The 57,671-nt window shown below is 41.7% G+C and carries 45 protein-coding genes (1 of these 45 running past the window's edge); 19 read left to right on the top strand and 26 right to left on the bottom strand.

The window, feature by feature from the left end:
• From atpB to glmS, 10 genes are all read left to right on the top strand, one after another.
• Nucleotides 1–251, top strand: the 3' end of a protein-coding gene (gene atpB, locus M1E93_RS00225; RefSeq protein WP_004923976.1) for a F0F1 ATP synthase subunit A. It extends 568 nt beyond the left edge of the window; the window shows 251 of its 819 coding nt (coding positions 569–819); the start codon falls outside the window, past its left edge; its stop codon occupies nt 249–251.
• 46 nt (nt 252–297) lie between these two features.
• Nucleotides 298–519, top strand: a complete 222-nt coding sequence (atpE, locus tag M1E93_RS00220; RefSeq protein WP_004923979.1) for a F0F1 ATP synthase subunit C — start codon at nt 298–300, stop codon at nt 517–519.
• A 57-nt stretch (nt 520–576) separates the two neighbouring features.
• The gene (atpF, locus tag M1E93_RS00215) at nt 577–1,047 is read left to right on the top strand and encodes a F0F1 ATP synthase subunit B (RefSeq protein WP_004923980.1); all 471 of its coding nucleotides are present in this window, start codon (nt 577–579) and stop codon (nt 1,045–1,047) included.
• A gap of 12 nt (nt 1,048–1,059) precedes the next feature.
• Entirely contained in the window at nt 1,060–1,593 is a 534-nt protein-coding gene (atpH, locus tag M1E93_RS00210; RefSeq protein ID WP_004923982.1) for a F0F1 ATP synthase subunit delta, read from the top strand.
• A gap of 14 nt (nt 1,594–1,607) precedes the next feature.
• Nucleotides 1,608–3,149, top strand: a complete 1,542-nt coding sequence (gene atpA, locus M1E93_RS00205; protein WP_004923988.1) for a F0F1 ATP synthase subunit alpha — start codon at nt 1,608–1,610, stop codon at nt 3,147–3,149.
• Between the two features lie 54 nt (nt 3,150–3,203).
• Nucleotides 3,204–4,067, top strand: a complete 864-nt coding sequence (atpG, locus tag M1E93_RS00200; protein ID WP_004923989.1) for a F0F1 ATP synthase subunit gamma — start codon at nt 3,204–3,206, stop codon at nt 4,065–4,067.
• A gap of 34 nt (nt 4,068–4,101) precedes the next feature.
• Entirely contained in the window at nt 4,102–5,484 is a 1,383-nt protein-coding gene (atpD, locus tag M1E93_RS00195) for a F0F1 ATP synthase subunit beta (protein ID WP_004923990.1), read from the top strand.
• Nucleotides 5,485–5,505: 21 nt separating this feature from the next.
• Nucleotides 5,506–5,931, top strand: coding sequence for a F0F1 ATP synthase subunit epsilon (locus tag M1E93_RS00190; RefSeq protein WP_004923991.1), 426 nt, complete (start codon nt 5,506–5,508; stop codon nt 5,929–5,931).
• Nucleotides 5,932–6,057: 126 nt separating this feature from the next.
• Entirely contained in the window at nt 6,058–7,428 is a 1,371-nt protein-coding gene (gene glmU, locus M1E93_RS00185) for a bifunctional UDP-N-acetylglucosamine diphosphorylase/glucosamine-1-phosphate N-acetyltransferase GlmU (protein ID WP_088498815.1), read from the top strand.
• 168 nt (nt 7,429–7,596) lie between these two features.
• Entirely contained in the window at nt 7,597–9,429 is a 1,833-nt protein-coding gene (gene glmS / locus M1E93_RS00180; protein ID WP_004923999.1) for a glutamine--fructose-6-phosphate transaminase (isomerizing), read from the top strand.
• Nucleotides 9,430–9,501: 72 nt separating this feature from the next.
• On the opposite strand, the gene M1E93_RS00175 is transcribed toward glmS, so the two are convergent.
• The 7 genes from M1E93_RS00175 to M1E93_RS00145 are packed head-to-tail and all read right to left on the bottom strand — an operon-like array spanning nt 9,502 to nt 17,820.
• Nucleotides 9,502–9,906, bottom strand: a complete 405-nt coding sequence (locus M1E93_RS00175; RefSeq protein ID WP_004924000.1) for a ParB N-terminal domain-containing protein — start codon at nt 9,904–9,906, stop codon at nt 9,502–9,504.
• A gap of 24 nt (nt 9,907–9,930) precedes the next feature.
• Nucleotides 9,931–11,076, bottom strand: a complete 1,146-nt coding sequence (locus M1E93_RS00170; protein WP_104873099.1) for an ABC transporter substrate-binding protein — start codon at nt 11,074–11,076, stop codon at nt 9,931–9,933.
• Entirely contained in the window at nt 11,060–12,268 is a 1,209-nt protein-coding gene (locus tag M1E93_RS00165) for an MFS transporter (protein ID WP_426207055.1), read from the bottom strand. The genes M1E93_RS00170 and M1E93_RS00165 overlap by 17 nt, the downstream gene beginning before the upstream one ends.
• Nucleotides 12,265–13,434, bottom strand: coding sequence for an NAD/NADP octopine/nopaline dehydrogenase family protein (locus M1E93_RS00160; RefSeq protein ID WP_014657146.1), 1,170 nt, complete (start codon nt 13,432–13,434; stop codon nt 12,265–12,267). The genes M1E93_RS00165 and M1E93_RS00160 overlap by 4 nt, the downstream gene beginning before the upstream one ends.
• An 11-nt stretch (nt 13,435–13,445) precedes the next feature.
• Nucleotides 13,446–14,462 carry a PLP-dependent cysteine synthase family protein gene (locus M1E93_RS00155; RefSeq protein ID WP_104873101.1) on the bottom strand — a complete coding sequence of 339 codons (1,017 nt, stop codon included), beginning with the start codon at nt 14,460–14,462 and terminating at the stop codon, nt 13,446–13,448.
• 8 nt (nt 14,463–14,470) lie between these two features.
• Nucleotides 14,471–15,874 carry a Y4yA family PLP-dependent enzyme gene (locus tag M1E93_RS00150; protein ID WP_104873102.1) on the bottom strand — a complete coding sequence of 468 codons (1,404 nt, stop codon included), beginning with the start codon at nt 15,872–15,874 and terminating at the stop codon, nt 14,471–14,473.
• Between the two features lie 11 nt (nt 15,875–15,885).
• Complete coding sequence (locus M1E93_RS00145; RefSeq protein ID WP_237683248.1) at nt 15,886–17,820, bottom strand: TonB-dependent receptor; 1,935 nt, start codon at nt 17,818–17,820, stop codon at nt 15,886–15,888.
• Nucleotides 17,821–18,034: 214 nt separating this feature from the next.
• Between M1E93_RS00145 and M1E93_RS00140 the strand changes: the two genes are divergently transcribed.
• Nucleotides 18,035–18,982, top strand: a complete 948-nt coding sequence (locus tag M1E93_RS00140) for an IS30 family transposase (RefSeq protein WP_140035165.1) — start codon at nt 18,035–18,037, stop codon at nt 18,980–18,982.
• A gap of 235 nt (nt 18,983–19,217) precedes the next feature.
• Here M1E93_RS00140 and M1E93_RS00135 read toward each other — a convergent pair whose 3' ends face one another.
• Nucleotides 19,218–21,074: an IucA/IucC family protein gene (locus M1E93_RS00135; RefSeq protein ID WP_104873103.1), complete on the bottom strand. Its 1,857-nt coding sequence runs from the start codon at nt 21,072–21,074 to the stop codon at nt 19,218–19,220.
• Nucleotides 21,075–21,281: 207 nt separating this feature from the next.
• Between M1E93_RS00135 and M1E93_RS00130 the strand changes: the two genes are divergently transcribed.
• On the top strand, nt 21,282–22,112 hold the full coding sequence (locus M1E93_RS00130) for an HpcH/HpaI aldolase/citrate lyase family protein (RefSeq protein WP_104873104.1): 831 nt from the start codon (nt 21,282–21,284) through the stop codon (nt 22,110–22,112).
• 143 nt (nt 22,113–22,255) lie between these two features.
• On the opposite strand, the gene M1E93_RS00125 is transcribed toward M1E93_RS00130, so the two are convergent.
• Nucleotides 22,256–22,792 carry a TetR/AcrR family transcriptional regulator gene (locus M1E93_RS00125; protein ID WP_004924031.1) on the bottom strand — a complete coding sequence of 179 codons (537 nt, stop codon included), beginning with the start codon at nt 22,790–22,792 and terminating at the stop codon, nt 22,256–22,258.
• A 95-nt stretch (nt 22,793–22,887) separates the two neighbouring features.
• Here M1E93_RS00125 and M1E93_RS00120 point away from each other — a divergent pair, with 95 nt between their 5' ends.
• Nucleotides 22,888–24,369, top strand: coding sequence for an MFS transporter (locus M1E93_RS00120; RefSeq protein WP_004924034.1), 1,482 nt, complete (start codon nt 22,888–22,890; stop codon nt 24,367–24,369).
• 72 nt (nt 24,370–24,441) lie between these two features.
• On the opposite strand, the gene M1E93_RS00115 is transcribed toward M1E93_RS00120, so the two are convergent.
• Nucleotides 24,442–25,851 carry an MFS transporter gene (locus M1E93_RS00115; RefSeq protein ID WP_036942423.1) on the bottom strand — a complete coding sequence of 470 codons (1,410 nt, stop codon included), beginning with the start codon at nt 25,849–25,851 and terminating at the stop codon, nt 24,442–24,444.
• 74 nt (nt 25,852–25,925) lie between these two features.
• On the opposite strand from M1E93_RS00115, the gene M1E93_RS00110 reads away from it, so the two are divergent.
• Complete coding sequence (locus tag M1E93_RS00110; protein WP_104873105.1) at nt 25,926–26,588, top strand: helix-turn-helix transcriptional regulator; 663 nt, start codon at nt 25,926–25,928, stop codon at nt 26,586–26,588.
• Between the two features lie 33 nt (nt 26,589–26,621).
• On the opposite strand, the gene M1E93_RS00105 is transcribed toward M1E93_RS00110, so the two are convergent.
• The 7 genes from M1E93_RS00105 to M1E93_RS00075 all read right to left on the bottom strand — a co-directional run bounded on the left by M1E93_RS00105 (nt 26,622) and on the right by M1E93_RS00075 (nt 39,702).
• Complete coding sequence (locus M1E93_RS00105) at nt 26,622–29,153, bottom strand: penicillin acylase family protein (protein ID WP_395756065.1); 2,532 nt, start codon at nt 29,151–29,153, stop codon at nt 26,622–26,624.
• A gap of 151 nt (nt 29,154–29,304) precedes the next feature.
• Nucleotides 29,305–29,880 (bottom strand): rhomboid family intramembrane serine protease, encoded by a 576-nt coding sequence (locus M1E93_RS00100; RefSeq protein ID WP_036942428.1) that lies wholly within the window; start codon nt 29,878–29,880, stop codon nt 29,305–29,307.
• Entirely contained in the window at nt 29,877–34,817 is a 4,941-nt protein-coding gene (locus M1E93_RS00095; protein WP_104873107.1) for a DNA repair ATPase, read from the bottom strand. Before M1E93_RS00095 ends, M1E93_RS00100 begins: the two co-directional genes overlap by 4 nt.
• 165 nt (nt 34,818–34,982) lie before the next feature.
• The gene (locus tag M1E93_RS00090) at nt 34,983–37,181 is read right to left on the bottom strand and encodes a flotillin family protein (RefSeq protein WP_004924051.1); all 2,199 of its coding nucleotides are present in this window, start codon (nt 37,179–37,181) and stop codon (nt 34,983–34,985) included.
• 56 nt (nt 37,182–37,237) lie between these two features.
• Entirely contained in the window at nt 37,238–37,876 is a 639-nt protein-coding gene (locus M1E93_RS00085; protein WP_004924054.1) for an OB-fold-containig protein, read from the bottom strand.
• Nucleotides 37,877–38,707: 831 nt separating this feature from the next.
• A complete protein-coding gene (locus M1E93_RS00080; protein ID WP_004924062.1) occupies nt 38,708–39,310 on the bottom strand; it encodes a hypothetical protein in 603 nt (200 codons plus the stop codon).
• Between the two features lie 71 nt (nt 39,311–39,381).
• On the bottom strand, nt 39,382–39,702 hold the full coding sequence (locus tag M1E93_RS00075; RefSeq protein ID WP_426207054.1) for a hypothetical protein: 321 nt from the start codon (nt 39,700–39,702) through the stop codon (nt 39,382–39,384).
• Between the two features lie 113 nt (nt 39,703–39,815).
• On the opposite strand from M1E93_RS00075, the gene M1E93_RS00070 reads away from it, so the two are divergent.
• The gene (locus M1E93_RS00070; RefSeq protein ID WP_140035165.1) at nt 39,816–40,763 is read left to right on the top strand and encodes an IS30 family transposase; all 948 of its coding nucleotides are present in this window, start codon (nt 39,816–39,818) and stop codon (nt 40,761–40,763) included.
• Here the strand turns inward: M1E93_RS00070 and M1E93_RS00065 are convergent.
• The 3 genes from M1E93_RS00065 to M1E93_RS00055 form a co-directional block, all read right to left on the bottom strand.
• Nucleotides 40,760–41,536 (bottom strand): HBL/NHE enterotoxin family protein, encoded by a 777-nt coding sequence (locus M1E93_RS00065; protein WP_426207053.1) that lies wholly within the window; start codon nt 41,534–41,536, stop codon nt 40,760–40,762. The two genes, M1E93_RS00070 and M1E93_RS00065, sit on opposite strands and share 4 nt — an antisense overlap.
• A gap of 1,033 nt (nt 41,537–42,569) precedes the next feature.
• Complete coding sequence (gene nagK, locus M1E93_RS00060; RefSeq protein WP_004924069.1) at nt 42,570–43,481, bottom strand: N-acetylglucosamine kinase; 912 nt, start codon at nt 43,479–43,481, stop codon at nt 42,570–42,572.
• Nucleotides 43,482–43,719: 238 nt separating this feature from the next.
• The gene (locus M1E93_RS00055) at nt 43,720–44,901 is read right to left on the bottom strand and encodes an SGNH/GDSL hydrolase family protein (RefSeq protein ID WP_104873108.1); all 1,182 of its coding nucleotides are present in this window, start codon (nt 44,899–44,901) and stop codon (nt 43,720–43,722) included.
• Between the two features lie 239 nt (nt 44,902–45,140).
• On the opposite strand from M1E93_RS00055, the gene M1E93_RS00050 reads away from it, so the two are divergent.
• The 3 genes from M1E93_RS00050 to asd all read left to right on the top strand — a co-directional run bounded on the left by M1E93_RS00050 (nt 45,141) and on the right by asd (nt 46,980).
• Nucleotides 45,141–45,401 carry a type B 50S ribosomal protein L31 gene (locus M1E93_RS00050; RefSeq protein ID WP_014657159.1) on the top strand — a complete coding sequence of 87 codons (261 nt, stop codon included), beginning with the start codon at nt 45,141–45,143 and terminating at the stop codon, nt 45,399–45,401.
• Between the two features lie 2 nt (nt 45,402–45,403).
• Nucleotides 45,404–45,544: a type B 50S ribosomal protein L36 gene (gene ykgO / locus M1E93_RS00045; protein WP_014657160.1), complete on the top strand. Its 141-nt coding sequence runs from the start codon at nt 45,404–45,406 to the stop codon at nt 45,542–45,544.
• A gap of 329 nt (nt 45,545–45,873) precedes the next feature.
• A complete protein-coding gene (gene asd, locus M1E93_RS00040; RefSeq protein ID WP_004924086.1) occupies nt 45,874–46,980 on the top strand; it encodes an aspartate-semialdehyde dehydrogenase in 1,107 nt (368 codons plus the stop codon).
• A 53-nt stretch (nt 46,981–47,033) separates the two neighbouring features.
• Here the strand turns inward: asd and M1E93_RS00035 are convergent, their stop codons facing one another.
• Nucleotides 47,034–48,854: an FUSC family protein gene (locus M1E93_RS00035; protein ID WP_014657161.1), complete on the bottom strand. Its 1,821-nt coding sequence runs from the start codon at nt 48,852–48,854 to the stop codon at nt 47,034–47,036.
• A 117-nt stretch (nt 48,855–48,971) separates the two neighbouring features.
• On the opposite strand from M1E93_RS00035, the gene M1E93_RS00030 reads away from it, so the two are divergent.
• Complete coding sequence (locus M1E93_RS00030) at nt 48,972–49,433, top strand: MarR family winged helix-turn-helix transcriptional regulator (protein ID WP_072502657.1); 462 nt, start codon at nt 48,972–48,974, stop codon at nt 49,431–49,433.
• A 40-nt stretch (nt 49,434–49,473) separates the two neighbouring features.
• Here M1E93_RS00030 and M1E93_RS00025 read toward each other — a convergent pair whose 3' ends face one another.
• The 5 genes from M1E93_RS00025 to dnaA form a co-directional block, all read right to left on the bottom strand.
• Nucleotides 49,474–51,063, bottom strand: a complete 1,590-nt coding sequence (locus M1E93_RS00025; protein WP_004924094.1) for a phosphoethanolamine transferase — start codon at nt 51,061–51,063, stop codon at nt 49,474–49,476.
• 226 nt (nt 51,064–51,289) lie between these two features.
• The gene (gyrB, locus tag M1E93_RS00020; RefSeq protein ID WP_004924097.1) at nt 51,290–53,704 is read right to left on the bottom strand and encodes a DNA topoisomerase (ATP-hydrolyzing) subunit B; all 2,415 of its coding nucleotides are present in this window, start codon (nt 53,702–53,704) and stop codon (nt 51,290–51,292) included.
• An 18-nt stretch (nt 53,705–53,722) separates the two neighbouring features.
• Complete coding sequence (gene recF / locus M1E93_RS00015) at nt 53,723–54,817, bottom strand: DNA replication/repair protein RecF (protein WP_004924099.1); 1,095 nt, start codon at nt 54,815–54,817, stop codon at nt 53,723–53,725.
• 7 nt (nt 54,818–54,824) lie between these two features.
• The gene (dnaN, locus tag M1E93_RS00010; RefSeq protein WP_004924103.1) at nt 54,825–55,925 is read right to left on the bottom strand and encodes a DNA polymerase III subunit beta; all 1,101 of its coding nucleotides are present in this window, start codon (nt 55,923–55,925) and stop codon (nt 54,825–54,827) included.
• Between the two features lie 5 nt (nt 55,926–55,930).
• Nucleotides 55,931–57,322, bottom strand: coding sequence for a chromosomal replication initiator protein DnaA (gene dnaA / locus M1E93_RS00005; protein WP_004924106.1), 1,392 nt, complete (start codon nt 57,320–57,322; stop codon nt 55,931–55,933).
• Between the last annotated feature and the right edge of the window lie 349 nt (nt 57,323–57,671).

Raw genomic sequence — 57,671 nt, 5'->3', positions numbered from 1 at the left:
TTCCTATCAACTTAATTCTTGAAGGGGTAAGCCTGCTATCAAAACCTATATCACTCGGTCTGCGACTGTTTGGTAATATGTATGCGGGTGAATTGATCTTTATTCTTATCGCGGCTCTGCTTCCGTGGTGGTCACAGTGGTTGTTAAGCCTACCTTGGGCTATCTTCCACATACTGATTATTACGTTACAAGCCTTTATTTTTATGGTTCTAACGATTGTCTATCTGTCGATGGCATCTGAAGAGCATTAATTTAACTATCAATTATTGATTAAACTGAAACAAACTGGAGACTATCATGGAACTTGGTATCTTGGCTGCCGCTGTAATGATGGGATTAGCGGCAATCGGTGCTGCTATCGGTATCGGCATCCTAGGTGGTAAATTTTTAGAAGGAGCTGCTCGTCAGCCAGATTTAATCCCTCTGCTGCGTACTCAGTTCTTTATCGTAATGGGTCTAGTCGACGCTATTCCGATGATTGCAGTTGGTCTGGGCCTATATGTGATGTTTGCTAGTTAGCCCTAAACCGCTAACTATTTTGAATATCAAGTGATAATTGAATAAGAGGTATTGTCTGTGAATCTAAATGCAACAATCCTCGGCCAGGCTATCGCGTTTGTCCTGTTTGTTTGGTTCTGTATGAAGTATGTATGGCCACCGATTATGGCGGCCATTGAAAAACGTCAAAAAGAAATTGCTGACGGTTTATCTTCCGCAGAACGTGCTAAAAAGAACCTGGAACTGGCGCAAACCGACGCAACCGACCGACTGAAAAAAGCGAAAGCTGAAGCTCAGGTCATCATCGAACAAGCGAATAAACAACGCAATCAGATGATTGAAGAAGCAAAAGCAGAAGCTGAAGCAGAACGTACAAAAATCGTCGCACAAGCCCAAGCAGAAATTGATGCTGAGCGTAAACGTGCACGTGAAGAGCTACGTAAACAGGTTGCGATGCTTGCTGTCGCAGGTGCCGAGAAGATCATCGAACGTTCCGTGGATGAAGCTGCTAACAGCGACATCGTTGATAAACTAGTCGCTGAACTGTAAGGAGGGAGGGGCATGTCTGAAATCGCTACTGTAGCTCGCCCCTACGCCAAAGCAGCTTTTGACTTTGCTGTGGAAAATCAATCTGTTGAAAAATGGCAAAATATGCTGGCCTTCACCTCTGAGGTGACGCGCAATGAACAGGTTGGTGAGCTACTTTCTGGGTCTATTGCCCCTGATAGGTTAGCAAAAACGTTTATCTCTGTTTGTGGAGATGAAATTGACGAGCATGTTCAAAATCTGATTCGTATTATGGCTGAAAACGGGCGTTTGAGTACGCTACCAGAAGTGTTAGCTCAATTTATCCAATTGCGCGATACCCTGGAATCAACGATTGAAGTTGATGTTATCTCTGCTAACGAATTGAATGAACAGCAGTTAGCCAAAATTTCTGCAGCGATGGAAAAACGTCTGTCACGCAAAGTTAAGCTGAATTGCAAAATTGATAAGTCTGTTATTGCCGGAGTGATTATTCGTGCTGGAGACCTCGTTATTGACGGGAGTGTCCGCGGTCGCTTAGAGCGTTTAACTGACGTCTTGCAGTCTTAAGGGGACTGGAGCATATGCAACTGAATTCCACCGAAATCAGCGAACTGATCAAACAGCGTATTGCTCAGTTCGATGTTGTGAGTGAAGCTCACAATGAAGGTACGATTGTATCCGTTAGTGACGGTATCATTCGTATTCACGGTTTAGCCGAAGTCATGCAGGGTGAAATGATCGCTCTGCCTGGTAACCGTTACGCAATCGCATTGAACTTGGAGCGCGACTCCGTTGGTGCGGTTGTTATGGGTCCTTATGCTGACTTAGCTGAGGGCATGAAAGTTAAATGTACTGGTCGTATTCTTGAAGTTCCAGTGGGTCGTGGCCTGCTAGGACGTGTTGTGAATACACTGGGTGAACCTATTGATGGTAAAGGTCCTGTTGAGCACGATGGCTTCTCACCAGTAGAAGTGATTGCTCCAGGTGTTATCGACCGTCAATCTGTTGATCAACCTGTACAAACTGGTTATAAATCAGTCGATGCGATGATTCCAATCGGTCGTGGTCAGCGTGAGCTTATCATCGGTGACCGTCAAACAGGTAAAACTGCTTTGGCAATCGATGCAATCATCAACCAACGTGATTCTGGCATCAAATGTGTTTACGTTGCTATCGGTCAGAAAGCATCAACGATTTCTAACGTTGTTCGTAAACTGGAAGAACACGGCGCATTAGCTAACACCATCGTTGTTGTTGCAACTGCATCTGAATCAGCTGCACTGCAATACTTAGCACCATACTCTGGTTGTGCGATGGGTGAGTATTTCCGTGACCGTGGTGAAGATGCACTGATCGTTTACGATGACCTGTCTAAGCAGGCTGTCGCGTATCGTCAGATTTCACTATTGCTACGTCGTCCACCTGGACGTGAAGCTTACCCTGGTGACGTTTTCTATCTGCATTCACGTTTGCTGGAGCGTGCTGCTCGCGTTAACGCTGAATACGTTGAAAACTTCACAAAAGGTGAAGTTAAAGGTAAAACAGGTTCATTGACAGCATTGCCTATCATTGAAACTCAGGCTGGTGACGTTTCTGCATTCGTTCCGACTAACGTAATTTCGATTACAGATGGTCAGATCTTCCTAGAATCTAACCTGTTTAACTCTGGTATTCGTCCAGCGGTTAACCCGGGTATTTCTGTATCGCGTGTTGGTGGTGCTGCTCAGACGAAAATCATCAAGAAACTCTCTGGTGGTATCCGTACAGCACTTGCTCAGTATCGTGAACTGGCAGCATTCTCTCAGTTTGCTTCAGACCTTGATGATGCAACGCGTAAGCAGTTGAATCATGGTCAGAAAGTAACTGAACTGCTGAAACAGAAACAATATGCACCGATGTCAGTTGCAGAGCAGGCACTGTCTCTGTTTGCTGCAGAACGTGGATATCTGGAAGATGTTGAGTTAGCGAAAATTGGTGCGTTTGAAGCTGCATTAGTTTCTTATGCATTGCGCGAGCATGCTGACCTTATGAATGAAATCGGCCAGGCGGGTAACTATAACGATGATATCGAAGGCAAGTTGAAAAAACTGCTCGAATCATTTAAAGCAACTCAGTCCTGGTAATACTATTCGGCCCGTAAATTTAAATGGGCCGTCTGGTTAAAAGGAGAAGCAGAAATGGCCGGCGCAAAAGAGATACGTTCCAAGATCGCCAGCGTGCAAAACACGCAGAAGATCACTAAAGCGATGGAAATGGTCGCTGCGTCCAAAATGCGTAAATCGCAGGAACGCATGGCGGCCAGCCGTCCTTATGCAGAGACTATGCGCAGTGTGATTGGTCACCTTGCGTTAGGGAATCTGGAATATAAACATCCATACCTTGAAGAGCGTGAAGTTAAGCGTGTTGGGTATCTGGTTGTTTCTACAGACCGTGGTTTGTGCGGTGGCTTGAACATTAACCTGTTCAAAAAGCTGTTGTCAGACATGAAGACGTGGTCTGAAAAAGGCGTTCAAGTTGACTTGGCTTTGATCGGTTCTAAAGCAGTATCATTCTTTGGTTCTGTTGGTGGCAATGTTGTCACACAGGTGACAGGAATGGGGGATAACCCAACGCTTTCAGACTTGATTGGCCCAGTTAACACTATGCTACAAGCCTATGATGAAGGGCGTTTGGATAAACTGTATGTGGTGACCAATAAGTTCATCAATACAATGTCTCAGGAGCCAACTATTCTTCAACTTCTGCCATTACCTGAAAGTAATGACGAGTCATTGAAGAAAAAATCTTGGGATTATTTATATGAACCCGATCCTAAGGCGTTGCTGGATACCCTGCTGCGTCGTTATATCGAGTCGCAGGTTTATCAGGGCGTCGTTGAAAACCTGGCTAGTGAGCAGGCCGCACGAATGGTAGCAATGAAAGCTGCTACCGATAATGGTGGAAACCTGATCAAAGAGTTGCAGTTGGTTTACAACAAAGCTCGTCAGGCCAGCATTACTCAGGAGCTTACCGAAATTGTTTCGGGTGCTGCCGCGGTTTAACAGCTAGGTTTACGAATTACGTAGAGGATTCAAGATGGCTACTGGAAAGATTATCCAGGTAATCGGCGCCGTTGTGGACGTCGAGTTCCCTCAAGATGCAGTACCAAAAGTGTACGATGCGCTTGAGGTTGTTAACGGTAAAGAAAAACTGGTGCTGGAAGTTCAGCAACAGTTAGGCGGTGGTGTTGTTCGTTGTATCGCAATGGGTACATCAGATGGCCTAAGCCGTGGTTTAGAAGTTAAAAATTTAGAACACCCAATTGAAGTACCAGTAGGTAAAGCAACACTAGGACGTATCATGAACGTTCTGGGTGACCCTATTGATATGAAAGGTGATATCGGCGAAGAAGAGCGTTGGTCTATTCACCGCGCTGCACCAAGCTACGAAGAGCTATCGAGCTCAACTGAACTGCTAGAGACAGGTATCAAAGTCATGGACTTGATCTGTCCATTCGCGAAAGGTGGTAAAGTTGGTCTGTTCGGTGGTGCGGGTGTTGGTAAAACGGTAAACATGATGGAACTTATCCGTAACATCGCGATTGAGCACTCAGGTTACTCAGTATTCGCAGGTGTTGGTGAGCGTACCCGTGAAGGTAACGACTTCTATCATGAAATGACAGATTCAAACGTTCTTGACAAAGTATCACTGGTTTATGGTCAGATGAATGAGCCACCAGGAAACCGTCTACGCGTAGCATTGACTGGTTTGACTATGGCTGAGAAATTCCGTGACGAAGGCCGTGATGTTCTGTTGTTCGTGGATAACATCTATCGTTATACACTGGCAGGTACAGAAGTATCGGCTCTGTTAGGTCGTATGCCATCAGCAGTAGGTTATCAGCCAACATTGGCAGAAGAGATGGGTGTTCTTCAAGAACGTATCACTTCTACTAAGACAGGTTCTATCACCTCTGTACAGGCTGTTTACGTACCTGCGGATGACTTGACTGACCCATCACCAGCAACAACCTTTGCTCACTTGGACGCAACAGTGGTTCTGAGCCGTCAAATCGCTTCTCTGGGTATTTACCCTGCGGTTGACCCTCTGGATTCAACTAGCCGTCAGCTTGACCCACTCATCGTTGGTCAAGAGCACTATGATGTTGCACGTGGCGTTCAGTCTATCCTTCAGCGTTACCAAGAACTGAAAGATATCATTGCAATTCTGGGTATGGATGAATTGTCTGAAGAAGACAAACTGGTTGTTGCTCGTGCTCGTAAGATCCAGCGCTTCCTGTCTCAACCATTCTTCGTTGCAGAAGTCTTTACTGGTTCACCAGGTAAGTTCGTTTCCCTGAAAGACACTATCCGTGGCTTCAAAGGCATTCTGAACGGCGATTACGACCACCTGCCAGAACAAGCGTTCTACATGGTTGGTACCATTGAAGAAGCTGTGGAAAAAGCTAAGAAGCTTTAATCTGGCTGACGGGAGGTTGATATGGTAGCTGCAATGACATACCACCTGACAGTTGTCAGCGCTGAAAAACAGATGTTTGAAGGGCTGGTACAAAAAATTCAGGTGACAGGTAGTGAAGGTGAACTGGGAATTTATCCACAGCACACCCCACTGCTGACTGCCATAAAACCGGGCATGGTACGTATTACTAAGCAATTTGGTGAAGAAGAGCTAATTTACCTCTCTGGCGGTATTTTAGAAGTGCAACCAAATGGCGTTATCGTACTGGCTGATACAGCTATCCGTGGTAAAGATTTAGATGAAGCGCGTGCGCTGGAATCTAAACGCAGAGCGGAAGAACATGTCCGTAAAGCTCACGGTGATGTTGATTATGCTCAGGCATCGGCAGAACTTGCGAAAGCAATAGCGAAACTTCGAGTTATCGAGTTAACTAAAAAGCTGATGTAATGAAGGCAGTATAAAGAAAAGCCAGTCGGTTAATACCTGACTGGCTTTTTTATTTGTGCGAAATATGTAGTAATTTATGTAGGAAATAGGTTTACTTTTATCCCAAAGTTGGAGTTTCAGGAAATTATGACTGTGCAAAGAAAAAGTGTCGTCATTCTTGCTGCTGGAAAGGGCACTCGAATGTATTCAGAACTGCCTAAAGTCCTGCATTTATTAGCAGGTAAACCAATGGTTCAGCATGTTATTGATACAGCTAAATCTGTTGGGGCATCAGACATTCACCTTGTTTATGGACATGGTGGCGATTTACTGAAAGAAAAATTGGGTGAACAAAACCTCAATTGGGTATTACAAGCAGAGCAACTCGGTACAGGGCACGCAATGCAACAAGCTGCCCCACACTTTCAAGATGATGAAGATATCATCATGCTTTATGGTGATGTGCCATTAATTGCGAAAGATACGCTGCAACGCTTAATTGAAGCTAAGCCTGAAGGTGGTATTGGTTTATTAACGGTAATTTTAGATAACCCAACTGGTTATGGCCGTATCATCCGTGAAAACGGTGAAGTTATCGGTATCATTGAACAAAAAGACGCAACTGAAGAGCAACGTAAGATCCAAGAAATCAATACTGGGATCATGGTTGCAAGTGGTAAAGACTTTAAACGTTGGTTATCCCAACTGGATAATAATAATGCTCAGGGTGAATACTATATCACTGACGTTATTGCATTAGCTCATAAAGAGGGGAACAAGATTGAAACTGTTCACCCTAGCCGTTTGAGTGAAATGGAAGGGGTGAATAACCGCTTACAACTTGCCGCTCTTGAACGTATTTATCAAAGAGAACAAGCAGAAAAGCTCCTGCTTGCAGGGGTAATGCTAATTGACCCTGAACGTTTTGATATTCGCGGTACATTGACACATGGGCGCGATATTATCATTGATACGAATGTGATTATTGAAGGTAATGTGACGTTAGGTAATAACGTACATATTCAATCAGGCTGTATTCTTAAAAATTGTGTTATTGGTGATAACTCGGTTATCAGCCCCTATTCTGTGATAGAAAACTCTGAATTATCTGCGGAATGTACAGTCGGTCCTTTTGCTCGTTTACGTCCTGGTGCTAAATTGGCAGCCAAAGCCCATGTAGGTAACTTTGTTGAAATGAAGAATGCCTCATTAGGTGTTGGTTCTAAGGCTGGCCATCTAACCTATTTGGGCGATGCTCAGATTGGTGAAAACGTCAATATTGGTGCTGGAACGATCACCTGTAATTATGACGGTGCGAATAAGTATAAAACCATCATTGGTGATGATGTGTTTGTTGGCTCCGACACCCAGCTAATTGCTCCTGTTTCTGTTGCAAATGGTGCAACCATTGGTGCTGGTACAACGGTAACTCGTGATGTTAATGAAGGTGAGTTAGTCGTGAGTCGTGTGAAACAAGTCCATATTAAAAACTGGCAGCGTCCAGTGAAGAAAAAATAAAATACATTTTTAGGAGAGGTGAATGTGCCTCTCCAATAGTAGCGTTAATAAGATAAAAATATAATAAACCCCATTTTCTACAAGGCTTGGGGAGCAGCAAAAGCTGTAACAACAATCAGGTAGCGACATCATAAGGGCTGGAGCCCTTTGTTTAGGAATAAATTTAATATGTGTGGAATTGTAGGTGCTGTCGCACAACGTGATATTGCAGAAATTTTGATAGAGGGGCTTCGCCGCCTTGAGTATCGTGGTTACGACTCTGCTGGTATGGCTGTCGTTGATCATGAAGGCCATCTTCAGCGTTTACGAGAAGTTGGTAAAGTACAAATGCTGGCGGAAGAAGCGGAGAAAAACCCTGTATCAGGTGGAACGGGGATCGCACATACCCGTTGGGCAACCCATGGTGTTCCGAGTGAACGTAATGCTCACCCACATACTTCTGGTTTTATTGCCGTTGTTCATAATGGGATCATTGAAAACTATTTAGAACTTAAAGAAGAGTTAAAGCAACTTGGCTATATCTTTAGTTCTGATACTGATACCGAAGTGATCGCACACCTTGTTCATCATGAACAACAAAAAGGTGGTGCTTTAGTTGAAGTGGTTCAGCGCGTTATCCCACAATTACGCGGTGCTTATGGCACGGTGATCATGGATAGTCGTACTCCTGAATTATTGGTGGCAGCCCGTTCGGGAAGCCCATTAGTGATTGGTTTAGGTGTGGGTGAAAACTTCCTCGCATCGGATCAACTTGCATTATTGCCTGTTACACGTCGTTTTATTTATCTTGAAGAAGGCGATATTGCGGAAGTCACTCGTCGCACTGTACGTATCTTTGATAAGCAAGGTCAGGCTGTTGAACGAGAGCAAATTGAATCTAATGTTCAATATGATGCAGGTGATAAAGGTGTTTATCGCCACTATATGCAAAAAGAGATCTATGAGCAGCCAATGGCGATTAAAAACACCCTTGAAGGGCGTTTTAGCAAAGACAATGGCATCGATCTGAGTGAGTTAGGCCCTAAAGCAAGTGAAATATTATCTCAAGTTGAGCATATTCAGATTGTAGCTTGTGGTACATCTTACAATGCGGGGATGGTTGCACGTTACTGGTTTGAATCTTTGGCTGGCATTCCTTGTGATGTTGAGATTGCCTCTGAATACCGCTATCGCAAGCCCGCTCATCGTAAAGGCAGCCTGATGATCACGCTATCACAGTCAGGTGAAACGGCTGATACGCTAGCAGCATTACGTTTATCGAAAGAGCTAGGCTATTTGACGTCTCTTGCGGTATGTAACGTGGCTGGCTCTTCATTGGTACGTGAATCAGACTTTGCACTAATGACTAAAGCAGGTGCAGAGATTGGCGTTGCTTCAACCAAAGCGTTCACCACGCAATTAACCGTACTGTTGATGCTGGTCGCCTATATGGGACGTATTAAAGGCGCAAGTCCTGAATTAGAAGAGAGTATTGCTAATGCTCTGCATGCACTGCCTGCACGCATTGAAAGCATGTTATCTCAAGATAAAGTGATTGAGGCGCTGGCGGAAGATTTCTCTGATAAAAATCATGCTCTATTCCTTGGTCGTGGCGAGCAGTACCCTATTGCGGTTGAAGGTGCATTAAAGCTCAAAGAGATCTCTTATATTCACGCAGAAGCGTATGCGGCGGGTGAATTGAAACATGGTCCATTGGCTTTGATTGATGCCGATATGCCTGTCATTATCATTGCACCTAACAACGAACTGTTAGAAAAATTGAAATCTAATATCGAAGAAGTACGCGCTCGTGGTGGCTTGCTTTATGTGTTTGCAGATCAAGATGCAGGCTTTGAAGCGAGTGAGAATATGAAAATTATTCCGTTGCCACATGTTGAAGAGTTGATTGCGCCGATTTTCTATACGGTTCCTCTACAACTGCTCTCTTACCATGTTGCGTTGATCAAAGGTACTGACGTTGACCAACCACGTAACTTGGCTAAATCAGTGACGGTTGAATAAATTAGAATTATTTAAAATTTAAATACATTAAATCCGATTATGCTTTTAACTGCATAATCGGATTTTTTATTTTTATCTTAACATGCTGAGATCAATACCAATTATTGGCAATGATGGTGAAAAGTAATGACACGTTGCTTTATAAGGAAGGAGTTTGTTTTGGTGTAAAATAACATCAAAAATTGTTTGTATATTATAAGGTTGATCTGAGTTTTGATGGTGTACTTTGACTCGTTCATCTTGGTAATTTAGTAAAATACAGGGGAGAAAAGTCAGATTTAACCGCTTAGCCACTTGATAGCGGTGGTTGCCATCCATAATAATGCCGGAGTTTATTTCGCAAGGAATAGGGGTTGTCCAAATACCCTCACCAATTATTTTTTTACTTAAATAGTCGACGTGGCGTTGATCCGTTTCTTCAGATGAGCAAAGAAATTGTATTGGCTTCAGTTCAATATGATAGGTATTGATAGTCATACCCCCTCCTTCTTATCAAGATGGTTATTTATCACCTAAACTTACAAAGTAACCAGGTTCATAGCTGATCGGTAAAAATTTATCGTAAAGCGCCTTAAATGTTTCATCTGCATTTAAATCTGGAAATAATTCGGGATGGAACCAACGTGCTAATTGTTGGATTGCAATAAAATCGTATGGACTATTATAAAATTGATGCCAAATTGCATAAAATTGTTGGTTTTTGACGGCATTACTTCCGGTATAAGCAGGCTTTTTTAGGTATTTTTTTAGCTTCGCTTTTGCCGCTTCCATATTTTCATTTGGCCCTAAACCAATCCAATCACCATTAGGCATAAATGATGAAAAGTTTGCACTGGTAACAACGACTTTATCAGGATTTGCGGCAATAACTTGCTCCGGATCCATCATATAAAATGTGTTAGGCGCATTTTTTTCACCGATATTTTCACCTCCGGCGAGTGAAACAAAACGCCCAAAGTTACCATTGCCAAATGTCAGACAGCATTCATCGGTATATCCACCAATGCGCTCAATAAAAATACGTGGCTTTTTAGGATTTTGGTTACTTAATACATCACTCACTCGTTTTAATTGCTTATCTCTAAATTCAATAAACTTTTCTGCTATTTCTTCTTTACCCCATAAAGTGCCGAATAGGCGCATCGTTGGCGTCGTATTTTTTAATGGGTTATAGCGAAAATCAATATAGACAATAGGGATCCCTGCTTTCTCTAATGCTTTATCATACCCTTGTTCTTCTATTGCTGTTTTTGCCTCAATATTCATGATGATAGCATCGGGTTGTAGCGCTAATGCTTTTTCAATATTGAGTGAACGTTTTTCAGTGCCGCCAAATGTGGGAATACGGTTTAGTTGAGGAAAATAAGTACTGTATTGTCGCCATGTTGCAGGATCTGACGTTTGCATATCATTCCCCATCGCAACAATACGTTTCGCTGGATTATCTTTATCTAGCATGGCGACAAGGTAGAGCATACGCCCTTCACCTAAAATGACTTTTTTTATGGGGGTACTTACGGTGACCTTTCTACCAAGTATATCTGTAACAACGGTCGGTTTTGCTGAGATTATTGTGGAAAATAATAGCCCAAAAAGAATAAGTAAAAATTTAGCCATTTGCTGGTGTAGCCTATACTTTTTTTTCATATTGTTCCTTATTGATGATATGTTTTGTTAGTAAAATAATCGTGCTAAGGTATATTAGATAACCGACTGAAATATAATAAAAAAGCATATTGATTCCAGGGTAAATAATAAGAATACTGCCGAGAGAGATCCCCCCGATTGATGCAAATTGATTAATACTTTGCGATAAACCAAGTACATAACCTTGATGTTTTGCTGGCGATGCTGAGGAGATCAGTGCTGTTAAGATGGGAGTGGTCGCGCCTAGTAAAATTCCCCAAATAAAATAGAGTAAGGCAAACCAAATAATTGAAGCGTTTGCGAGACTGATGGCAATAGCCGCGCAGCCAAAGATAATCCATCTTAAGCGTGTCAAAGAGGCAACAATGGATTGGTGTTCAAACCATTTAGCCCATAATTGAGCCGATAGGATCACCCCCATCGCTTGTAATCCATAAATAAGCCCTATTACCCAATAGTCTGTTGAATAGGTTTTTTCGATATATAAGGAGAAACTGGGCAGGGTGATAAGCCGGATCATTAATAATAACCCTGTAAGCAACATCAATTGTTTAACGATAGTTTGAGGGGAACCGTTTTTTTTCGTTGTATGGGCTGTATTGGCGGGGGATAAAAGGGGGGAATGCTTATCTGATGGTAAAAATAGAAAAACAGCCACGGCACTTAACATACAAAGCCACCCAGCCATCATATTGATCCAAAAGAAATTGAGATAATCTAAAATTAACCCACCAGCCAGCGCCCCTAATAGAGAGCCTATATTGGTTGATACTTGTAGTAGGGCAAAGAGATGAGTCCGTTTTCTAGGGGCTGTTACTGCCACCCCGTAAGCTTGCGCTGGCGCTATATACCCCGCACATGCTCCTTGAATAAACCTTAATAGTAAAATTAACCAAGGGTCATTACAGAATGACAGTAAAATTTGGGTAATTGATAACCCAAGCAAGGCTCGGATTATCATTGCTTTATTCCCCATCCGGTCACCAACTTTCCCCCAAAAAGTACTGGTTAGCATGATGCCAATCATGGGGGCTACATAGACCATTGTTAGGGCGAAAGGGAGTAGTAAATCTGAGCTGTTATTTTGCAAATGAATAGGCCAAAATGGCCCACTCATTTCCATTGCACCCATTGATATTATTTGAATACCGAATAAGAACCCAATAATCAGATGGTTTTTAAGCAATTTCACCGTTTAGCCACCCTATATTGAGTGAGGTCTATCTTGGTAAATATAGGGTGATGAATTTCAGGTTTTAGCCCTAAATAATCCATACACCAAGTGTAGATCTCTTGCATATAGGGAATAGGGATATTGAGCTGCTTCCCTAAATTAACGAGTAAGCACAAACCATAAATAATATCTTCCTGAAAAACGCGATGGTTTTTATTGAAGACCCAGCCACCGCCTTCAGCGTTTATAAGAGGTAATTGAATACCATGGTAGGCCTTGTTTGAACGAAGAATTGACCATAGTGTTTTGGCATCCTCGATTTGTTCGGTATAAGCTTCTCGTAATTCTTCAATTAAAGGTTTTACGGTATTAAGTGAGATTGCCAATTCTTTGGTTAAATATTGGCAAATCGCCAGTCGCTCCTCATCACAGCGCTGTAAATAGTAAGCACCAAGTTCAGGGCAATCATTCCACCAGCACAGTGGAGATTCAAAATTGCGTTGATGCCATTGAGCGTAGGGGCCTATCAGCCCATAAATGACTGAGCTGTGCATAATAGGATTTGCGGGAGTGAGGGTTATTTCTAAGTAATTATCAAGAATAGTAATAGGAGCCGAGTATATTTCCGATAACCAACAATGGAGTTGGTTTTTATTTGTTTCATTTTCTCGATGATGAAACGCAATAAAGAGTTCAGATTTCTCACCACCGAAACAAACTTTTGTGCCAAGTTCTAAACCCCATGCAATATGAGGCACATCTTTCATGCCCCATATTACGACATTAGGTTTATCTTTAAAAAATTGTTCAGCAAGCCAATCAAAGCCATTTATACCGGGAATGGCGCCAATAAACACCGTGTGGGATGTCGATAAGTAGGGTGAGATAAAATTTAGCCAATTTGCTTGTTGATGGGAAGGAACAGTAAGAATAATTATATCGGCATGAGGTATGACGATTTGCGGTAAATTAGTTATTAATTCAATTGAATAATCAATAACTTTTCCATCATGATAGTGAACTGATAATTTTTGGTTCTGCTGCTGGTGGCGTTCGACGGTTATAGGATTTTGGGTAAGTAATGATGCCTTAACATGAGCGAAATGGCTAAACAGAGCAACCGCTAAATGACCGGTTTGGCCTCCCCCACAGACAACAACCTTGAGCTGTTTGTTATCTATCATCATGGTTTCCTCTAGTTAGCTTGCTCTAGTGGAATGGTATTCGTTAGCCAACGATTGAGTTGATGCGAAATCTCCTCTGAAATCAGGTTGCGAGCGCTTAACCATTGTTCGTTGAATATTGTATTCAGGTATTTTTCACCGCCATCAACAACAATGACCACGACATTGCCGCTAAGAATATCTGTATTTATATATTCTAAGGCTTTATAGACAATGCCTCCGGTTGACCCTCCTACTAATAAACCGTATTTGTTGGCGAGAAAACGGGTTGTTTCAAAAGCTTGGCAGTCAGAAACTTGAGCATTATGGTCAATACAACTGTAATCGAGCACTAAGCCTACGGTGTCCCCTTTTGGCGTCCCTGTTCCTGATTGATAATAGGGTTTGCCTGGGTTACCAAAAATAATTGAGCCTTCAGGCTCTACAGCGACGGTAATCGTTTGTGGGTTATGAGCCTTTAACCCTTGAGAGATGCCAGTAATAGAGCCACCTGTACCGGCACAACCGACATAAGCATCAATTTTACCTATTTGCTCAATAAGCTCACAGACTAAAGCTGCATAACCTCCTGAATTAGCGGCATTATCTGATTGATTCAAAAAGGTTGCATTAGGCAGTTGAGATGCTAACTCGCTGGCAAGGCGTTGCCGTTCAACAACAGCCACTTCATCCTCTTGATAATCACCTGTAACATAGCGAATATCTGCGCCTAGCGCCTTCATAATAGAAATTTTGTCGGGGGCGGCATGGTGGTCAACAACCGCGATAAAATGCAAATCAAACTCGATTGCTGCCAGCGTGAGTCCTATTCCGGTATTACCTGATGAGGATTCGATAATAGTGCTTTTAGGTTTTATTTTTCCTGATTTAAGGCCAGCAATAACCATGTTTCGAGCCATTCTGTCTTTCATACTTCCCCCTGGATTGTTCTTTTCCATTTTTAGAAATAGAGCACTTTTTTTGTGGGGAACAGCGATACGTAAAACAGGTGTATTGCCGATCAAATCAGTGACTTTGCTGCTGATCATAAATATTCCTATTTGTTATCTTTGAAAAAAATAAACTGCCCATCATGATTTTCCAGTGCATACAATCGACAAGGAATAGGGTGCCGATGAAATTGATTTTCAAGTAAGTCCATTTGATATCCGGCTGTATTTATGAAAATGAGCAAATCACCGGCTTGAGGAAGGTGAGTAAATAAAATTAAGCGATGGGTGATCACATCATTTTCTAAACAGCTATGTCCTGCTATCCATACTCGGGTGGGGCGCTGTTTATGTTGTTTTGAGTGTGGTACTAAAACATGTAATGGATCGAGTAAAAACTCTGAGTTAAACCAAGTTTCACAGGCACTAAAGCTACTGCCTTCAACAAAAATAATAGGATGTTGGAATTGCTGATTAACGCGCACAACTCGAAATAGCGATATTGCACTTTGATCGACTAAACATCTGCCGGGCTCTATCGTTAGTGTGATATGGTTTTTCTTAAGGTATTGAGAGATGGTTTCGTTTTCTGTGTATTGGGATGATAGGAATGTAGTTAACCATTGGGTGGCTGATTGTTCCCCTCCATAAGGGTAAAAATCGGTTGGTATACGGTTATTTTGGTAATATTGGCTCGTTTGATTATCTATCCATGATTGGTATTGTCCTGTTGAAACATATTGAACCGGTAGCCCGCCGCCAATATCAATGGTTTTAATTTCAAACCCCAATGACAGTGCTGATTTTATAAGTGGCTGTAATTCACGGAAAGCTTGTACGCGTGAAGCGCTTTTATAGCCACCTAAATGAAAATGGATACCTTGCCAAAGTAAGCCTGCATGCTGTTTGGCTAATTGAAGTGCCGTTATAAATGCAGCAGATTTCATGCCAAACCTAGAGCGGCTCATTTGTGGTTGATAGCGAAATAGAACCCTCGCGATGAATGATGTTCTTGATAATAGGTTGAGGATATCTTGTAATTCTTCAAGAGAATCAACGACAATCAGTGAGTTATGTAATATCAGTTTCCAAAGAAATTCATTGGTCTTCGCAGGACCAGTAGCACAAATTTTCTCTGGTGAAATCCCATAGTCATAGGCATCTTGCCATTCATGAAGGCTTGATACATCAACGCCAATACCTTCTTCAACGGCTATTTTGACTAGGATATTGGATTGGTTAACTTTCACGCCATACATAATGCGCCCTGTTACACCATGTTCTTGAAAAACAGCATTCAGTTTTAGAATATTTTGTTGCATGGTATGAGGAAAAATCACGTTTAATGGGGAACCATACTGCTTAACCAGTTCTACCAGCCTTTCATTATTTTCAAAACATAGCCGTTTGACCTGCTCATCCATGAGCGGCGGTAATTCTGTTGGCGCTACGGTTTTGATAGATTGATAAGGTACCGATAAAAAATGGGTTAAGTTAGTTTGGTTCACCATGATTTCACCTCTTAGAAATCAACTGAAATAGAACCGAGTACGGTTCGCGGAGAGCCTTGAGCGAATGTGCTGTAGGAGGCTACACCAGACCAATAACGCTCATTTAAAATATTGGTGATATTTAGTCTCAACGTAACAGGCGTATTCGATATCTTAGTCTTATAGGCAGAGCCAATATCGACGGTTGTCCATGAAGGTATTGAATGAGTATTTTCTTTATTAACGTATTGACGAGTATGGTAATTGATATTGCCATTGATACTTAAACCTGAAACAGAAGGGATATCATATTCCGCACCAAAATTTGCGACCCAAGGGGAAACGCCAATCGGTTCATTTCCTTTATTTTGCCCAGATGCAGTTTTGGTGAGCTCTGCTTGAATATAAGTGACGCCGCCGGTTAAACGGAGAGAATCAAATGGCTTACCAGAGACACTTAGCTCAATACCACGATTACGTTGTTCATCGTTGGCAGAATAAATCAGGCTGTTAGGGTCTAATGACCCGCTTGGTTTACTGATTTGGAAAAGGCTCAGTGTTGTTATTGCGACGGGTTGTTCATATTTAACGCCTAACTCATATTGCTTAGAACGAAATGGCTTCATCATTTCGCCGCTATTTTTAGCATTAACCGGAGCAGTACTTCCTTTGCTGAGACCTTCAACATAATTCGCATATAGCGAGATATTATCAGTAGGTTTAAACAATAAACCGACTAATGGGGTAATAGCGGATTCATCATAAGTTGTTGAAAGAGCCCCTAAAGTAAAGCTATCAGATTTTATATTTTGATAGCGAATACCGGGGGTGACCATAAAGCTATCGTTAAAAAAGCCAATTGTATCGACCAATGAAACCCCTGAAAGTGTATTTTCGGAGCGTTTTGTTATTTCTGGGTAATCAGGGATTTGTTTATCAATATAAGTAGGGTGATATAAGTTGGTATTGTATGGTGTGCCTGCATTTGTACCGACATTATAACGATCAAAATAGCGGTTCCACTGTAATGCGAGTTGATGAGAGGTATTTCCTGTCATGAATTCACTTTTGATACCAGTGCCAACAGAGTAACGCTGGGTTTTGCTTTGAAAATTCATGATATATGTGGAGATATCCCCTTGATCATTAAGGACGGTGTAGGTTTGTTCATTAACCCGATCGATACGGGTTCGAGCACCACCAATATCCATAAATAATGAGGTATTGCTTAGCACATCATATTCCATATGTAATAAGGCGGAATCATCATTGGATTTCCACCATGTCCATGGGCTAGCTAAATTGGTTTTCCCACTAGGCGCAGGTGGAACAACCCCATTTTCCCCTAAAAAAAATGGACGATTAGTCGCATTCATATTTTGGTTTTGAGTAATGAGATCCAATGAAGCGCGAAAGCGTTCACTAGAATAATCTAGCGCGATAGCACCGACGCCGAGCCGACGGTCTTGATGGTCAACGGCAGTATTACCATTGGTGTAACTTCCATTCACGCGAATACCAAAATATTGGTTATTCCCTAGGTCATATAAACGGCCAACATCTAATTTACCACCTAACTGAGAGTCACTTAGATATTGGGCGGTTAAGCGAGTGATAGGCTGCGCACTGGCACGTTTGGTTACGACATTGATAACACCACCAACCCCCCCTTCAGGTGACATACCATATAACAGAGATGCTGGTCCTTTTAGAATATCAACACGTTCAGCGTAGTCTGCTAATAATTGAAAGTTAGGGGATACACCATAGATACCATTAAGCGCAAACTCACCGATATTACCTTCCGTTATAGGGAAGCCTCGAATATATAATGAGTCAAGTAGTCCACCTTTAGAGCTACTAATTTGTATCGAAGTATCGTGAGAAAGAATGTCTGAAATTTGTTGTGCTTGTTGTGATTCTAAATAAGCTGAATTGTAATTAGTGATATTAAAGGGAATATCCATAATATCGTTATCCCCTAATAGCCCCGCTTGCATTGATCTTGAAGAAAAAAGGTTAGGTTGTAGGTTATTATTACCCTTAGCTGATACGATGATACTATCTTTGCTGAGCTCGCGAATTCAGATAATAAGTGCAACGCTCGGTCATGTTAGATGGAAGGACGGTTAGCTACTGATAAGCTATCCTGCTCTTCCGACCAAAGATGAGCGAGTAAGTATGAAGTATCAGCAACTAACCGAAGGACAACGATACCAGATATCGATACTGCGTGAGGATAATTTATCCTGCCATGAGATAGGTATCCGTATCGGTGTAAGCAAGTCCACGGTCTCCCGTGAACTGAGGCGTAACACTTCAGATACTGGTTATAACCCACAACAGGCACACCAGAAGTGCTGTGATAGGCGGCTGTCATCTGCCAAAAGGACAATTCCTCAGCAGACCATAGATTTCGTGATATTTGCTCTGGAGTGGAAGTGGAGTCCTGAGCAAATAAGTGCAATTGGCAGCATTATTGGTCTTAGCGTCAGCCATGAATGGATTTACCAGTATATCTATGCGGATAAGCGTAGCGGTGGCGAGTTGTACAGGCATCTTAGGCAGGGCAAACGGCGATATCGTAAGGGCTACGGGCAGAAACGAGGGCGCATCCCTGATGCGGTATCCATTGAGCTACGGCCGTCAGTCGTCGATGACCGTAGCCGTCTGGGGGACTGGGAGGCCGATTTGGTGCAGGGTAAACAGGGCACTGGTGCTATCGTGACACTGGCAGAACGCAAAAGCCGTATTTACCTGACAAAAAAGGTGTTTTCAAAGGATGCGGTGGAAGTCAGTAAGGCCATTATCTCACTGCTGAGTGAGTATCAGGATGTATGTCACACAATAACGTTCGATAACGGTCTAGAGTTTAGTGAGCACAAGGCGATAGCAGAAGCACTGAACGCAGATACGTACTTTGCCCATCCGTATGCCTCGCATGAGCGTGGGCTGAACGAGAATACGAATGGGTTGTTAAGACAGTTTATCCCGAAAGGAACAGACCTGCGGACAGTGACAGAAGAAGACTTACAACGCTATCAGGGAGCGTTGAACAGCAGGCCACGCAAGTGTCTGGGGTTCAGACAACCTTCGGTGGTGTTTGCGGAGCTAAGAAAGGCGGCTTAGCGTTGCACTTCGGACTTGAATCCGCCGCTTATTATCTGATTTAGCAAAAAGGGTATTAGGATAAAAGAATGAAATTACCACACAAAATAAAGAGTGATAGGTAATTTTATGTTTTGCTATGTCTTTAAATGGTATAGTTAATAAGTTATTTTTCATATTGAATTAGTCGTTTTATTCGCTTTATTTACAAGGAAGGGAACAAACCTAGTATTACCTTCTGTTAGATAAAGTTTATTTATTGAAATAATAAAAATGGGTTCGTTAAACCATGTTGTATTCGGTAATTAATATATCGTTGGATATGCATAGTGAGTAGTGAGCGAGTTTGCCAAGGTGAATTCATAAATATTTCATATTCTTGCCTCCAAAAACTTTCATCAATTCGAGGCTTAACTGATTCAAAAATATATTGAGTTATATTTTTTAATTCCCTCCAAAGCTGGTGGTTAGTTAAGCGGTAAAAACGAGTAATATGGACAGCTAGTTCATGTAAATGGCTTACAAAACAAGCGTCAATCAAAAAACTCCGTACAGGTTCTATATCCTCTTCAAAAACGGTCGGTAAAATACCGGGCCAAGAGTAGGCTTGTAATTGATAGCCTTGTTGGTGCAATAGGGGTAAAAAGGCTCGGCCATCACCATAGTCACGGATTAAACATTTTTCTGGGATACCTTCTGATGTGAAGAGTACTTGGGTATTTTGCTGATGAGCTTCAAGAGCAATGCCATATATCAAATACATAGATATAACAGGCTCTAAAATAACTTTTGTATAGCTGCGGAACCATTCACGAGGAGTTAATCCTGATTTTTCAATGAGTTCAGTGAAAATCGGTTTTTGTTGATTTGGTAAAGCAGTAAAGAGTGTTGCAACCGTGATAGGCAATAAATTGTCACTTCTTTCATAAGAATTCGTGCAACGAAATACGACAGAAAGAAAGCGCCCAGCTGAATCATCTTGTTCAATGGCATGTCGGTAGTGGATACCGAGATCTTCACGTAGAGATTCTAATTTCCCATGAAAGTTTTTCTCTTGTTTTAAGATGGTATCGATTAACTGACTAATTCTAGGCCCCATATGGATGGATTTTGCTTGCAAGCTACGCATTTCACTTGTCATCCAAACTGCGATGGGTAATTTAACAAATGCCTTATTAGTGGCATCTGTGGGGAGCATGGTCCTAAAGGACATCGTCGGTTTGGTTTCTAATTGAGGCCCATCAATAAGCAGTATTTCATCTTGAATGAGTTCTGCTGCTTGCTCTTTTACCCAATGATTTAAGTGCCAGGGATGAATGGGTAATGGAAGCCATTGTTGAGGATCCCTACCTTGTTGCCCAAGCCAATCACACCATTGTTGACCAATAAGTGGAAATTGTTGAAGAAACCAGAGGTGAATATTAGCGACATGCGGCAATGCTTCAATATAGGCCATATCTCGGCGTAGAGCTGCGACAGTAAGATTCACCGTAGCATTAAATTCAGGAGAGTAAGCCATAACATCTTTGGCTTTCATGTTTGGTCGGCTTTTCCATGTTGGATAATAGGGATGCCCTTCAAGTGAGCCCCATTGGTCGAGAAACAAAGCCGCATCGCGGATACTGTATTTATGAACGACCCAATCAGTTAAGTCATTAAAACCGTATTTAGACATTTGTTGGCTAATATCGTGTGACCAATTAATGCGGAAGTTGCGTGCATTAATGTCATTATCGACACTGTTTTTTATATCATTTTTTAATTTATTTAAATTGTTAGGGGTAAACGCTATATTTAAATCTTCTTTTAATATATCAAGCATGTCATCTATCGTTTGAATAATTTCCTTTTGATTGTTTTTATCGATTATATAAATATTTCCATAACTTAATACGGTATTGGCAGGGTATATATCTACATCGGTGAAAAGGATTTTAAATGATGATGTTATGGATTGATAAATATATCCACAATAATCAAAATCCCAATAAAATTGTTTTTTATCAATCAGTTTTTCTGCAAACAAGCAATGAATTAAACGCCTAAGGCTATTATGATGAGAAAATTCAGCATTAATATTTAAAACATTTGTTTGTTTAGGGGTATTCGTCATGATTAGCCTCTTATAGCTATGAGAACGAATTAATTAATGATGAATATCATTAACTAGAAAAATAATTTTGAATACTTGAAAGATATTGGTAATAAAGTTAGCATTGCCGAAAAAAATAGTAAATGAGAATTATTGTTTTTTTTATTCTCAATTGAGATGTAAGGGAAAATAATATGTTATTCAAATGATTGATTAGGAAGGTTCACGATGACTAATTGTTCTGTAACTTATTTATTTGTACCCGGAGATCACCCTCAATTCTTTGATAAAGCGTGTATTAGTGGCTCAGACGTGTTGATTTTAGATTTGGAGGATTCAGTCCATCCTTTACATAAATCTCTTGCTAGGCAGGAAGTTATGGATTGGTTACTCCATTATCCAAGAAAGGAGGTAACGCAAAAAATAGCCATTAGAATTAACCAGCCAAATAGTATTGAATATAATCAAGATATTGATTGGCTAAAGAAAAATAACTTATTCATCTATTTATCTCACCTTGTTATACCTAAAGTTGAATCTGTAGAGATGATCAACGATGTTAAAAAACATCTCTTTGATAATCCGCAACTATCGATGATTGCTATCATTGAAACGGCATGGGGGTTACACCGTGTTTATGATATCGCACATTCAGGTGTTGAGCGCCTTGCATTCGGCTCTTTAGACTTTTCTCTTGATATGCAGTGTGACATGTCTCGTGAATCACTGTTGTTTGCAAGAACACAAGTGGTGCTTGCTTCTCGCCTTGCAAATCTTTTAGCTCCTATCGACTGTGTCACACCAGATATTGATGATTTGGCTGCTTTAGAGCAAGAGTGTTTGCATGCTAAAGCTCTTGGTTTTACAGCAAAATTAGCTATTCATCCCAATCAAATTGCTATTATCAAGCGATCGTTTGATATAACGCAGCAGCAGCTGGCTTGGTCAAAAAAAGTATTACAACAATCTCAAGAGCAGTATGCCTTTAAAGTGGATGGCAAAATGGTAGATTTACCTTTAATTTTGCAGGCAAAGAAGTGGCTAAATACCCACAAATAAAAATACGCCTAATTTGCTTACCGTTTCTGGCATCATCCCCGTCCATTTATTTCGTCGTAATGAAAAATAGCGATTTTTTGTATCTCTGTATCGATACAACGAACGATTGTTTTTTTATAGGATAAGTTCCTAGGTTTGTCACGTTAGCCTAAAAAACGTGACATATCATGGAACATCTCTTGCCACTCGTTTTCGTCTATTTCCATCAAACCAAAATAGCGCAACATAAAGGCGCCCTCGGTAGCAAGAAACATCAGCCGAGCGCGTTTGCCATGCTCTGTTGAGGTGTCTAAATGGCGCAATCTATCACGATACCAAACACGGGTACTTTCTAAGTATTCAGGGGTTTGTAGTAAAGCTGCCATTAATGCTGCCCCCTTCGCCATCGCGACTTTGTCATGTTCATAGGTTGCAAGCCGATGGGCATTAATACGATTTTCTGGGGAGCTGTCTTTTTCAATCTCACGGTTAAATATTTGCTCATAGGTATAACCCCAGCGTTCAAACATTGCATCGATTAAGGCATCTTTGTTACCAAAACAGTATTGAACCCCTCCTTTAGAGATCCCCATGGATTTTGCGACTGCATCAATCGTCAGAGCAGCAGCACCTTGGTTAAGTACGATGTTTTCAGCGGCATCGAGCACTTTATCTCGATCGATAGTTCGTTGACGTCCCATTTAACAAAAACCTCTTTTCAATACATACGTATGGATTTATATTGTAGCACGATCATGAATAAATAGTGATTAAATAAACTTGTTGAGATGATTTTATGCTAGCAAATTATAAACGCTGGATTATTTTACTTTTAGTATCAAGTGTACTCTTTCTGATTGTCATCGATGTAACGGTGTTATATACCGCGTTACCGCGATTAACGCATGATTTAGGCGCCACATCTTCTGAAAAATTGTGGATCATGAATGCTTACCCATTAATTGTCGCTGGGCTGTTGCCTGCTGCGGGTATGCTTAGTGATCGCATTGGCCATAAGGTCATGTTTCTGTTAGGGCTACCTTTATTTGCGGTCGCTTCTTTATGTGCGGCATTTTCTCCGACGGCAATGAGCCTAATTTTATCTAGAGGCTTTTTAGCTGTGGGAGCGGCGTTGAGTATGCCTGCAACCTTATCGATTGTTAGACACGTTTTCTTAGATCCAAAAGAGCGTGCACTTGCGATAGGTATTTGGTCGGCGGTGGCATCAGGTGGTGCTGCGATAGGCCCTTTGGTTGGTGGTGCGCTGCTTAACCACTTTTGGTGGGGATCGGTCTTTTTAATTAATGTTCCTGTGGTATTGCTGGTATTACCTTTTGCCTATTTTTTAATTCCTAAATGTGGCGGAACAGGCTCACAAAAAATTGATTATCTTGGCTCTGGGTTAGTGCTAGTCGGGTTAGTTGGCATTATTTATGCTCTAAAAGAGCTGGGTAAGCCTTATACCAATTGGTGGGAGTTGACTATTGTTGGGGTTATCGGTGGGCTATTTTTATGGTTATTTAGCCGCAGACAAATAGCGTCTGAATCACCAATGATTGATTTTAAATTATTTTCTAACCCTCGTTTTAGTGCCGGTATTTTAATGGCGATATTATCGATGGTGATTATTGTGGGTGTCGAACTCCTATTGAGCCAAAGACTACAATTAGTTCAGGGGTATACGCCACTTCAAGCGGCGCTGTATATTATCCCGATCCCGATTGCTTCTGTATTAGCAGGCCCATTAACTGGAATGTTATTACATACAATGGGGGAAAGACGTTTAACCGTCATTGGCTTTGTTTGTACTTTGGCAGGGGTACTTGGTCTCATTTCTATTTATCAAACCTCAACAGGTTTCATCTTATTGTTATTCCTGTTTTTAATTGGTTTTGGTTTAGGAATTATTTTTACGACAGCTTCAACAACCGTGATGCTCAATGCGCCAGATAAAAAAGCCGGTATGGCCGCGTCTATTGAAGAAGTCGCATATGAAATTGGTAGTGTGTTGGGTGTAACCTTTATGGGCGGATTGATGAGTGCCATTTATACAATGAAATTATCATTGCCCGATAGCTTAGTCGTTGATAATAAAGCTTATGATAGCATTGATGAAGCTTTTATTGTTGCGGAGCATCTGCCGCACGAAAGTGCTAATTTATTGATAAATCAAGCGCACATAGCGTTTGATCAAGCCTTTTTTGGTGTCATGGTATCGACAGCGATTATTGTCATAATCAGCACGCTGTGTATCCCTTACTTTTTCCGTAAAAATTAACGTTAATGAATAAAGGGAAGTGAATTAAATGACACTTCCCTGCTTTTACCACGTATCCCCCACGCGGGAGTATTACTTCACTTTCCTGATCAACAGTGCGGCAAAGAATGGACAAATGGCAAATAAAATAAATAACCAAACAGAGGCTTGTTGAGCGCCTGCTATTCCACCAGGGGAAATCAACCCGCTGTTATTCACGACGACACCCACGAGCGCGGCAGAAAGCGCAGTCGCATATAGTTGAACGGTAATGACGGATGAAGACGCGAGATTTTCTTCACCACTAGGGGCGACACTGAACACTTTTAACACCAAGTGTGGCCAGCAAATACCAATACCAAGGCCAACTCCCATCATTGCGACTAAATAAATTGTAAACAGTAAGATTGAACTCACAAGCTTCGTATGAGGAGTCAAAATGGCTAACACAATTAATGAAATAAATATGATGATTGGCCCTGTACGAAGTATTTTTAACACGATTGGGCCAGTTTTATTGGCACTTAATAATGCGCCAATCGTCCAACCTGCTGCCATAATCGCTGTAAGATAGCCTGCTGATAATGGCGAGAAGTGGTGGATGGTTTGTAAGAAATAAGGAACATAAATTTCCGTTGTCATACCACCCACCAACAAGCTCATCGTTAAATAAATCACACCGAGTGAATTTTTTAATGAATAAGTGCCTGTTGGTAGTAATCGCTTACCTTTTTTACCATCGATTTTTGCGATAGTGACCAATAAGATAAGGCCAACGAATAGGCCAATGGCATTGAATATCAACTGACTGGATAAGCTACCGATGGAAATCGCTAAGACGGAAATCACTAATAGTGAAATGGCGAGAACAGGCAGTTTACTGATCTGTTGGGATTGATTTGTCCTTTTAGGCAATTGATTTATCACGATTAGAACGAGTAGAAGTGCAACGGGAAGTAATGACCAAAAAGCCCAGCGCCAATGACCCGTTTGAGCGAATACTCCACCAATAGCAGGACCGCAAAGTGTCGCTATTCCCCACATACCGGAAACAATGCCCATGGCACGTGACCAAAGGTTTTCAGTAAACACAACGCGAATAAGGGCGTAGCTTAAGGCGAATAAAATTCCACCGCCTAGCCCTTGTAACGCTCGCCCGCCAAGTAACATTAACATTGATGGTGACAGTGCACACCAAATGGAGCCTAATGAGAAAATAAGCAGAGCCGTTAAATAGGCGAATTTAGGCCCTAATTGATTGAGTATTTTACTCGACAGTGTTGAACCCACAATTGAAGTAGCAACAAAAATCGTCGTATTCCACGCATAATATTCAAGACCACCGATATCATTGACGATACTAGGTAAGATAGTTGTCACAATATAAATATTGATAGCATGAAGAGCGACACCACCGGTGAGGGCAATCGTCAATAATGCGTTACGACCACTAAGTAAATCAGCCCACTTAGCTTGAGTTGTCGTGGAGGGTTCATTGCTCATAGCGAGACCTGCTAGACGAGAGAGTTAAAAAAACGTTAATATCCAAGTACTGACTTGGATATTAGAGTGACAGAATGATTAATGCAAGTGATTACTTTGATAATTTAAATATCAGCCAAGCGGTTGATAAGGTTTTGTTTTGCATAAAAACAAAAGGTCCTATCTCGACAGCTGTGATTGCAAAAGACTTGGCAATGACGGGGGAAGCGGCACGCCAGCATATTCAGAAACTGACGTCTTTAGGTTTAGTTGAAGGGGTGCAATGTACCTCTCAAACCGGAGCGGGCCGACCAAGGCAGAATTGGGTGCTCACAGCATTAGGGCATCAGCGCTTTCCTGACACACATGCTCAATTAACATTGCAGCTCATTGATTCTGTAAAAAATATTTTTGGTAATGAAGGGCTGGAAAAGCTAATTAGCCAACGAGAAGGGGAAGTTAAGGCGAAATATTTGTCGCGATGTGGCTCTTTACCTTTCGTTGAACGATTACAGGCATTAGCCGATGTTCGCAACGAAGAAGGTTATATGGCACATGTTGAGCAAGATGGTAATAGCTGGTTATTTATTGAAAATCATTGCCCTATCTGTGCTGCGGCGACCGTCTGCCAAAATTTTTGTCGTTCAGAATTGCAACTGTTTCGCGATATTATGGGAAGTGATGTGACAGTTGAGCGTGAGCAATATTTGTTAAATGGCGCGGGACGTTGTGTCTATCGTGTACGGCAAATGAAATAGGGCCGAGTGTTACCTCGGCCCTGTTGAGATTGACTATTTTTCGATCTCAACCTGTTCGCTAGATTCGATGTGCGGCGTCAATTCTTCCGTTGTGAGCCATAATGGTTTCTTTTCAAATTGTTCGTAGAGTGACAATTGGTCTTGATAATGAGGTGATGGTTTGCCTTGAGGTGAAATAAAACCGCTTTGGCCTGGTGCGACGACATCCCAAGCTTTCACTTTACCATCGCTAAACACGATCAAATCATTTTCTGTGCCTCTATTATGATACTCATTTTGATGAAAACGCTCTTTTGCATTAGCTTGAGGAACGCCAAAGAAATTATTGGCTCTGAAAGTGAGTGCCGTGGCAGGGGTTTGCCAGCTTGCAAGATTATCACCATATTTTAGGGTCATCTGCTGATAAGTATTGCGTAATGCTTGGCGAATGACCTCATCTTGAGGTTTGCCTGCAAAGAGATCAATCGCTTGAGGAATTGCAGAGCGTTGTCCTAATAACGATTCATATAAGATTTTGGCCCCCGTACTAATATTCAGTGAACCTGTAGGGCCGTCTTGTGTTGTTTCATAGCCACTGGCTAAATACCATTTATCAAAGGGAGCCGGTACAGCTTGACCGAGAGTCGCTTTTAACATCTCCTTGAGCCAGATATCTAATATTGCCGAGCCTGGTTGAATATAATGCTTACCATCCTTTGTAAGATGATTAATGCCATCCCATTGGTTTAGTATATTAGCAAGTTTTACTGCATCATCATCGGCAGGTAAATCACGCGTAGCACGGATGATATAAGGGGTGAATAAGCGATGATTGAGGTCAACACGGCTGGTTTGTTTTAGGATATCCCACATATCCTCTTGGTTTAACAAAGCTTTTGATTCTATCAGTCTATTTATTTCTGTCACTCGATCAGCCGAACCCCATAAGAAAGCAAATAAGTCACTAGCGGGGTAGTTTTTGGCTGGGGAATTATTCCAGTTGGCAATATAACCGGATTTCGGGTTATACACTTTTGGGTTATTGGCAAAGGGTTGCATACCTTGCCAATCCCACTCCCCGGTACCTGGCACAGGAAGGCGAGGGTCATGGTTTTCTTGGCGCTCAGGGTAATGTCCTGTATGGATATAACCAATATTGCCATCTCGATCGGCATAATACCAATTAATGGTCAGTGCTTGATTTTGTGCCTGAGCTTGCCATTGCTGCCAATTTTTGGCTTGTGCCTGTTTTACCCATGCCATCAAAGAAGAGACTTCTTTTCCATCCCACGCTCGAGCCTTGCTGTATGCGATGTTAGCGCTGTTATCTTGTTTGACTATGTTACCGTGCACCGTTCGATAAACATCTAATGTGACAGGCGAAGCATCTTTCACGTTAATGACCTCTTGGCGGCTGAGCATTTTTTTCCATTGGCCTTGATGTTGGTAATAGTTAGGACGTTTTGGGTCGAGTTTCTCTGCAAAAATATCGACACCATCACCAAAACCAGCCGTTGATCCCCATGCTATGTTGCCATTATGGCCAAATAATATTGCTGGATAAGCGAAAGGGGTGTTGCCAACCAAATCAAAACCAGCACCATGTAAACCAATGCCATAGGTATAGGCTGGGTTAAACCAGCCAAATTGTGGGCCGTTGAGCAAAATTGCGTTAGCGCCATCGGCTTTTGATTTGCCGACAACCCAGATATTACTCGTCGTTGGGTAACCTGCTAACCCGTTCGCACCGCCTTGCTCATATTGCTTGGCAATCAATTGGCTATTTTGCTGTGCTGTTAATGCGATTAATTTGCCGGAGGCATCCTTTGCAGGGCGCTCAAACATAGGGGGAATTAGACGGTAATCGTTTATTTGATTCACCTGAGATTGCTTGTTTTTATTTTTTGTATCTGAATAGGTAAATTCTTGAGCATCAATAGTGGTGGGGGCATTAGGGTTGTTTAGCCAATTTATTTGGTTGAATACTGCTAACCCTGTTTGCTCACCATACTTATCTTTTAAGGCGGTTAATAAGGCTAGATTATCGATTTCACTGTTCATATCTGAGAAGCGGTTAGCCATAGTGCCCACCATAATCATGGCAACGTCAAAGCTGTTCCATTGAGATGGTGTGAAGCCATAATCAATAAATTGTTTAGGCATTAATTTATCTGGCCTCGCATTCACTTGTTTGATCCAAGCGTTCATGCCGTCTGCATAGCCACGTAGGATATCCTGTTCTTCTTTAGGGAGATTTTTAATTTGTTGATGGATGGAGTCAGGCCAGTAATTACTGCGGATATCTTTATCAAAGGCAATAAAATCTTTGCCGAGCACTTCTGAAACGGTGCCTTGGGTACTGCGTTTTGCCATTTCCATCTGGAAAAGCCTGTCTTGGGCGACAGCATAGCCATAACCATAAAAAAGGCTATATACGTCATCGGCATAGATATGAGGAACGCCGTAGCTATCTCGATCGATTTTGATTTTATTCGGTTCGGCATAGCCAGTAGATGAAAGTGTTGTTAATCCAAAAATAATAACCGCAGATAATAAGTTGTTTATCTTCATCAGGTGAGTCTCCATTTTTTATTGTTTTATGAGACTAACAATCACTAATTTGTAAATGAAGAGTTAAATAATAGTTAAATTATTAATATGTGAACCAAGTAGATAAAAAAGGATACATAAAAATAAAAAAAATATTAAAAGTGAATCTGATCACGTTAGCTAAAAATTAGCTTTCTGTAGGTGAAAGGGCGCTTTTCTTGCGGCGATTAACCCACCATGCATAGAAAATACCCGATATTGCACCAGCAATATGCGATTCAGTTGAAATATATTGATGAACGGGCAGCAAGCCGGATGTCATTGCGCCAAAATAAAATAGCACCAAGACAGTGATGATAATGTCAGAAAGTTTGCGACGAAAATAACCTTGGGCGATCAGTAACCCCCAAAGCCCGAAAATCCAACCACTTGCGCCAACATGAATGGCGTAGCGACCAACTAACCAAACAGCTAATCCACCAGTAATAATAATAAAGAGCGAAGCTAATAGATATTCACGGATCTCTCTATGTAGCAGTACTGCGCTGAGGATCAGTAAAGGAGGAAGGTTACTCAGTAAATGTCCCCAACTACTATGAATAAAGGGGGAAAGGGGGATACCGATGAGGCCCTCTAAGCTTCTGGGTATGATACCAAAGCGATTTAACGAATAGCCTGTTAGGCTATTGATCACTTGGATGATGACCAATAGCCCAGCCAAAATAGCAAGTAGTTTCAGTCGTTGGTTCAACCACTGTTTCATGCTTGCTGGCTTAATGCTTGTACACTTTCAACCAGATCAGCAAGTTGTGCAACAACACGGTCACCCACATCTGCATTATCCCCACCTAGTGCTTTATTGCGCATAAAGTCCTTTTTGATTTGTTGCCAGCGTGCGGCCTGTTGCTCCGTGAGCTTACCGCGAATTTCAGCTAATTTGAGTAAATTTTCTTCTGCTCCTGTGGTGAGTAATTGTGCTTCACCGAGGTAGTGATCATCCAATAAACGTTCAAGCTCCTCTTCATTCATGACAGAGGACACTTTTTCACTCAGTTTATTCATATTTCGATAGCTACCTTGCAAACGGAAGGCTGGCTCGGTGCGGTATTTATCGGACTGTGCTGCACTGGCAATATATTGCTGATTCACTTTGAGTACGACATCGCGTAGCGTGATTAGGCGCTTAATGACAGCGACAATTTCACTGATTTCTGCATCTGAATAGGGGTAGCTCAAAGCATTAGTTGAGACTGATTTACCCATTGCTTTATCAACGAAAAGGTAGAGGTCATTGAGATCACGTAGAGCAAGCGGCGCAAGTACAGGGTTTGAGGTTAGACTGTTTTCAATGTAGCTTAATGCGAAGGCATCATCCATGCCGCCAAGCACTTCCCCTAGGTTATAGATATCAGCGCGGTTGGCGAGCATGTCCGGTATGCGGAACACTTCACCTGATTCGGTATATGGGTTACCTGCCATAACAACACAGAATTTTTTACCACGCATGTCATAGGTTTTCGTTTTTCCTTTCCAAACCCCTTCAATGCGCCTTGTTCCGTCACACAGAGAAATAAATTTCTGTAAAAACTCAGGATGCGTATGCTGAATATCATCCACATAGAGCATCACGTTATTCCCCATCTCTAACGCTAAATTGAGTTTTTCTAGCTCCTGACGTGCAGTTGCATTTGGTGCTTGGTCTGGGTCGAGTGATAACACGTCATGACCTAACGCAGGCCCGTTAATTTTCATGAAAATGAGGCCTAAGCGGTCAGCAACATATTCCATCAATGTGGTTTTACCGTAACCAGGCGGGGAGATCATCAAGAGTAGCCCCATCAAATCGGTACGTTTACCTTCCCCTAAAGCACCGATTTGCTTCGCCATATTGTCACCAATAATCGGTAAATAGACGTCGTTGATCAGTTTATTACGAACAAAGGAGCTAAGAGGGTGCGCTTTAAACTCATGCAGCTTCAAACGACGGCGCTCTTCAATGACAACACGTTGGCGTAACGCTTGATATTCACGGAATGCGGGAATAAACCGTTTTCTTTGAAAACGCATGCGACTGAAATAGTTATCTAAGCTCAACGAGAGGGTTTGATTTTCTATCGTTGGATGTTCGCCTAATAACCCATTAACTTTGAAGTACAGATCAGCTTCGCTATAACGTGCTGATGCGACTTTGTCTAAAATAATAATGGCGATTGCACCCGGAATATAAGGCGTAAGATGGGCAAATTCAGGCACTGAACATAGCCCTTGTAACCAGTTTTGAATCAATGCCCAACGCTGAGCATAGCGGCCTGCAAGGTTTTGTTGGGAACGGTTGAAGTCTATCCACATATGGGCGTCTTCTAACCGAGTTTGCAAGGCGGCAACAAGGTCTCTAGCATATTTACTGTAAACTAATTCAATAGGCGTTCTCGCCAGCGCAAAGCTAAGATACTCTGCGGCTTGAGTTTGTTGGTAACTCTCACAAGGTATCGGGTGCTCTTGTAAAAATAGGCTAATGTCTGCTTCGATCTCCGCCTGCAAATCGAGCAAAGCATCATCATTATGGAATAGCTGATGAATATTCATTGCGGTTCTGGCGCGCTCTGGCCATAAAGCCGGATATTCATTATTTTGTACTTGTTCCCAGAAAATCGCAGCAATTGCTCGCGATGTTGGGTTATAACGCAGTAAATCAGCACTCTCTCCGACAGGCAGGAGTTTTTTCAAAATAGCGATGGCATCGTGATCGTGAATACCTTTCTCATAGCCCTCTTTATAACGTGGGGCTGCAAAGTCGCGTACGATTTTCTCTAATTTCTCAGGCACCGATAACGCGGACTTAAGCATATTATAATCAAGGCCATCTTGGCGCTTACTTGCAGCGTAGATAATTGAATATGCAAGGTATTCAGCCCGATAAACATCGTCTGACTCGGATTCAAGTGCCGCTGACCAATAAGGTTGTAACTCAGCTAATTGAGGGTTATCAATAGGCTCTTGGAAATCGGTACCCGTCAGATATAACCAAAGTTGGTTATCTTTCGGCAAGATGGTTAAATCAAGCTCTTGGGTGTTAACACTAAAGCGATGGCGAGGCCCTAATTTAATTATATTACCGCCATCTTCGTAAATATCTGTTTTATCGCGTAGTGTGCGAATAGATTGGTCGCGCGCTGCTTTTAATCTGGCATCAATATCATCCGCTTTGACGTTATCATTGATTTCTCTTAGTTTTTCAATGATTTCACGCGTTTTTGTTGCCAATGGATCAGACGCAAAAAAGGCGTTTAATTCATCTTGAGACTGTAAACGTGCAGTGCGGCGTTGCAAACTATCTAACAGGCGGTCGGCTGCTGTTTGTAAGTTTTGTGAACGGCGTTGGCGTTCATCTAATAAGGCTTGCTTGTGCGACTCAAAGGTTTCTAGCAGCTCTTCGCGTTTGGCGAGAATATCTTCTAGGAACTCATCATGGCTGCTGAATTGGCTTTCTAACTCTTCTAATTGGACTAATAGCCTAGATAGCTGGTCATCGCAGCGTTCAGGATCCGTGGAGAGTGATAGGGCATTTGTAATGCCTTGGCTAAATAGGCGGAATTGTGCGCCAAATTGAGCCACAGTCTCGACAGCACTTTGTGATTTACGTTTTTGTTGTAAACGAGCGCGTGACTGGTTTAATTGGGCATAAATTTGTGAAATTGCATCAATGATGTTGGTTTGTTGAGTCACATCATCAAATTTTAGCGAAGCCATTAGATTCGATAGCATATCCAAGTCGGCAGACATTTTTTCCATGCCATTCATTGGAATATCGAGCTGCGCACTATTTTGAGCACTCTCCATTTGCTCTTCAAACTGAGAAAGTTGCGTTTTAAATGGTTGTAGTGCTTTATCGCTCGCTAGGAAAGTCGCGGTAGTTTGAGAAACATACTGCTGTGCTTGCGTAATTTCTTCTTCCATCTGCGCGAGTTTCGTTAAATCCATATAGCGGAATTCGCGTAAGGAGATCAGGTGACCACGTTGGGCACTGAGTGCATTTAACCCATCAACAAACTGCTGAATATCATTCCAGCTTTCAGGTAATGTTAAAGACATCAGTGTCTTTTGCCGATTAGCCGCTTCATTCATCGATTTTGCTGATTGCTGGCGGATACTCTCGACTTTTTCATACTCATCTAAGACCAGTTCACTGGTTTGTGTGATCTCTTTGAGTAATTTACCGATACCTAAACATTGCTCGTCATTAAACCAATAATAAATATCAAGTAGGTTTTTCGGTTGTTGGCTCAGTTGTTCATAGCGGGCAACGGAAACCTGATTACCTTCAATTTCTTTAGCAATATGCAGAATTTCTGAGATACCACGTACAAGATCAGCGTTACCAATGCGACCAAAAAAGCCCCCTCGCGCAGGCTGTTGATCGGCAAATTCTTCTGAATAGAAAGGGGTTTGCCAAACTTGCATCGGGTGAACTCGAGTGGCTTCGTCACCTTCACCTTCAAAGAGAACCATTTTCCCATCTTCAAGCATGGCATAACCATGCCCGATCAGCGGAATCGCCAGTTTTCGCTCAATCAAATTATAATTAAAGAGGGCGATACGACCTTGGTTTGGCGAATAGAAGACATACAGGACATCCTCACCGTTTGGGGAACGGCGCAAGCGACGAAAACGCATGCCATCCATAGGTTGATCAAAGGTTTTATACTCACCATTTTGTAAGTAATATCCACCTGGGAAAATAATGCCGTGGTCTTCGGGAAGCTGTACACATGCCTGACCAATCGCATCAATGCGTTGAGCTGTTTGAGTCAGTGTATTGTAGACGAGATAGCGCCAGTTCTCTTCGCGATAGGGTAATATTTTCAGTAAGATCAGGCTGCCTGTTTGGGCATATTCAATTTGGGCATCATCTAGGGATTGGTTTTTATCTAACACCGCTTCGCGATAAATGCCGAGGCCATCTTCTGTGTTATTTTCGCATTTTATGGTGAGGTCGCCACCAATAGTTTCAACGAAAACAGTATCTAAAATATTGATATGCGGAAAACGACCATTAACCGTGTTTTCACGGGTTGTTTTCACCCATTCAAAGTCATAGGCAGGGGGAAGGGCGATGTCGCGTTCACCGCGGTTGTCGATATAATCGATTTTGCTTTTATCACTGGAGATAGACCAGCGGAAAACCCGCACATCGGTGATACGTTCACCAATTTGAAAGCTAGCTAATAGCTTACCATCACGTTCAACTAACTGTAGTAATTGGGTGTTTTTGTAATAGGTGTAAAGCTCAGTAAAATCTTGGATAAAGCGCGTATCACTGAGGAAGGTGTCGTCATAGGAGACCGCTTCAACATCAAACTCACCTTGGTTATCAATCAGTCGATACAGAGAAAACACATCTTCAATTTGTGTTTCTCTTTTGAGGCCAAGGAAAACGTTATAGCCAAATAGAAGCCATTCACCAACTCGGACAATATCCCTTGCTTGGCAATTATTTTCTGTGCGAATACGAATACGGCCAATAATATCCATTTGGCTTTGACCGAACTCTTGTAAACGACTGTCATTGAGTTGCGCTGCTTTTTGATGAAGCTGTTGCCCTTGTTCTGTAAGGCGTTTGCGTAATATTTCATATGCGCCGCCTTGCGCAACAGCACTATCCAGTATGTTTTGCTCGTGACTCGTATCCTGAATTGACATGCGTCGTTGGTTTCCTTGGCTATAACAAAAGACAAAAGTTGAAGGCATACCCGATATGTATGCCTTTGAACTAGGATGCTCGTTTACCGTTAAATGATTATTCGCTACGGTATGAGTGCCATACCGAGCCAGTAATATAATTTAAACACGTTAGAGCATACCCCATTAGAGCTGATCATCCGTTGGTGCTTCAGGTTTTGCCGAGACGGTTTTAACCTGCGGGTTTGCACCTTTTGCAGCCATAAAGCTGTTAATCAAATCTTGAACCTCAGGGTTTTTCAGTAAAGCTGCAATATCGATTTTCTTATCGTCTTTACGGTTGATCAGCTTTTCGACACTCTCTTTAGCAAAGCTGCTTTTATCCATAAAGCCATCAACGGCTTTACCTAAGCTAAGCGCTTTAGAGAAGGTATTAAAGAAGCTACCGTCACCGCCCACAATTTCGATATTGGTTTTGGTTAATGCAGCAGCCAATACATCGGCTTGCTCACGAGCAATCTCTTTATTTGCGTCAATTGATGCCATAGCTTGCTCAAACTCTTTCTCAAGACGCATACGGAACTCTTCATGAGCACGGGCAGTATCGCTGAGGTGATCCATGGATTTGAATTTATCGGTCAAGCCATCCGCTTCTGCTTTCAGACGTTGACGGATCACTTCGGCTTGTGCGGCACCTAATTGACCTTCCCCTCGAGCTTGGGCAGCCAGTTTCTCTTCAAGCACTTTCGCATCCGCCAAGCCCAGTTTTTCTTTCGCATTGGCTTGTTGCTCTTCACCGCGTGCTTGAGCGGCCAGTTTTTCTTCGAGGACTTTCGCTTCAGCAAAGCCTTGTTGTTGTTCAGCAAGTGCTTTTGCTTCCAACACTTGTGCTTCAGTTAAGCCTTTTTCTTTTAACCCACGCGCTTCTGCTAGGAGTTTCTCAGCGGTGATATTCGCTAGGACTAATCCCTCTTTTTCTTCCGCTTCGGCTGTGGCTTGACGTACTCGTGCTTCTGCGAGGCCGAGTGCAGCATGTTCAGCTTCAATCCCTTCTGCTAAGCGTTTTTTGGCTTCTGCTTGTTTTGCTGAAGCTTCAAGTTCCGCTTGTGCCATGGTGCTGATTTCTTCGGCTCTGTGTTTTGCACTCGCTTCATCGGCTTCGGCTTTCTTCACTTGGCGAACTAAAGACTCTTCCGCTTCTGCCTGAGCGTTGATAACGGTCACTTGTCTTAAGCGATCGGCTTCTGATACTTCACGTACCTCTTTGATACGCTCTTCTTCTTGGGCAACGCTTTTTTCAACGATAACGCGTTCACGGATCACGTTAGAAATATTTTTGCGTTCTTCTTCCAACGCTTTTTCTTTTTCAATACGTTGTAGTTCAACCTCACGTTCGCGGGCTACGATTTCGAGGTCACGAGCACGATTAACGCGTTCCTGTTCAATAGCAACTGCGCGGGTCCGGTTCTGCTGAGCAACTTCAACTTCACGCATGCGATTTTCTTCACGAATTTCAATTTCTTGCTGAGTTTGAATACGTGCTTGCTCTGCTTTTAAGCGCTCTTCTTCTTGTACGCGTAATGTTTCGGCTTGCTCACGAGCACGAATATTTTCAATCTCACGTTTTTGGCGAGCTTCTGCATCCGCTTGTTGGCGTTCAAGGGCTAGGCTTGCTTCACGGGTTTCCACATTTTTCTTTTGAATAGCCAGTTCTTGGTCGCGCTCTTTCTGGTTAGTTTCAATATTATGGATAGCGGTGATTTCAGTGATTTTACGGATACCTTCGGAGTCGAAGATATTATTTGGATCAAGAGCGGCTTTTGGCGTTTGTTCAAGGTAGTCAATGGCCACATCTTCAAGTGCATAACCATTGAGATCTTTACCGATAACATCCACGATACGATCACGGAAGTTCTGCCTATCTTCAAATAGCTTAGAGAGTTCAAACTGCTTACCAACCGTTTTGAGTGCTTCTGAAAACTTAGCGCTAAATAAGGTACTGACGGCTTGATGATCGGATGCGCGGTCGACCCCAATGGCTTTAGCCACTTTGAGTACGTCTTCAGTGGTCTCATTAACACGTAAATAGAAAGCGACAGTAATATCTGCACGTAAGTTGTCTTGGCAAATCAGGCCATCTTTACCGCGGCGGTCAACTTCCAAAGTTAAGAGAGAAATTCTCATAAACTCTTTTTTGTAGATGACGGGATAAACTAAAGCACCAGTAAAGTGAACTTTTGGTTGCGACGACATGTCGTTAACAATCAATGCAGTTCCTTGTGGGACCTTGATATAGAAGGCTTTAAATAGCCCAAAAAAGCCAAGTATGACTATGATGATGCCCCCAATAATGGTTAAAAAGGGCATTAGGTCAGCCAATTCCATATTTTCTCTCCATGGGTTTCGATAATGTCGTCGTTAAAGGTTCAAAATAGTGTTTATTACTGGCGAAATTCATCTTCCGTCACCACATTGTAGCTGTGTGACACGGGGTCATAACTAATGATAACAACGCGGTCACCTCGCTTAATATTTTCAGTAGCAGCGGCACGAATTTGCAGAATTAACCCTGCACCACCATCTTCTAGTATGGCTTCGCCTTTATGTTCGGTGACTTCTCCTGAACGTACGGTGGCGAGTTTACCCATTAATCGCTGGGCTGTTTTTGGCGTATTAGATTTAGCCAATTTCTCACGTAATGGTTTTAAACATAGGGCGGTTAAGTGGATTGAAATAAAGGATATAACGAAGAATACAGTGAAGCCGACAAGGTAGCGTAGTAGTGTAATATCAATAAAACGAATAAACCAATGAACACTAAAGTAACTTAATAACCAGCCAAATAGTGTAAATAAGGTCAGAATAATCGTGACTGGAATACCTGCAAGCCCGAGTTTTGTGAGCCAGCCAGCAAACCCTGTAGCATCAAAGCCGCCACCATCAACGGATGTATCAACATTAAATAAATCAATATCTAATAATCCAAAAGCGGCGCATAACCAATAAAACATAACAATAATAAGTAGGCCGCTAAAAATAATGACGGGGAAGGTCAGACAGTTTTGTAGAAACAAACTCATAAATGTTCTCTCTATAATATTTAGAGTTTCAATTTTGTTATTACCATTACCGTTAACTTAATCATATCAATTTCAATGATTTTCAGTATCGGACTAGTCTTTATTATCTGGCTGATTTTCATGAGTTATTTATGAAATTTTTCTAAGTATCATCAATGACTGATAAAAACGGGCTAGATAGGAGTTATTTTGCCATTAATTGTTAATAAAAGATAATGAATCATAACAGCAATATGTAAGATTATGTTATAACTTATTGAAACCGTAGAATTAAAAAACTCTGAAAAATGCATCAATATAAAAATATTATTTTTTAAATTATCTTTTTCTAGTGATAAACAATAAAATGGTTATTAATAAAAGAAAAAAGTGAGATTAAAGGCGTGCTATAGATTCAAAAACACAGTAAAGCAGCCCATTTCCATGGTCAGCTAGATATTCGTCAATTCACACCAGGCATTGCAATTTTTACCTACAATTTGTGACCTTTAACTTAACTAGCATTATGAAAATAGTTTACAGATACGTACGCGTCATTACGCCATAATTGAGTTAGGTTTGCTTGATATATTTGACATGTTCTATCGGAGTCTATTCGATAAAATAGCAATAAGTGGCTGAATGATGAAAAATTCCTCGTTCAGCCAAAATATCACTAACATCGGCATAGCTCAGAGATATTGAATCATAGCTACGTATACACAAAGGGTGATAGAGGGAGCAAAATACTTCCATTTAAAATCATTCAGTGACATGGTTATTTTCCTAAATAATGAGCAATAACGTCACACCAATGCACTTTTTGCAATAAGCGCCTTTAATCCCTATATCCTAAAGTGACAATCTTAATTCCTTTACTTTTACAAATGAGGCTTCGGTTTGCACCTTAACAACTAACATCGAGTTATATTGTTCATAGTTGTATGGTTGTATACTTATGCTAAAGAGATTATTTAGCGCTTTGCAATCCGATAATATTACAAGTAGATATACTTGAAAGTTCATTTCAATATTAAAAAAACCAATTACGTCATTTTTAAATTCATTTAATGCGTTAATTTCAGGATCACCATAGAAAATTTGAGATGTTGACATGACGTCTTCTATAGTACTAACACAGTCTTGCAGGACACTTATTTGTAACGATATATCATTAATGACATTAGATGAATCAAGTTGCATTTTAGAGAATGCTTCACGACAACTAGATATGTCATTCATATTTATAAAATTGGATATTGATTTAAGTTCATTAATCCAATTTTGGATTTGAGCTGATGAAGCCTCAATAACTTTCTCGCATACAAGCATTGAATTATTAATTGCGATGATTATTTTCTGGGCATAAAAGGGCAAGTTCCATTGCGAATTATTATACTTGCTTAATATACCAAGATAATTAAACATTAGGCTTTTATAATTTAAAATGTTCATACCTTCACCTTATGATTGAGTTAATTTTACTTCATGTTATTAACTTCCTATGCTATTTTTAGTGCTGATTTTTAATTAACATTAATTAAATCATAAGTTAACTTTTTAGGGTTGATGACATATTCAACACCACTCATTTGCGATTTAATTGTATCAGTATCTTTTAATACGATTTTAACTTGGTTATTAGCACTAGATAAGAATAATTCTCTAACATTATCCGTATTGATAATTCCCATATTTAGGTCACTAATAAGGTTATCTATATCATTAGAGAGAAACTGCCATGCATTTGACATTTCAAGTGAAGCTTGAGCTGCTTGTGATATACAAGTTGCCAGTTGCGCATTTCCCGTTGAACATGCTTGAGCGACTCTAACCTCATTTTTCAAATTAGCATCCGCGAATTCAGATAATAAGTGCAACGCTCGGTCATGTTAGATGGAAGGACGGTTAGCTACTGATAAGCTATCCTGCTCTTCCGACCAAAGATGAGCGAGTAAGTATGAAGTATCAGCAACTAACCGAAGGACAACGATACCAGATATCGATACTGCGTGAGGATAATTTATCCTGCCATGAGATAGGTATCCGTATCGGTGTAAGCAAGTCCACGGTCTCCCGTGAACTGAGGCGTAACACTTCAGATACTGGTTATAACCCACAACAGGCACACCAGAAGTGCTGTGATAGGCGGCTGTCATCTGCCAAAAGGACAATTCCTCAGCAGACCATAGATTTCGTGATATTTGCTCTGGAGTGGAAGTGGAGTCCTGAGCAAATAAGTGCAATTGGCAGCATTATTGGTCTTAGCGTCAGCCATGAATGGATTTACCAGTATATCTATGCGGATAAGCGTAGCGGTGGCGAGTTGTACAGGCATCTTAGGCAGGGCAAACGGCGATATCGTAAGGGCTACGGGCAGAAACGAGGGCGCATCCCTGATGCGGTATCCATTGAGCTACGGCCGTCAGTCGTCGATGACCGTAGCCGTCTGGGGGACTGGGAGGCCGATTTGGTGCAGGGTAAACAGGGCACTGGTGCTATCGTGACACTGGCAGAACGCAAAAGCCGTATTTACCTGACAAAAAAGGTGTTTTCAAAGGATGCGGTGGAAGTCAGTAAGGCCATTATCTCACTGCTGAGTGAGTATCAGGATGTATGTCACACAATAACGTTCGATAACGGTCTAGAGTTTAGTGAGCACAAGGCGATAGCAGAAGCACTGAACGCAGATACGTACTTTGCCCATCCGTATGCCTCGCATGAGCGTGGGCTGAACGAGAATACGAATGGGTTGTTAAGACAGTTTATCCCGAAAGGAACAGACCTGCGGACAGTGACAGAAGAAGACTTACAACGCTATCAGGGAGCGTTGAACAGCAGGCCACGCAAGTGTCTGGGGTTCAGACAACCTTCGGTGGTGTTTGCGGAGCTAAGAAAGGCGGCTTAGCGTTGCACTTCGGACTTGAATCCGCCATCTTCAATTAATAACTTCTCTTTCAATCTAAGGTCACCCTGAAGTTTAAGTACCGCACCTATAACACCAGCAAGACCTGTTGCTATTGCCACCGCCCCTCCAATCACCATGCTTACTGCCGCCCCTCCGGTAACGAGGGAACCCACAGCCCCCACAATAATAGAAAAGAACCCTCCAGCAATACCTAAAGCACTAATCGTTATACCGGCTTGATCAGCAGCTATTTGTGTTTGTATATTGAGTATATTATTTCTATTTTGAGACAGCGCACCGTTATCACCTAGTATCGCTGTGTTTAATCTATCAACAACATCATAGAAACTCGCTACACTATTATCTAGCTTATGGCTAAATTGTGATAAGAGTGTGCTAGTTACATTCGCCTCACTTGCATATTTGTTTGATTGATCTCTAATCGCACCTAAAATATTTAGCCAATCAGAAATACTTTTTCCCGCCGGAACTTGGGATGCTATTGAATTATGAATTGTATAGTAAGCACTAATGCTGGAAATATTCCTAATTATCATTGGTTGTATCGTATCAAGATAATATTTTGCATTTTCTTTTGCTGTGCCTAATGCAGAATTGACATCTTGCTGTAAGCTAATTAATGACGGATTATTAGTGAAATTCACTAATGGCTGTTGCATAACGGAACGACAACTACTTTGTACAATTAAATCAAAACTGGATTGTTTTTTGTTTGCACTATTTATAGCTAAAGGAGATTGATTAAAATCCATGATATACCTCATTAATGTAATACGATGCTTTATTTCATACGATTTAATTAATCATATGAAATAGAGAGATTGTTTAATAATATCGGAGTTATCTTTTGCCATGATAATCACAGCCACTACATCAATTGATATTTTAAAAATATCTGATAAGTGATATTATGCATTTAGATTTTAAAAGACTGGCTTATCTGATAACCGATAAGGTCTGCTAAGGCGACTAACAAATTTAATGACTCCTAGCAATATGTGAACATATAGTTCATGATTTAATTTAATCATGAATCATAATTATTTTTTTGTGATGAAGTTGGCAAAAAATCAATTATAATGTCTTTATTATTATTTTGTCGTATTTATAGTTCACAACTAGTAAGCGATGGTAAAGTGATTTAATCAATCAACTAATAAAAAATAGGCATGTCGCTAGCCCTATTTCATTGTCTAATAGTTAGACAGCTTACCCTTATATGTTGATGATAGCTCACCAGCTTCGTTAATATGATGGACTGTTTTCACTTAGTTAAATTGCGAATGCTTATGATGTTATTCGATTATTTAAGATAATTTCTGACTGGTTAAAAGGGAGGCTATATTATAATTAACCGTATGTTTAATTTATTTTTGAACCTTAAGTTAAATGAGTTTAATCATTAATTGAAGATTTTCTTATTGACACTGGTAAATAAAAATATCAATAAAAACAATATGTAGCATTAATAAGTTGAGCTTTGATAAAAAATAAACACACCGTTTTTAACAGTGACAATAATCATTTGATAAAGAATAGGCTATTGCCATTAATTGGCGTTCAATAAATCTATCTGTCTATTGATAGACTGGGGGTGTTTGTCGAGGGGATGCTAAAAATAGTCATGCCAGATGTGAATTGGCGAATCTCTTTTTGGCCATTAATTTGGGGCGTTTTACGGTGTTTTGGTTCCCGATCTCATTATTTAAAAACTGAAACAACGAAAAGAGACACGGTGTATTTAGCGCTGCTTCAGTTTTTTAGTATGAAAAAATTTAAATAGAATTAATCAAGTAAGTTTAAACACGCAGCACCTCTTGCACCACCGGAGTCACCATATCGTGCTTTTTCAATGGCAGGGAGATTCGCGATACCATACAAATACTGAGGCAAAACATCAGGCAGAAGTTGGTAAATACCATCAAATTGCGATAATCCGCCACCAATCACCACTAAATCAGGGTCTAGTATGGTCAATACTTGACCTAAAAACATCCCTAATAAATCGATATAGCGTTCAACATGCTGTTTTGCATTGCGGTCGCCTTGGTAGTAAAGCTGGATAATTTCAATCGCTGATTTTTGTTCACCTGTAAATGAGGTATAGATGCGTTCAAAACCTGGGCCGGACAAATAGGTTTCAAAGCAAGCAGGTTTACCACAACCGCACATGACTTCCGGAACTTGGTTTCCAAGTAAACGAGCGCCCTGTAAGGTCACATTCATATGACCAATTTCGCCAGCAATGCCATTTTTACCGGGAAGGACTTTACCGTGGGTGACAAAGCCGCCACCAACGCCAGTGCCTAATATCAGACCAAGTACCGTTGGGTAATTTTTAAACTCAGGCGCCCAAGCTTCTGAAAGCGCAAAACAGTTAGCATCGTTCTCTACTTTGACTGGGCGTTGTAAGGTATCGGCTAAGTCATAGACCAAAGGCTGATATTTAGCGGCGGGTACATTTGTAGTAAATACCGTTCCTTTCTCGTGGTTGACAATACCGGGTATGCCAACTCCCACCTTTCCTTGACCGTTAAATTGAGTATCAGCTTCTTCAGTAAGATGACGAAAAGCATTAAGGAGAGCTTGATAATCATCTTTTGGTGTTGGTACGCGTTTTTGCCAAATGGGGTTGAGTGATTCATCAAACACAGCAAGTTCAATTTTTGTACCGCCCATATCAAAGCCGTAATACATAGGTATCTCCTTAATGGTGACAATTATCTAATACGCTTAGTATCACTTTGATAAGTCATAAATGGTAGCGTTTGAGGCTGATTATATAAAAGTTTTTAGTCAGATAATGCGGCTTTGCTGCTAGACATTGTTTTTGTTCATGTTAAAGAAAGCGCAGATTTTGCCGTGGAAGTGTAGGGAGGGCAATAAGAGGCTAGTTGTATGGACAAACGAGCCTCCTGTTGTTTTTTTAGACGGTTTAAGGTTCGCTGATTAATATTGATTTGTTCTGTGGATTAAAGTTTTTATAAATAAAATGATGCAATTCCATCGCAATAATATGATGGATTTCTTGGGTTGGATGTACCTCGTCAACAAATACATAGTGAGGGTCGATTTCTAAGGGAGCGTTCCCGAAGATGTACCCATGTGAAAAAGCCTTGTTTACCTCATAAGATCCCGGCTTTCTGGCATTTATGTTATTGACGACATTCATAATGTTATCCATGGTGTTATTGACGTCAAAGAACATGATCCGACAAGGTTGCTGTAAATTCATAAGCTCAACGAGTTGTCTAAGTTTATGATTATGTTCAATAGAAATACGTTGCATTTCCTGTCGGTATTTGGGTTTTTTCTCTGCGACCTTTTTGGCGTAAGGGGTTTGAGAAAGGTCGGGTATCCCCATGACTAAAATTTGCCTAGCGCCTTTTTGCACCATCTTCTCAATTGATTTTTTTTGACTCAAAACGACGAAATTCACGTCTGTTTTATGATAAGTGAGATAATCATTGGCACCGATAAAAACAATGACTAAATCCTTTTCGGTAAAATTTAATCCTTTTATCTGTTTTTCCATATTAGAGAGAAACCTAAATTTAGGGGATGACGTTGAATAAGATGCACAAGGTGCCCCACCTTCTGCCCTATTAATAAGCGTCACTTTCGGGTCGTGAGATATCCCTTTATGGAATGCCACGCTTTGCATGATGCTTGGCATTGTCAGAAATTCGGTCCATACGCTGCCATTAGTAAACTTACCTTTATAGTATTGAGAGGAGCGGGGGATAAGCCCTTTTGACTTGTGATACATCCTCTTTTCTGAGTCAGACAAGCTATCACCAATCACAATGACTCTGTCAAAATAATCAATAATGGATTTTTTTGGGTCATTTTCCATTGATAAAAGGCTATCTAGGCTTGATGTATGCACGTTGTGGTGTGGCGGAAAGGTCTTTTGGTACTCCATAGCCAATTGGAACGTTTTGCCGGGGATCCTGCTTTCTATTTTCTTTTCACTACTGAGTGTGGCATGTACTTTGGGGGCAGAAGATTTTATCTTATTTTGTATACTCTTAATCGAACCTAGTAGCGTGTCAGTGAAAGAAGGTTTTATCTGTTTAGCGACAGTATGCTGAGAAGTAATTGATTCTACGTTCATTGATTTACTCTATTAGTTGTTTTGATGATTAATAAAACTATCAACTAATAGTTGGTCTAAATATCAAATAAAGATTATAGCTCCCTATAAAATCAGTGCGTTTTATAGCAAAAACATTCATTTCCACAATAAAAACAAATATTTAATAATTTTTTAGTGTTCCTTTTCAATAAAAGGATTGCATCGCTATTTAAAAGTGTATATTGTTATATTATAACATAACAATTAGAGGCGTTATGATGAAATCTGGGATCCATCCTCAATATCGAACCGTCGTGTTTCACGACACCAGTGCTGATGCTTATTTTAAAGTTGGTTCAACGATTAAAACGGAAAAAACAATAGAGTTTGAAGGTGAACGCTTTCCATATGTCACTTTGGATGTCTCTTCACAGTCACACCCGTTTTATACCGGTAAACAAAAAATGATTTCACAAGAAGGGAAAACCGCGCAGTTCCAGAAACGTTTTGCTCGCTTCCTATCAAAAGAGGAGAAATAAACGTGAAAGTCTTGAGTTCATTAAAAACCGCTAAACAGCGCCACCCTGATTGCCAAGTCGTTCGTCGGCGTGGTCGTGTTTATGTGATTTGCAAAACGAATCCACGTTTTAAGGCGGTACAGGGTTGTAGAAAGAAACGTTAAGCTTATCTAGGAACTGTTAGTGATTGATTTTCTTGACTTCAGTTTTCCTGCGCCATCGCGGCAGTCCTGTGTCGCGATGGTTTTTTTTCATTAGCCCCTCTACGTTTAGCCTTTTGCGCGTAGGGTATAAGCGCCAAGATAGGGGGATCATTAGGCACATTTCTAATCTTCTTACTATTAGTGAATAAATTCACTTGCACACTGGTTCATATTTTGTCAGCTTTAATGTACCCAATAAATTTTTTGTTTCTGCTGAGAGCAAAACCTGTTTTCGGATGGAGCAGAGCATTTATTCGGGGGGAGAATTTTAAACAGACAGGGTGAACATAATGAAAAATGTAGGATTTATCGGCTGGCGAGGTATGGTCGGTTCAGTTTTGATGCAGAGAATGGTAGAAGAAGGTGATTTTAATGCAATTCATCCTGTATTTTTTACCACCTCGCAACATGGCGCTGAAGCGCCAACTTATGGTGGGCATCGCGGAACGCTGCAAGATGCGAATGACATCGATGCATTAAAAGCGCTAGATATCATTATTAGTTGCCAAGGCGGTGATTATACGAATGATATTTACCCTAAATTACGTGCATCAGGCTGGGAAGGCTATTGGATTGATGCGGCATCAGCCTTACGTATGAAAGATGATGCGATCATCATTCTCGACCCCGTCAACCAACAACATATCCAAGATGGACTGAATAAAGGCATTAAGACCTTCGTTGGTGGTAACTGTACGGTCAGTTTGATGCTAATGTCGCTAGGCGGCTTGTTTACCAATAACCTCGTTGAATGGGCTTCTGTCGCAACATATCAGGCAGCTTCAGGGGCTGGCGCGCGCAATATGCGTGAACTATTAATGCAAATGGGTGCATTACATAATCAAGTGGCTAAAGAGCTACAAGATCCTGCATCGGCCATTTTAGATATTGAGAAAAAAGTGACCGACTTTACTCGTAGCGGCACCATGCCAACCGATGCGTTCGGGGTACCTTTGGCAGGCAGTCTGATCCCATGGATTGATAAAGCGCTAGAAAATGGCCAAAGCCGTGAAGAGTGGAAGGGCCAAGCGGAAACTAACAAAATTTTGGCAACAGGTAGTAATATTATCCCTGTTGATGGTTTATGTGTACGTATTGGTGCATTACGTTGCCATAGCCAAGCATTCACATTAAAACTGAAAAAAGATATCCCGCTCAATGAAGTTGAACAGTTGCTGGCTTCTCACAATGAATGGGTGAAAGTCGTCCCGAATGATCGTGAAATCACCATGCGTGAGCTGACACCTGCTGCGGTGACTGGCACATTGAGTACCCCTGTGGGCCGCCTGCGTAAACTGAATATGGGGCCAGAATATCTGTCTGCCTTCACCGTCGGTGACCAACTGTTGTGGGGTGCTGCCGAGCCACTACGTCGTATGCTAAACATCCTACTATAAGCCATATAGACATATTAATCTGCACCTCACATCCAACGTGGAGGTGCAGTTTTTTATCTTCTTTTCTGCTCCGCCAGTCTGTTCAAATAGTCCTGTAATAGCATTAGCCTCTTTGGATTATCGTGGTTATTACTTAATCGCTGAATGATTCGCTCTAGCTTGTTTGCATCGATTTTGTCGTGTTGTAAGCGAAAAACTAATGCATTTAGGGCGCGTTTTTTTGAGGGTTGATGCATAAATTGTTTATGCAGTATAACTAAAATCAACCAGATACCTTGCCTTACCTCGAAGAAATCAAGTGTAGCAGAGAAAGACTGCTCGCTTTTTTTGGCAAGTATTAACCCATTTAATAAACGATGCATTAGGCGCGTTGTTGATGGTTTATGGCCTTGAATAAGCTGTGCAACCCCTTGCTTAAATTGTTGATCAGCCAGTTGAAGCAGATGTTGGTAACGTTTTTGGGGGTTAGTTGGATAAATCCACATAAAGGCAATCATAGCCACAAGAGGTCCACAGACAATCGCAATCGCATTCCCCACACTGGTTGTAAAAGAAATTGAAAATGGGTAGCTAGGTTGCAGTAAGATCAGTGAAACCATTATGTAATCAAAAGCAATAAATATTAATCGGCTATGAGCAAAAATAATGATGCCGCTAATGATGACAGGGATAATTAACAAGGTCATTTGCCATGATGAGCTTGCAAAAGGCCACAGGCACCAACTGCAAATTAAAGCGGCAATAGCCCCCAAAAATTGCCCCGTGAAAACATTTTTCATGAACTTATCGGGGTAATCAAATGAAGCAAATATGGTTAGCATCACTGAAAGGCCTAAAGTGAGATAAGCCAGTGTCTGCCATTGTGTTAATAGCCAAAGCACCCCAACCACACCAATGGTGATAAATGACCGCGAAAATGCATGCCATGCCGAAATCTTGTCTTGATGTAATTTGAGCTTATCGACTCGGCTTTCACGCTTTATCGAAGTGCCTTTAATTGCGTAATAGAGCGTGACCAAAAGATTTTTTAAGGGGCCATTTGGGCAAAGTGATAATAAGTGTTTCCACTCTCTTTCTGACGGCTCTTGGTCTGGAAAGGGGAATGCGGCAATCGATTTAAATTGCGTTAAATGCAGTAATATTTGGCTTTGGGCAATTAATCGTTGCCGTGCTTGAGTCACCTGTTTTCGATGGTAGCGCCAACCAATACGGTTTGCTTCTAACTGCTCATCATAGCTTGCGATTTGCTGCCAGAGATGATGAATATCATCTGGTTTAATCGCTTCTTTCTTATGTAAGGCTCGATGTAAAATAGTATAAAACTGTTGATTTATCTGGTTTTTTAAAACAGTTATAGGTGCTTGGTCTCGCTTTGGCGTGAATAGATAATTAAAAATCACAGCAGAGAGAACGCCGACCAAGATAGTCCATAGCCTATCCCAAGCCACCAAAAAGATATTGTTTGAGTCATGTACGCTAAGCATGCTTACCATCACGGCAGAATAACCTGCGAGTAACGTACCATAAGCCACAAATCCTTTTTGGAGTTGCCCAATACCGCTACACGCCCCTAGCCATATGGCAAGCCCAAAGATAAACAGTAGCGGGTGGATAAAATGCAGGTAGATGAGTAGTACCCCAGCGAGTACGCCACTGACAGTACCGGCAAAACGCCACCAACTCTTTTCGAGTAAGTTTTCACGCCAAGGCTGAGCAGATGCCCACACAGTCATCGCTGCCCATTGTGGATGGACAAGCTGAAAATATTGAGCAACAAACAGCGCAATAATTGAGGCGCAAGCAGTGATTGTGGCAAAGCGTAAGCGATCTGAATTAAAACCTAAACGCTGCAACAAAGCATTATTTTGTGACATAAAGTATTGAATATGGGTAATATCTGCGTGTGAATAGTAAGATTAGTTGATATTATCAACTAAATGGATAACAGATTATTAACTAATTAGTTGATAAAATCAACTAATGGGGTATTTATGCGGACAGACCAAGCGCGTGTTTTTGGGATAATTAGCCGTGCAGCCCATCGCTATATGAAATGGATGGGGGAGCCTTATGGGATCAATGCGATTGAGTGTTTGATGTTACTTCATATTCAGCAATATGATGAATCGACGCTTGAGCAAATCTCGCGTGCAATGGTGATTGATAAGTCGGTGACAACGCGCGGGATCAGTAAATTCCTTGAGCAAGGATGGGTCGAAAAGAAGAGTAGCTTAATTGACAAGCGTGCTTACCATATCTCGCTAACGGCGATTGGGGAGCAAATTGTTGAGGAGCTGAATGATAAATTAAATAAGTGGAATGATTACTTGGCGGCAGATTTAACGGAACAAGACGCTGAGCAACTATTTGGTTTTCTTGACAGCCTGGCAAAGAATGCCGTTGATATTTCTATTAAAGATTTCCCTGAACGGTTTACGGATAACCAAGAGTGATGCACTCGCTCCAATGATTTTAGAGCGAGCCATTGCCTGATTATTGTGGTGATGTCTGTTCTGAGGGGAGCGTATTGAGCTCCAATAAGTTCCGATTACCATCAATCATGGTGATCGTTTTCTGTGGCTGATAGCACTCGCGTAGTGGAGATAAACAGGCTTTAGAGGAGCGCTGTTGTATTCCTAACCAATCACTCATTAGCCAATAATTATTCGCGGTAGAATAGGGCTGATTGAGGGCGGTTTCGTTCAATACAGGTTTGGACGCACTCTGGCTGTACCATATAAACAGGGGAATTTCATAGGCCTCTTTGCGTGGGCTATTGACACCATGGTGGTAGTGAATGTTACGGTCACTGTCTAATCGCTGTAAGGCATGATCAGAAAAATACATGACGGTTGCAGCCTTACCATCTAATTTTTGCAAGATCTTATCGATAAATTTATCGGTATAGGCAATCGAACTATCATAACAGTTATCATCCTCTTGCTTGCTAAATTCTTGGTATTGGTCTTCAGGGAAGCGATTACAGGATGGTTCATGACTACCATAGGTATGTAATACAATCAGTTTTTTCTTTTTCCCATTCTGCGGATCATCGCTAATGGCTTGGTCGAAATAGTCTAAAATCTCTTCATCGTAACCGACAAACTCATTCCATTTCTTGTGTTTTGCCATGCTAGCAATGGTGGAGATAACGCTGGTTTTTTTATTGGTTTTACCTTGATTGCTGATCCAATAGGTATCAAAGCCCGCATGGTTAGCTAAGGCAATAATGTTATCAGCATAGTGCTGCTTATCCTGCATCTGTGAAAAGCTAATGTTTGAGAGAGACACTGGCACCGATAGGATGGTGACTGGTGCAGGCGAATAGGCCTGATTAAACAGCAGCATTTGTGGTTTACGGCGGTTTAAATTGGGTGTTGTATCGTATTGATAACCATAAAGGCTTAGGTGGTCTCGGCGTACCGATTCGCCAATGATCAAGACATAAACATCGGCAGCAGTTTCTTTTTTATCGTATTGATATTGAACAGTATAACTGGATATCTTCCGAATGCCTCTATTTTCATATAAATTTCTGATCAGTGCAGACGCGTTATAAAAAGGGGTGTGAGAGAGATATTGTTCCCCTAAAAGTAGATAGCTATCTTGTTTCGCGAATAACGCGGAATAATAGGTTGGGATCAACACAAGATAACCACAAAATACCCCCAAGCTTGCCCAAGTGACTTTGCGATTGAGGTATTTAGCACCTTGACGAATACTCAAAAAATAAACAGCGAAAACAATAATATAAAATAGAACATAGTATTTGTTGTAGGAGAGCATGCCTACAGTTTCACTGCTATTGGTGTTGATAAATGTTTCGGCAATCGACGAGGAAAAGCGGATATCGTGTTTTTGATAAAAGAAAAATGAAACGGAGAGGTTGAGCGCCCATAAAAAGGTAACAAATACCGTGATGATTTTCCCAGCCAGCGTGCGGTAGATCCCCGCACAAAGCAACATAACTAATGCGCCCGTTACGGTGATCGCGAGCTTGGAAAGTAAACTAATATCACCACCCAATAGTGCGGGTATAGCGGAAATCAGCAAAAAGTAAATTAAAGTGATAAATAAACGCATAGTGATAATGATTGGTTATATCTAATTTAAAGATTTAATTGGGTATTATTTTTAATTAAGTTAATTAGGTATGTATTAAGCGTTTATAACATAAAAAAAGAGAGTTTAATCAATATACAAGGGGTAAAAAACTGTAAACTAGCGTTATGTTAAGTCATGGATAAAAGAAAACCCTATGTTTTCACACAGGGTTTTCAAGCTGATAACGGTTTTTTCTCGCCGCAAATTAGATATCAATATTTGCCGCTTTCAGAGCATTCTCTTCGATAAAGGCACGACGAGGTTCAACGGCATCACCCATCAAAGTGGTGAACAGCAAGTCGGTTGCGATAGCATCTTTTACGGTGACGCGCATCATACGACGTGTATCAGGGTTCATAGTGGTTTCCCAAAGTTGCTCAGGGTTCATCTCACCAAGACCTTTATAACGTTGTACCGATAGGCCACGACGTGACTCACGACTTAACCACGCCAGCGCTTCCTCGAAGTTTTTGATATTCTGGCGGCGTTCACCACGTTCGATATAAGCACCTTCTTCAATTAGGTCGGCAATCATGTCACCTAAATGGGTGATGCGGCGGTATTCGCTACCGTGAACAAAATCAAAGTCGAGATTGTAGTCAGTATCGACGCCATGAGTACGGATACGAATGGTCGGTTCAAATAGCTGACGTTCGCGATTTTCCTTGATGGTATAGCTGTAAGTACTACCAAGCTGCTCATTGTCTTCTAAGCGTTGAACTAAGCCTTTAGTCCACTCTTCGACTTGTTCACTGCTTTTCAGAGCTTCTTCCGTCAAGGTAGAGTGATACACCAAGCTATTCAGTAATGCTTGTGGATAGAGCCGCTCAAGACGACGAATGATCTTGTGTGCAGCATTGTATTCAACAACCAGTTTTTCTAGCTCTTCGCCTTTCATCGCCGGTGCATCAGCACTTAGATGTAGCGCGGCTCCATCAAGTGCAATAGAAATGAGATACTCATCCATCGCATCATCATCTTTGATGTATTGCTCTTGCTTACCTTTTTTCACTTTGTACAGTGGAGGCTGAGCGATATAAACATGACCACGCTCAACAATTTCAGGCATTTGGCGATAGAAGAAGGTCAATAACAGCGTACGGATATGCGAACCATCGACGTCAGCATCCGTCATGATAATAATGCTGTGATAACGCAGTTTATCTGGGTTATATTCATCACGCCCAATACCGCAGCCTAAAGCGGTGATCAACGTAGCGACCTCTTGTGAGGAGAGCATCTTATCGAAACGCGCTTTCTCAACGTTAAGAATTTTACCTTTTAGAGGCAAAATAGCTTGGTTCTTGCGGTTACGGCCTTGTTTTGCAGAGCCGCCCGCGGAGTCCCCTTCCACAAGGTAGAGTTCAGAAAGTGCTGGGTCGCGCTCTTGGCAGTCTGCCAGTTTACCCGGCAAACCCGCCAGATCTAAGGCGCCTTTACGGCGAGTCATTTCACGTGCTTTACGTGCTGCCTCACGCGCACGCGCTGCATCAATAATTTTACCAACAACAATTTTTGCGTCAGTTGGGTTCTCTAATAGATACTCAACAAACCGTTCATTCATCATGGTTTCAACGGCTGTTTTCACCTCAGAAGAAACGAGTTTTTCTTTTGTTTGTGATGAAAACTTAGGATCAGGCACCTTAACAGAGATAACTGCAATCAAGCCTTCACGGGCATCGTCACCGGTTGCACTGACTTTAGCTTTTTTCTGATAGCCTTCTTTATCCATGTAGTTGTTGAGTGTACGTGTCATTGAGGCACGGAAGCCCGCAAGGTGAGTACCCCCATCACGCTGTGGAATATTATTGGTGTAGCAATAAACGTTTTCTTGGAAGCCATCGTTCCACTGCATGGCGATTTCAACACCAATACCATCTTTCTCAGTTGAGAAGTAGAATACAGATGGGTGAATTGGGGTTTTATTGCGGCTTAAATACTCAACGAACGCTTTAATTCCACCTTCATAGTGGAAATGGTCTTCTTTGCCATCACGTTTATCAATCAGTCTGATTGAGACACCAGAGTTTAAGAATGACAGTTCGCGCAGACGCTTAGCTAAAACGTCGTATTCAAATTCAGTGACGCCTTTGAAGGTGTCTAAGCTTGGCCAAAAACGGACGCGAGTTCCGGTTTGATCGGTTTCACCAACAACAGTTAGTGGGCCTTGTGGCTCACCGTGGCAATAAGTTTGTTCATGAACTTTACCATCACGGCGGATAGTGAGCTCTAATTTTTCGGATAAGGCGTTAACAACAGAAACCCCAACTCCGTGTAGACCGCCGGAGACTTTATAGGAGTTATCGTCAAATTTCCCGCCCGCATGCAGTACCGTCATGATAACTTCTGCTGCTGATACCCCTTCTTCCTCATGGATACCTGTTGGAATACCACGACCATCATCTTGAACAGAGACTGAGTTATCAGCATGGATTGTGATCACGATGTCGTCACAAAAACCGGCGAGGGCTTCGTCGATAGCGTTGTCGACAACCTCGAAGACCATGTGATGAAGACCTGTACCATCGTCGGTATCACCGATATACATGCCTGGGCGCTTACGCACGGCATCCAGCCCTTTTAATACCTTGATACTTGAGGAGTCATATGTATTCGACATCAACGTTTCCCGCTATATTTATTCCTGTGGTTTAACTTCTATTTTGCCATGTTCTACGCTAAACATCTTGCTATTTACATCAATCATGTCTTTAACTTGCTCAGGTGTTATTGCACTAACAAACACTTGAGCTTGCGTAGCCTTAAGCCGAGCAGCCAATAATTGACGGCGTCCCGAATCAAGTTCTGAGGCAAAATCATCCAGTAGATACAGGCATCTTTGCCCGCTCTGTTGGGTGAAAAACTCACCCTGCGCTAACCTTAATGCGCACATTAAAAGTTTCAATTGACCGCGTGAAAGCATATCTTCCACAGGGGTTCCATTCGCCCTGATCCGCAAATCAGCTTTATGTGGCCCAGAGGCGGTATAGGTTAACATTTTATCACGCTCAAATTGGCGTTCTAATAGCTCTGAATAATCGATTTCTTTATCCCAACCGCGTTGAAAAGAGACCGATAATACAAATTCAGGCAAAAATTGTTGGCAGGTTTGCTCAATATTTTCCGCAATACCTGCAATATATTCACTACGCCATTGGCTGATTTGCTCTGCAAGCGGAGCTAATTGCTGATCCCAATGGCGTATTTGTTCATAGCGACTGACCTGCCGTAATGCAGCATTGCGTTGCTTTAATAACCGTTTTAAGTCTGACCAAACGGAAAAAAACAACGGTTCGTTATGAAAACAGCCCCAGTCGATAAATGCACGTCGATACTTAGGGCCACCGTTTAGTAAGGTAAACCCTTCTGGGGTAATTAATTGCATTGGCAATAATTTTGCCAGTTCTGCAATTTTATGGCCGTCTGTGCCATCAATTCTGACTTTACTGTCACCCTCACGGTTTTTACTCAACCCTAACGACAATGCTTTGCGCGATGCATCCAGATGGCCTAATTTCCCATGTAGGATAAATTGAGCCTGTTCGTGACGGATCACGCGGTTCGCTTGGATACTACGAAAAGCACGACCATGTCCCAAGGTGTATATCGCTTCAAGCACACTGGTTTTGCCGCTCCCATTGGGGCCAATTAAAAAATTGAACCCATTAGCTAAAGCGAGATCGGCATCTTCAATGTTACGAAAATCGCGGATCAATAAACGCGAAAGGATCATAAAACGATTACAAACGCATTGGCATAACAACGTAAACAGCCGCGCTACTTGCGGAGTCTTCAATTTGAACACTCGACACAGCATCGGTTAAAAACAGAGTGACGTTTTCACTCTTCAGGGCATTGAGCACATCAAGGATATAGCTAACGTTAAAGCCTATTTCCATTTCAGTACCCTGATAATTCACATCAACAATCTCTTCCGCTTCTTCTTGCTCTGGGTTGTTTGCCGTAATGCGTAACTGATTTTCACTGAAATATAAGCGAACGCCACGGAATTTTTCATTCGATAAGATGGCCGCGCGTGAAAATGCTTGCTTGAGCAGATCACAACGAGCTTCTAATGTCTTATCCGGGTTTTTCGGCAGAACACGACGATAATCAGGGAACCTGCCATCAACCAGTTTTGAGGTGAAAATAAAATCCCCCACATGGGCACGAATATTATTACTGCCTATCTGCAATTGGACAGGGGTATCACCGCCATCCAAGAGGCGCATTAACTCAATGACCCCTTTGCGTGGCACGATGACCGAATGTGAAGGTAAATCTTGCCCGATATCCATCGCACATACAGCAAGGCGGTGCCCATCGGTTGAAACGGTTCTTAATAACTGGCCTTCGGTTTCAAATAGCATGCCGTTGAGGTAATAACGGACATCTTGATGAGCCATTGAAAACTGAGTGGCTTCGATTAAGCGTTTGAGGATTGACTGTGGAAGCGAAAACTCCACCTCACTTTGCCAATCATCTAAATTCGGGAAATCTGTGGCTGGTAATGTCGATAGTGAAAAACGGCTACGCCCTGAGCGAACAAGCAGCCTGTCATCATCGAGTTCTACACGAATTTCAGAACCTTCAGGAAGCCCACGCCAGATATCAAAAAACTTGCGTGCTGGAACGGTGGTTGCTCCAACGTCATGCTCCTGCGTTAAAGGAACATGGGCCATCATCTCCATTTCTAAGTCGGTTCCGGTTAATAGCAAAGCGCCTTCTTTAACTTGTAAAAGAAGATTACCTAAAATAGGTAGCGTTGGACGCCCACCTAATGGACCACTAACCTGTTGCAACGGTTTTAATAACTGCTCGCGTTCAATAGTAAATTTCATAGCAATTAAGATGATAATGTTCTGATTAAGTTAGAAAAATCCTCTTTGATGTCATGGCTTTCTTCCCGCAATTGTTCAATTTTACGGCAAGCATGCAATACCGTTGTATGATCACGGCCACCAAAGGCATCCCCGATTTCAGGCAAACTATGATTGGTCAGTTCCTTCGCCAACGCCATCGCCATCTGGCGCGGACGGGCGACAGAGCGAGAACGACGTTTAGAAAGTAAATCCGCAACTTTTATTTTGTAATATTCAGCCACAGTTTTCTGAATGTTATCGATAGTTACCAGTTTTTCTTGTAGTGCTAGCAAATCTCGCAGCGCTTCACGCACAAAGTCAATGGTGATAGCGCGGCCAGTAAAGTTTGCATTGGCAATAACACGGTTTAACGCACCTTCCAGTTCACGCACATTGGAGCGTAGGCGTTTAGCGATAAAAAAAGCCACCTCGCCCGGAAGCTGGATCTCATTTTCATCGGCTTTCTTCATCAAAATCGCTACACGGGTTTCTAATTCAGGTGGTTCAATGGCCACCGTTAAACCCCAACCAAAACGCGATTTTAAACGATCTTCAACCCCATTGATCTCTTTAGGGTAGCGATCGGAAGTCAAAATAATTTGTTGGTTGCCTTCCAACAGCGCATTGAAGGTATGGAAAAACTCTTCTTGAGAACGCTCTTTATTCGCAAAAAATTGGATATCATCAATCAGCAGTGCATCAACAGAGCGGTAATAGCGTTTAAACTCTTCAATCGCATTGTTTTGTAAAGCTTTGACCATATCTTGCACAAAACGTTCAGAATGCATATATACGACACGCGCATTGGCTTTGTGCTGCATGATGCTGTTGCCTACAGCATGTAATAAGTGTGTTTTACCTAAGCCCGTTCCCCCATAAAGGAATAATGGGTTGTATGCTCCCCCTGGATTTTCGGCAACTTGCCTCGCAGCAGCACGAGCGAGTTGGTTTGATTTACCTTCAACAAAGTTATCAAAGGTGTGTTTGGGGTTAACATTGGAGCGATAGGCAACATCAGGTTGCGCTTTGGTTGAGTTATCCCAGCTTGGCTTCACTGGCGCCGACGGAACGGCGATAGCTGGCGCTTCATGGGTATGGCGAGCCTGAGTATTGGTAGGAGAAACGGTGATGGGTTTGCTCCCCACCTCAAAACGCAGAGCTGGCGCATCAGTACCACAAAAGTCATTCAATAACTCGTTGATGTTATTGATGTACTTATCTCTAACCCAATCAAGGACAAAACGATTCGGGGCATAAAGTGCCAGTGTATTATCGTTTAATTCAGCTTGAAGAGGGCGTATCCACATACTGAATTCTGTGGCAGGTAGTTCATCCTGCAATCGGGCAAGACATTGCTGCCAAAGCGAAAGTGACACGGTGGACTCCCCTAAACAAGATCAATGAAACAAAAGAAGTACGGATTAAACAAAGAATTTTTTACTGGCCGCTTTTTTATGCAAGCGCCAGAGAAGTCAAAGTGATTCATTTTTACTCATCGTATTTTTCCGATCCGCAGATCAGAAACGTGACCAGAGATCATACCGTAAAATTGGCAAGAGATCTTCATTCTTTTACACAGTTTTTATGCTTTTTATCCACAGGTAATTGTGGTAAGACATCGCGATTAGAGGAGAACCCTCTTGTTTGATCTCGATCATTTGCTATTTTTCCACAAAGCTGGGGATAACTTTAGACGATTTATGGAAAATTTTCTCTAAGGATCAA

This window comes from Providencia sp. PROV272, from assembly GCF_049901975.1.
GTDB classification, from domain to species: Bacteria; Pseudomonadota; Gammaproteobacteria; order Enterobacterales; family Enterobacteriaceae; genus Providencia; species Providencia stuartii.
The sequence above is the reverse complement of the archived record's forward strand: the minus strand, read 5'-3'. Positions and strand labels throughout refer to the sequence as shown.

What these genes read in the sequence shown, in the direction of transcription:
- atpE (WP_004923979.1), top strand. Translation starts at nt 298, where the DNA reads ATGGAACTTGGTATCTTGGCTGCCGCTGTAATGATGGGATTAGCGGCA.
- atpH (WP_004923982.1), top strand. Translation starts at nt 1,060, where the DNA reads ATGTCTGAAATCGCTACTGTAGCTCGCCCCTACGCCAAAGCAGCTTTT.
- atpA (WP_004923988.1), top strand. Translation starts at nt 1,608, where the DNA reads ATGCAACTGAATTCCACCGAAATCAGCGAACTGATCAAACAGCGTATT.
- atpG (WP_004923989.1), top strand. Translation starts at nt 3,204, where the DNA reads ATGGCCGGCGCAAAAGAGATACGTTCCAAGATCGCCAGCGTGCAAAAC.
- atpD (WP_004923990.1), top strand. Translation starts at nt 4,102, where the DNA reads ATGGCTACTGGAAAGATTATCCAGGTAATCGGCGCCGTTGTGGACGTC.
- M1E93_RS00190 (WP_004923991.1), top strand. Translation starts at nt 5,506, where the DNA reads ATGGTAGCTGCAATGACATACCACCTGACAGTTGTCAGCGCTGAAAAA.
- glmU (WP_088498815.1), top strand. Translation starts at nt 6,058, where the DNA reads ATGACTGTGCAAAGAAAAAGTGTCGTCATTCTTGCTGCTGGAAAGGGC.
- glmS (WP_004923999.1), top strand. Translation starts at nt 7,597, where the DNA reads ATGTGTGGAATTGTAGGTGCTGTCGCACAACGTGATATTGCAGAAATT.
- M1E93_RS00175 (WP_004924000.1), bottom strand. Translation starts at nt 9,906, where the DNA reads ATGACTATCAATACCTATCATATTGAACTGAAGCCAATACAATTTCTT.
- M1E93_RS00170 (WP_104873099.1), bottom strand. Translation starts at nt 11,076, where the DNA reads ATGAAAAAAAAGTATAGGCTACACCAGCAAATGGCTAAATTTTTACTT.
- M1E93_RS00160 (WP_014657146.1), bottom strand. Translation starts at nt 13,434, where the DNA reads ATGATAGATAACAAACAGCTCAAGGTTGTTGTCTGTGGGGGAGGCCAA.
- M1E93_RS00155 (WP_104873101.1), bottom strand. Translation starts at nt 14,462, where the DNA reads ATGATCAGCAGCAAAGTCACTGATTTGATCGGCAATACACCTGTTTTA.
- M1E93_RS00150 (WP_104873102.1), bottom strand. Translation starts at nt 15,874, where the DNA reads ATGGTGAACCAAACTAACTTAACCCATTTTTTATCGGTACCTTATCAA.
- M1E93_RS00145 (WP_237683248.1), bottom strand. Translation starts at nt 17,820, where the DNA reads ATGGATATTCCCTTTAATATCACTAATTACAATTCAGCTTATTTAGAA.
- M1E93_RS00140 (WP_140035165.1), top strand. Translation starts at nt 18,035, where the DNA reads ATGAAGTATCAGCAACTAACCGAAGGACAACGATACCAGATATCGATA.
- M1E93_RS00135 (WP_104873103.1), bottom strand. Translation starts at nt 21,074, where the DNA reads ATGACGAATACCCCTAAACAAACAAATGTTTTAAATATTAATGCTGAA.
- M1E93_RS00130 (WP_104873104.1), top strand. Translation starts at nt 21,282, where the DNA reads ATGACTAATTGTTCTGTAACTTATTTATTTGTACCCGGAGATCACCCT.
- M1E93_RS00125 (WP_004924031.1), bottom strand. Translation starts at nt 22,792, where the DNA reads ATGGGACGTCAACGAACTATCGATCGAGATAAAGTGCTCGATGCCGCT.
- M1E93_RS00120 (WP_004924034.1), top strand. Translation starts at nt 22,888, where the DNA reads ATGCTAGCAAATTATAAACGCTGGATTATTTTACTTTTAGTATCAAGT.
- M1E93_RS00115 (WP_036942423.1), bottom strand. Translation starts at nt 25,851, where the DNA reads ATGAGCAATGAACCCTCCACGACAACTCAAGCTAAGTGGGCTGATTTA.
- M1E93_RS00110 (WP_104873105.1), top strand. Translation starts at nt 25,926, where the DNA reads ATGATTAATGCAAGTGATTACTTTGATAATTTAAATATCAGCCAAGCG.
- M1E93_RS00105 (WP_395756065.1), bottom strand. Translation starts at nt 29,153, where the DNA reads ATGGAGACTCACCTGATGAAGATAAACAACTTATTATCTGCGGTTATT.
- M1E93_RS00100 (WP_036942428.1), bottom strand. Translation starts at nt 29,880, where the DNA reads ATGAAACAGTGGTTGAACCAACGACTGAAACTACTTGCTATTTTGGCT.
- M1E93_RS00095 (WP_104873107.1), bottom strand. Translation starts at nt 34,817, where the DNA reads ATGTCAATTCAGGATACGAGTCACGAGCAAAACATACTGGATAGTGCT.
- M1E93_RS00090 (WP_004924051.1), bottom strand. Translation starts at nt 37,181, where the DNA reads ATGGAATTGGCTGACCTAATGCCCTTTTTAACCATTATTGGGGGCATC.
- M1E93_RS00085 (WP_004924054.1), bottom strand. Translation starts at nt 37,876, where the DNA reads ATGAGTTTGTTTCTACAAAACTGTCTGACCTTCCCCGTCATTATTTTT.
- M1E93_RS00080 (WP_004924062.1), bottom strand. Translation starts at nt 39,310, where the DNA reads ATGAACATTTTAAATTATAAAAGCCTAATGTTTAATTATCTTGGTATA.
- M1E93_RS00070 (WP_140035165.1), top strand. Translation starts at nt 39,816, where the DNA reads ATGAAGTATCAGCAACTAACCGAAGGACAACGATACCAGATATCGATA.
- M1E93_RS00065 (WP_426207053.1), bottom strand. Translation starts at nt 41,536, where the DNA reads ATGGATTTTAATCAATCTCCTTTAGCTATAAATAGTGCAAACAAAAAA.
- nagK (WP_004924069.1), bottom strand. Translation starts at nt 43,481, where the DNA reads ATGTATTACGGCTTTGATATGGGCGGTACAAAAATTGAACTTGCTGTG.
- M1E93_RS00055 (WP_104873108.1), bottom strand. Translation starts at nt 44,901, where the DNA reads ATGAACGTAGAATCAATTACTTCTCAGCATACTGTCGCTAAACAGATA.
- M1E93_RS00050 (WP_014657159.1), top strand. Translation starts at nt 45,141, where the DNA reads ATGAAATCTGGGATCCATCCTCAATATCGAACCGTCGTGTTTCACGAC.
- asd (WP_004924086.1), top strand. Translation starts at nt 45,874, where the DNA reads ATGAAAAATGTAGGATTTATCGGCTGGCGAGGTATGGTCGGTTCAGTT.
- M1E93_RS00035 (WP_014657161.1), bottom strand. Translation starts at nt 48,854, where the DNA reads ATGTCACAAAATAATGCTTTGTTGCAGCGTTTAGGTTTTAATTCAGAT.
- M1E93_RS00030 (WP_072502657.1), top strand. Translation starts at nt 48,972, where the DNA reads ATGCGGACAGACCAAGCGCGTGTTTTTGGGATAATTAGCCGTGCAGCC.
- M1E93_RS00025 (WP_004924094.1), bottom strand. Translation starts at nt 51,063, where the DNA reads ATGCGTTTATTTATCACTTTAATTTACTTTTTGCTGATTTCCGCTATA.
- gyrB (WP_004924097.1), bottom strand. Translation starts at nt 53,704, where the DNA reads ATGTCGAATACATATGACTCCTCAAGTATCAAGGTATTAAAAGGGCTG.
- recF (WP_004924099.1), bottom strand. Translation starts at nt 54,817, where the DNA reads ATGATCCTTTCGCGTTTATTGATCCGCGATTTTCGTAACATTGAAGAT.
- dnaN (WP_004924103.1), bottom strand. Translation starts at nt 55,925, where the DNA reads ATGAAATTTACTATTGAACGCGAGCAGTTATTAAAACCGTTGCAACAG.